Annotated in this window: 40 protein-coding genes (1 of these 40 running past the window's edge); 12 read left to right on the forward strand and 28 right to left on the reverse strand. The window is 38.2% G+C overall.

Going from position 1 to position 57,671, the window contains the following annotated elements; genetic code table 11:
- The 10 genes from WC614_08345 to WC614_08390 form a co-directional block, all read left to right on the forward strand.
- Positions 1 to 224 (forward strand): T9SS type A sorting domain-containing protein (locus tag WC614_08345; protein ID MFA5033014.1); only part of this gene is annotated, 224 nt, incomplete at its 5' end.
- 91 nt (positions 225 to 315) lie between these two features.
- Positions 316 to 1,773, forward strand: coding sequence for a hypothetical protein (locus WC614_08350; protein MFA5033015.1), 1,458 nt, complete (start codon positions 316 to 318; stop codon positions 1,771 to 1,773).
- 68 nt (positions 1,774 to 1,841) lie between these two features.
- On the forward strand, positions 1,842 to 3,134 hold the full coding sequence (locus tag WC614_08355; protein ID MFA5033016.1) for a YCF48-related protein: 1,293 nt from the start codon (positions 1,842 to 1,844) through the stop codon (positions 3,132 to 3,134).
- A gap of 8 nt (positions 3,135 to 3,142) precedes the next feature.
- Positions 3,143 to 5,284 (forward strand): hypothetical protein, encoded by a 2,142-nt coding sequence (locus tag WC614_08360; protein MFA5033017.1) that lies wholly within the window; start codon positions 3,143 to 3,145, stop codon positions 5,282 to 5,284.
- Positions 5,285 to 5,349: 65 nt separating this feature from the next.
- A complete protein-coding gene (locus WC614_08365) occupies positions 5,350 to 7,179 on the forward strand; it encodes a T9SS type A sorting domain-containing protein (GenBank protein MFA5033018.1) in 1,830 nt (609 codons plus the stop codon).
- Between the two features lie 21 nt (positions 7,180 to 7,200).
- Positions 7,201 to 8,049 carry a T9SS type A sorting domain-containing protein gene (locus WC614_08370; GenBank protein MFA5033019.1) on the forward strand — a complete coding sequence of 283 codons (849 nt, stop codon included), beginning with the start codon at positions 7,201 to 7,203 and terminating at the stop codon, positions 8,047 to 8,049.
- A gap of 10 nt (positions 8,050 to 8,059) precedes the next feature.
- Entirely contained in the window at positions 8,060 to 9,868 is a 1,809-nt protein-coding gene (locus WC614_08375) for an FG-GAP-like repeat-containing protein (GenBank protein MFA5033020.1), read from the forward strand.
- Between the two features lie 37 nt (positions 9,869 to 9,905).
- Positions 9,906 to 11,405 (forward strand): PQQ-binding-like beta-propeller repeat protein, encoded by a 1,500-nt coding sequence (locus WC614_08380; GenBank protein ID MFA5033021.1) that lies wholly within the window; start codon positions 9,906 to 9,908, stop codon positions 11,403 to 11,405.
- Between the two features lie 650 nt (positions 11,406 to 12,055).
- Positions 12,056 to 12,430 carry a hypothetical protein gene (locus WC614_08385; GenBank protein ID MFA5033022.1) on the forward strand — a complete coding sequence of 125 codons (375 nt, stop codon included), beginning with the start codon at positions 12,056 to 12,058 and terminating at the stop codon, positions 12,428 to 12,430.
- Positions 12,405 to 13,166, forward strand: coding sequence for a hypothetical protein (locus WC614_08390; GenBank protein ID MFA5033023.1), 762 nt, complete (start codon positions 12,405 to 12,407; stop codon positions 13,164 to 13,166). Before WC614_08385 ends, WC614_08390 begins: the two co-directional genes overlap by 26 nt.
- Positions 13,167 to 13,549: 383 nt before the next feature.
- Here WC614_08390 and WC614_08395 read toward each other — a convergent pair whose 3' ends face one another.
- From WC614_08395 to WC614_08450, 12 genes are all read right to left on the reverse strand, one after another.
- A complete protein-coding gene (locus WC614_08395) occupies positions 13,550 to 13,705 on the reverse strand; it encodes a hypothetical protein (GenBank protein MFA5033024.1) in 156 nt (51 codons plus the stop codon).
- Positions 13,702 to 15,441, reverse strand: coding sequence for an ABC transporter ATP-binding protein (locus WC614_08400; GenBank protein ID MFA5033025.1), 1,740 nt, complete (start codon positions 15,439 to 15,441; stop codon positions 13,702 to 13,704). Before WC614_08400 ends, WC614_08395 begins: the two co-directional genes overlap by 4 nt.
- 114 nt (positions 15,442 to 15,555) lie before the next feature.
- The gene (locus WC614_08405; protein ID MFA5033026.1) at positions 15,556 to 17,322 is read right to left on the reverse strand and encodes a hypothetical protein; all 1,767 of its coding nucleotides are present in this window, start codon (positions 17,320 to 17,322) and stop codon (positions 15,556 to 15,558) included.
- A 45-nt stretch (positions 17,323 to 17,367) separates the two neighbouring features.
- Positions 17,368 to 17,796, reverse strand: coding sequence for a hypothetical protein (locus WC614_08410; protein ID MFA5033027.1), 429 nt, complete (start codon positions 17,794 to 17,796; stop codon positions 17,368 to 17,370).
- Positions 17,796 to 18,719 (reverse strand): 6-bladed beta-propeller, encoded by a 924-nt coding sequence (locus WC614_08415; protein MFA5033028.1) that lies wholly within the window; start codon positions 18,717 to 18,719, stop codon positions 17,796 to 17,798. The genes WC614_08410 and WC614_08415 overlap by 1 nt, the downstream gene beginning before the upstream one ends.
- A 365-nt stretch (positions 18,720 to 19,084) precedes the next feature.
- Positions 19,085 to 21,127, reverse strand: coding sequence for a DUF5916 domain-containing protein (locus WC614_08420; GenBank protein ID MFA5033029.1), 2,043 nt, complete (start codon positions 21,125 to 21,127; stop codon positions 19,085 to 19,087).
- A 123-nt stretch (positions 21,128 to 21,250) separates the two neighbouring features.
- Positions 21,251 to 22,999, reverse strand: coding sequence for an ABC transporter ATP-binding protein (locus WC614_08425; GenBank protein MFA5033030.1), 1,749 nt, complete (start codon positions 22,997 to 22,999; stop codon positions 21,251 to 21,253).
- A gap of 290 nt (positions 23,000 to 23,289) precedes the next feature.
- On the reverse strand, positions 23,290 to 25,407 hold the full coding sequence (locus tag WC614_08430; protein MFA5033031.1) for a DUF5916 domain-containing protein: 2,118 nt from the start codon (positions 25,405 to 25,407) through the stop codon (positions 23,290 to 23,292).
- A 62-nt stretch (positions 25,408 to 25,469) separates the two neighbouring features.
- Positions 25,470 to 26,201: a hypothetical protein gene (locus WC614_08435; GenBank protein MFA5033032.1), complete on the reverse strand. Its 732-nt coding sequence runs from the start codon at positions 26,199 to 26,201 to the stop codon at positions 25,470 to 25,472.
- Positions 26,173 to 27,336, reverse strand: coding sequence for a radical SAM protein (locus WC614_08440; protein ID MFA5033033.1), 1,164 nt, complete (start codon positions 27,334 to 27,336; stop codon positions 26,173 to 26,175). Before WC614_08440 ends, WC614_08435 begins: the two co-directional genes overlap by 29 nt.
- A gap of 2 nt (positions 27,337 to 27,338) precedes the next feature.
- A complete protein-coding gene (locus tag WC614_08445) occupies positions 27,339 to 28,637 on the reverse strand; it encodes a radical SAM protein (GenBank protein ID MFA5033034.1) in 1,299 nt (432 codons plus the stop codon).
- Between the two features lie 143 nt (positions 28,638 to 28,780).
- On the reverse strand, positions 28,781 to 28,918 hold the full coding sequence (locus WC614_08450) for a hypothetical protein (protein ID MFA5033035.1): 138 nt from the start codon (positions 28,916 to 28,918) through the stop codon (positions 28,781 to 28,783).
- 486 nt (positions 28,919 to 29,404) lie between these two features.
- Between WC614_08450 and WC614_08455 the strand changes: the two genes are divergently transcribed.
- Positions 29,405 to 30,049 carry a hypothetical protein gene (locus WC614_08455; GenBank protein MFA5033036.1) on the forward strand — a complete coding sequence of 215 codons (645 nt, stop codon included), beginning with the start codon at positions 29,405 to 29,407 and terminating at the stop codon, positions 30,047 to 30,049.
- Positions 30,050 to 30,133: 84 nt separating this feature from the next.
- On the opposite strand, the gene WC614_08460 is transcribed toward WC614_08455, so the two are convergent.
- The 16 genes from WC614_08460 to WC614_08535 form a co-directional block, all read right to left on the reverse strand.
- Positions 30,134 to 31,444: a hypothetical protein gene (locus tag WC614_08460; protein ID MFA5033037.1), complete on the reverse strand. Its 1,311-nt coding sequence runs from the start codon at positions 31,442 to 31,444 to the stop codon at positions 30,134 to 30,136.
- A 1,058-nt stretch (positions 31,445 to 32,502) separates the two neighbouring features.
- A complete protein-coding gene (locus WC614_08465) occupies positions 32,503 to 34,797 on the reverse strand; it encodes a T9SS type A sorting domain-containing protein (GenBank protein MFA5033038.1) in 2,295 nt (764 codons plus the stop codon).
- Positions 34,798 to 35,841: 1,044 nt separating this feature from the next.
- Entirely contained in the window at positions 35,842 to 36,204 is a 363-nt protein-coding gene (locus WC614_08470) for a hypothetical protein (GenBank protein MFA5033039.1), read from the reverse strand.
- A gap of 37 nt (positions 36,205 to 36,241) precedes the next feature.
- The gene (locus tag WC614_08475) at positions 36,242 to 37,027 is read right to left on the reverse strand and encodes a hypothetical protein (GenBank protein ID MFA5033040.1); all 786 of its coding nucleotides are present in this window, start codon (positions 37,025 to 37,027) and stop codon (positions 36,242 to 36,244) included.
- A gap of 456 nt (positions 37,028 to 37,483) precedes the next feature.
- Positions 37,484 to 38,092 (reverse strand): hypothetical protein, encoded by a 609-nt coding sequence (locus WC614_08480; protein MFA5033041.1) that lies wholly within the window; start codon positions 38,090 to 38,092, stop codon positions 37,484 to 37,486.
- A 10-nt stretch (positions 38,093 to 38,102) separates the two neighbouring features.
- Complete coding sequence (locus WC614_08485) at positions 38,103 to 38,339, reverse strand: hypothetical protein (protein MFA5033042.1); 237 nt, start codon at positions 38,337 to 38,339, stop codon at positions 38,103 to 38,105.
- Between the two features lie 87 nt (positions 38,340 to 38,426).
- Positions 38,427 to 40,376 carry a carbohydrate binding family 9 domain-containing protein gene (locus tag WC614_08490; protein ID MFA5033043.1) on the reverse strand — a complete coding sequence of 650 codons (1,950 nt, stop codon included), beginning with the start codon at positions 40,374 to 40,376 and terminating at the stop codon, positions 38,427 to 38,429.
- A gap of 158 nt (positions 40,377 to 40,534) precedes the next feature.
- Entirely contained in the window at positions 40,535 to 41,347 is an 813-nt protein-coding gene (locus tag WC614_08495; GenBank protein MFA5033044.1) for a response regulator, read from the reverse strand.
- Positions 41,348 to 41,590: 243 nt separating this feature from the next.
- Positions 41,591 to 43,117, reverse strand: coding sequence for a glycosyltransferase family 39 protein (locus WC614_08500; GenBank protein MFA5033045.1), 1,527 nt, complete (start codon positions 43,115 to 43,117; stop codon positions 41,591 to 41,593).
- Entirely contained in the window at positions 43,078 to 44,688 is a 1,611-nt protein-coding gene (locus WC614_08505; GenBank protein ID MFA5033046.1) for an NAD(P)/FAD-dependent oxidoreductase, read from the reverse strand. The genes WC614_08500 and WC614_08505 overlap by 40 nt, the downstream gene beginning before the upstream one ends.
- Positions 44,689 to 45,128: 440 nt before the next feature.
- A complete protein-coding gene (locus WC614_08510; GenBank protein ID MFA5033047.1) occupies positions 45,129 to 45,902 on the reverse strand; it encodes a DNA-binding response regulator in 774 nt (257 codons plus the stop codon).
- Positions 45,903 to 46,257: 355 nt separating this feature from the next.
- Positions 46,258 to 47,106: a response regulator gene (locus WC614_08515; GenBank protein MFA5033048.1), complete on the reverse strand. Its 849-nt coding sequence runs from the start codon at positions 47,104 to 47,106 to the stop codon at positions 46,258 to 46,260.
- Positions 47,082 to 49,325: a PAS domain S-box protein gene (locus tag WC614_08520; protein MFA5033049.1), complete on the reverse strand. Its 2,244-nt coding sequence runs from the start codon at positions 49,323 to 49,325 to the stop codon at positions 47,082 to 47,084. Before WC614_08520 ends, WC614_08515 begins: the two co-directional genes overlap by 25 nt.
- A 139-nt stretch (positions 49,326 to 49,464) precedes the next feature.
- Complete coding sequence (locus tag WC614_08525) at positions 49,465 to 53,430, reverse strand: C25 family cysteine peptidase (GenBank protein MFA5033050.1); 3,966 nt, start codon at positions 53,428 to 53,430, stop codon at positions 49,465 to 49,467.
- A gap of 19 nt (positions 53,431 to 53,449) precedes the next feature.
- Positions 53,450 to 54,352 (reverse strand): ornithine carbamoyltransferase, encoded by a 903-nt coding sequence (gene argF / locus WC614_08530; protein MFA5033051.1) that lies wholly within the window; start codon positions 54,350 to 54,352, stop codon positions 53,450 to 53,452.
- Between the two features lie 8 nt (positions 54,353 to 54,360).
- On the reverse strand, positions 54,361 to 56,826 hold the full coding sequence (locus WC614_08535) for a prolyl oligopeptidase family serine peptidase (protein MFA5033052.1): 2,466 nt from the start codon (positions 56,824 to 56,826) through the stop codon (positions 54,361 to 54,363).
- 361 nt (positions 56,827 to 57,187) lie between these two features.
- On the opposite strand from WC614_08535, the gene WC614_08540 reads away from it, so the two are divergent.
- A protein-coding gene (locus tag WC614_08540) for a hypothetical protein (GenBank protein MFA5033053.1) crosses the window boundary here: on the forward strand, positions 57,188 to 57,671 show its start. The gene runs 581 nt beyond the window's last position; only the first 484 of its 1,065 coding nucleotides appear in the window; its start codon is at positions 57,188 to 57,190; its stop codon lies off the right edge, out of view.

A 57,671-nucleotide genomic window follows, 5' to 3' on the forward strand; every position in this document is an offset into this window, starting at 1 on the left:
ACCCTAGTACCCTAATAACTATTTATGATTTAACAGGTAGACTTAAAGAGACCGTCTATTCCGGCACCCTAACCAAAGGCAATTATACCTTCACGCCCAACATCCACAAAAGCGGAATCTATTTCGTGAGACTTTCTACTATTTGTCATTCTGACACTGAACGTAGTGAAGGGGAAGAATCTAATATAATAACAGAAACAAAAAAACTTATTCTAGTAAAATAATATTTGTAGGGGCGACATAGAGTTTACCCCGCCTCGGCGGTGGGCGAGTCGCCCAATTTGTTAAAAACTTTTGATTTAGTAGAGGAGAAAGATGAAAAAATATTTAATTTTATTTATCATCCTTACAGCAACAAACTTGTTTGCATCTGCGCCGGATACTTTGTGGACAAGAACTTACGGCGGGACTGAGGGAGATGAAGGCTGGTCAGCTCAACAAACTTCTGACAGTGGTTTTATCATTACAGGGTATACAAACTCTTTCGGGGCAGGGAATGGAGACGTTTATCTCATTAAGACAAATTCTTCGGGTGATACCCTATGGACACGAACCTTTGGCGGAACTTCTTCTGACAATGCCCATTCGGTTCAACAGACTTTTGATAGTGGGTTTATCGTTGCAGGTTCTGAGGGAACCGGAGGCGTCTATCTCATTAAGACAAATTCTTCAGGCGACACACTATGGACTAAAACTTATGGCGGGAACGATATGAATTGGGGCAATTCAGTTCAACAAACTTCTGACAGTGGTTTTATCATTACAGGAGGGACTTTCTCTTTCGGGGTAGGCACACCAAATTATTCTAACGTCTATCTAATCAGGACAAATTTTTTAGGAAATACCATCTGGACTAAAACTTACGGTGGGCCTTACGGTGATTGTGGCACTTCAGTTCAACAGACTGCTGACGGCGGGTTTATTATTACAGGAACAACACTCTCGGTATACGGAGGAGTCTATCTCATTAAGACAAATTCTTCCGGAGATACAGTTTGGACAAAAACTTTCGGCGGAACTAGTACGGATTGTGGCTACTCTGTTCAACAGACTTTTGATAGCGGGTTTGTTGTTACAGGAACGACACACCCTTTTGGGGCAGGTGGAGGGGACGTTTATCTCGTTAAGACAAATTCTTTGGGCGATACCCTATGGACACGAACCTTTGGCGGGACTTCTTCTGATGTGGGCTATTCAGTTAGACAAACTCAAGATAGTGGATTTATAATCACAGGATATACAAGCTCTTTCGGGATAAGCGGGAACATCTATCTCATTAAAACAAATTCTTCAGGAGATACAGTTTGGACAAAAACTTTCGGTGGAACTACCTATGCTTTTGGACACTCGGTTCAACAGACTGCTGACGGCGGGTTTATTATTGCAGGAACGACAAACTCTTTTGGGGCAGGTGGAGGGGACGTTTATTTGATTAGACTGGGTAAAGAAACAGGAGTAGAAGAACCTTCCATTTTGGATCGGGGATTGGCAAATTTGGATTTAAAGATAGTAAAAGATAAAATTTCCCTCTCTCTTCCTAATAACTATTATCCTAATACCCTATTAACTATCTACGACTTAACAGGCAGACCAAAAGAGACTCTCTATTCCGGCACATTATCCAAAGGCGATTATACCTTTACGCCGAACATCCACAAAAGCGGAGTGTATTTTGTAAGACTAACGGCAGTTTGTCATTCTGACACTGAACGTAGTGAAGGGGAAGAATCTAATATAATAACAGAAACAAAGAAACTGATATTAGTAAAATAATAATGGGTAGCCGAGGCTTTTATGCCTCGGAAATTGAGCGACCTATGAATGGTGGTAATAGGATAATTATGAGAAAATATTGTCTGATTATTTTAGGATTACTTATGTTCACGAAAATGAGTTATGCTGTTAACAGTTGGATGCCGCAGTATACTTCAGAATATGTTGAAGACATAAGTTTCCCCGACTCGCTTCAAGGATGGGCAATAGAATTAAAAATGTCAGGTCCAATAGGAGGCAAAGTTTTTAATAATATACTTTTTACTAACGATGGAGGCAAGATATGGAACGTTAAAACGACAGCCATTACGTCAGAGCCTGAGCATTATATGAACTCAATCTGCTTTGCGAATTCTTCAGTGGGATTGTTAGGCGGATGGTGGAGAACTTTTGATACGGGATCCCCTTATCCCGGCTCAAGTTGGGCATTAGTATCTACAGGAAATGCTTTCGGCACATATGGTTTGACACAAGGCAATGCAGGCTCACATTATAATAACGGAGGCGTTGGAACTATAGAAACGGCAGCGGGTGAATTGTTCTGGAGTTGTGGTGAATCGGGTTTATCGGGAATTTCGGTTTATTTAAATGGAAAATATATGGGTTGGCAGCGCATAGGACCGATATGTTTTGTAGATGCTTCCTACGGATGGGTCTGTTGCGATTACAAGTTGTTTAAAACTACTACAGGAGTTGATGGTTTATCTCCTTTATATAATTTCTCAATGAATGATATAGATTTCGTAGATACCCTCCACGGATGGGCAGTTGGGAGCTCAGGAACAATATTATACACCGATAACGGCGGAGTTGATAGCGTATGGGACACATTATCAAGTGGAGTAACCAATAACTTAACCTGCGTAAAATTTGTTGATTCTTTGAATGGATGGGTAGGTGGAGAAGGAATCATCTTAAGAACCCGTGACGGTGGAAAAAACTGGGTGACGGAATATTCGGGCACTGTGTCTAAAATATGCGCTGTAGATACAATTTATGCATGGGCATTAAGCGGCGGGAATATACTGAAATATAACCCCGTTATCGGGATAGAAGAAAGTAAAGAGTTGAAAGTTCAGAGTACAGAGTTAAGAGTTATAAAAAATAAAATTTCCCTATCCGTCCCTAATAACTATTATCCTAATATACTATTAACTATTTATGATTTAAGTGGAAGACCGAAAGAGACTGTCTACAACGGCACACTATCCAAAGGCGATTATACCTTCACGCCGAACATCCACAAAAGCGGAATTTATTTTGTGAGGCTAACGGCAGTTTGTCATTCTGACACTGAACGAAGTGAAGGGGAAGAATCTAATATAATAACAATAACGAAGAAGTTGATTTTGGTGAAATAGGAGAGATTATGAAAAGATTTTTTGGAATGAGTATTTTAATGCTTGGATTTTGTACTACGGCAAATGCTCAATACCCGGGCTGGACCGTGTATAATGCAAACACTAATTGTGCTAATGTTATTGCCGGCGAAGGGAATAAACTATGGATTGGAACATACGGTGGACTGGTCTGTATGGACACTGCTACAGGTGGTGTGGAATTTTATAATCACGCAAACTCAAGCTTGCCGGATAATTTTGTTCGCTCAATAGCAATAGAGGACAGCATAAAATGGATTGGAACTTGTTATGGCTTAGCGAAGTTCGATGGAACTAACTGGACTGTTTATAATACGGGTAACTCTGGCTTGCCAAATAATTTTGTCCGTTCAATAGCAATAGAAGGCAACATAAAATGGATTGGCACCGGTGGTGGTGGTTTAGCGAAATTTGACGGCACTAACTGGACTGTGTATGACTCGCTTAATTCCGGCTTGCCGAATAAGGATGTTTCTTCATTAGCAATAGATGGGACTGGCGTAAAATGGATTGGAACTGATGGTGGCTTAGCAAAGTTTGACAACACCAACTGGACTGTATTTAATGTTGGGAATTCGGGCTTGCCGGATAATATGGTTTGGTCAATAGCAATAGAGGATAGCACAAAATGGATTGGTACTGACGGTGGTGGCGTAGCAAAGTTTGATAACACTAACTGGACTGTTTATAATACGGGGAATTCCGGCTTGCCGTTTAATGGGATTTTGTCATTAGCCGTAGATGCCACGACTGGCGTAAAATGGATTGGTACTTTTTGTGGCTTAGCAAAATTTGACGGAATTGCCTGGACTGTTTATAATACAGGGAACTCGGACTTGCCGGATAATTTGGTTTTGTCAATAGCAATAGATGCCACGACTGGCGCAAAATGGATCGGCACTTATTATGGCTTAGCAAAATTTGACGGCACTAACTGGATTGCATATGATGCAGGATTGTTTAATAGTGAAGTTTTTTCAATAGCCGTAGATGCCACGACTGGCGCAAAATGGATCGGAACTTATAGTGGTGGCTTAACAAAATTTGACGGGACTAACTGGACTGTTTATGACACGAGTAATTCCGTCTTGCCTAATAATTGTGTTTTGTCATTAGCAATAGAAAACGGCACAAAATGGATTGGTGGTTGGGGTGGCGTAGCAAAATTTGACGGCGTCAACTGGACCGTGTATGATACGAGCAATTCGAGCTTGCCGGGTGATACCATTTCTTCAATAGCAATAGAGACCGCGACTGGCACAAAATGGATTGGAACCGATGGTGGGTTGGCAAAATTTGACGGCACTAACTGGACCGTTTTTAATGTAGGGAATTCAGGTTTGCCGGATAATTTTGTTCGCTCAATAGCAATAGAGGACAGCATAAAATGGATTGGAACAAGTAACGGTGGTTTGGCAAAGTTTGACAACACTAACTGGACTGTGTATGACTCGATTAATTCGGACTTGCCTCATAATTGTGTTTGGTCAATAGCCGTAGATGCCGCGACTGGCGCAAAATGGATTGGAACGGGTGGCGGCTTAGCGAAGTTTGATAACACAAACTGGACTGTTTATAATACAAGTTCAGGGTTGCCGGATAATAACGTTCATTCAATAGCTCTGGAAGGCGGCACAAAATGGATTGGAACCGATGGCGGTTTGGCAAAGTTTGATAACACTAACTGGACTGTTTACGATATATGGAATTCAGGATTACCCAATATCGCCGTTACTTCAATAGCCCTGGAAGGCACCATAAAATGGATTGGCACTAGCGGCGGTGGCTTAGCTAGTTATTCCGAACAAGGAGTGGAAGAAGAACGACAGCCGTCAGCGAGTCCCCCTCAGGCGGATCAGTTGTCAGTTATAAAAAATAAGATTTATTTGTCCGTTCCTAATAACGAATACACGAATACACTATTAACTATTTACGACCTCTGTGGACGACCAAAAGAGACTCTCTATTCCGGTACACTAAGCAAAGGCGATTACACCTTCACGCCGAACATCCACAAAAGCGGAATTTATTTTGTGAGGCTAACGGCAGTTTGTCATTCTGACACTGAACGAAGTGAAGGGGAAGAATCTAATATAATAACAGAAACAAAGAAACTAATTCTAGTAAAATAAAGGGGAAATCAAAAACACTGATAAGTTAGACTCCCGCGGAGCGGGAAAAGTCCAACTAAGAAAAAATGATATATTTATTAATTATTTTTTGCGCATGGGAAAAACAAATACAAACCGATTGGATGGGCGGGCCGGGAACCTCCGGACCTGTAACTAATTGGAATGCACAATACTATGAAAAAGATAGTGTTAGTACTGCCAATAAAGGCCAGGTTTCATTAATAGCTACAAGTCTGGACTATACAAGTACGGGCTGGGTGAAACATGTTGTGGAAAACAATCCCGGGCTATTGCCACTCGAACAGGGGCTAATGCCTGCCGACATAAATGGCGATGGAATAAAAGATTTAGTTGCGCATTCTTGTGATGATGTTGTTTGGTATGAAAACTCGGGTTTGTATAATTTTACTAAAAAAGTTATAAGCAGCGCTAATCATGGGATGAGTGCAAGCGCATGCGTACATCCCTGTGACATAGATAAAGATGGAGACATAGACGTTTTGGTAGCTACCGATAGTGTCGGATTGGTATGGTTTAAAAATATGAACAAAGGGAAAGCATGGTCGTATAATATTCTGGATAATTCAATTGGTTATCATTGTGTATGGTCAGGAGATATGGACATTGACGGGGATATGGATATAATAGGCGTTGATAATAGCGGCGGAGAATTCTTTGGTGATATTTACCTTTTCCGGAATAATGGTTCGCAGGTTTTTAATAAGGAACTTGTTAAAGACTTCTCGACAAATGATGGCTATAGGGTTTATGTCGATGACTTTAATAACGATGGATATCCGGATATATATTGTGGTTGTTGGTATGTATATGTTTTTCTTAATAATGGTACAGGAATTTTTACACAATCTTTTTGTACTGATAGTATGGGAACGATTGACGGAACTTGGGCATCAGATATAGATATGGATGGCGATAAAGATATAATATGTAATTCCTATTATGATACATGGGGAATACTTAATAATGGTACCGGGAATAACTTTGAGGTTAGAAAATTAATGACTGGTTCCGGTGATTATGGGGATGTGCTTACAGCAGGCGATATAGACTTAGACGGTTTCCCCGATATAGCAGAATCTCTTTATAGAATCGGATGGTTTCGTCAGGATCCAAACAACCCTATGACATTTATAACTTATAATATTGATAGCGTAACTTATGGTTATGGTTCTTCTCATTGGTTATACATAGCTTCCTTAAACGATAAATGTATTCCGAGTATGGACATATTAGTAAGCAACGGGACGGAGCATATAGTTTACGAAAACAAGATGATTAAAAGATTCGCAAAAGTGGGAACTCTTACTTCATCAATACTTGAGCTATCAGACACACTCAAGCAACTTAAATATTTTGGATGGAATGCCTGCGTGCCCGGAGATTCAACTCTTGCTTTCTGGTGCAGGGCGGATAGTTCAAGCAGTGGAATAAACAGTCAGGGATGGACCGGGCCTTATTATGCGACAAACAATATTGACAGCGTAGCAGTCTCGCCCGCATTCTGTGTTCGTTATTTCCAGTATAAAGTAGAGTTTGCATCTCAAGATACGCCAATAGACATTCCGGTGTTATACGAAGTATCGGTAAGTTATGATACCTGCAGCGGTGGATACGTGGAAGAAACAAAAACAGCTACAAAACTATCATTAGAAATAATCGGGAATAAAATTATGCTGTCCCCGGGCAAAAGGATTGATGATGCAGAACTTTGTATATATAACATTGCGGGAGAATTTGTGCAAACTCTTTATAAAGGAGAACTGGAAGATAAAACATATACTTTTACTCCCGAACTAAAAAGAAAAGGCGTTTATCTTGTAACGTGCAAATGTGACGGGAATACAAAAACGGTAAAGTTTGTTAAAGTGAAATGATGAAATAAAGTAGGAGGCAAGATGAAAAAATATTTGATTTTATTTATTGTTGTTACGGGAACAAACTTATTTGCGGATGAGATGATAGTTAATGGCGGTTTTGATATGTCGCCGTGGGATACGGGATGGACAAACACAGTAGAACATATTGGAGGGGTAAAGCAATGCGATACGACATATTGTTCATCCTCAAGAAGTTGTTTTATATCTGTAGTGGGATATATACCTTCCGGTCCATACTCTAAAGTAACTATGTCCCAAACTATAAAGCCGACAACGTCCTGCACGTGTACGGTTATGCTTAAATATAGAGAAATAATAGACTATTCGACGTTTATCCGCTATATATCTATTTCTGTTACCATAAATGGTAAAGACACCACGATACATGAAATACCAAGAAACTATGGCGGTGAAATCGGGGAAAATATGGTATGGACTCAATTCCGAAGAGGTTATACGGACAAGGATACTATAACCCGAATTAAATTTTTGGTATACGTAGAGTCTCCTACTAGCTCATCATATATGAACAAAGTGTATCTTTGGATAGACGATGTTTCCATAGCAGGCGCTCCAGTTGTGGGTATAGAAGAACCTTCACAGGGTAGCTTGAAGCCTCCGCTTCAAGCTCTTGATTTTAAAATTATAAAAAATAAAATTTCCCTCTCTCTTCCTAATGACTATTATCCTAATATACTATTAACTATTTATGATTTAAGTGGAAGACCAAAAGAGACCGTCTATTCCGGCACACTATCCAAAGGCGATTACACCTTCACGCCGAGTATTAAAAAAAGCGGTGTGTACTTTGTGAGACTGAGTACTAATGATTTTACAGAAACGAAAAAACTTGTTCTAATAAAATAACGGTAAGAATATGCACAACATTATATTATTTGTCTTGCTTGTCATAAAAACCCAGACGGATTGGGGTAGCGGCCCCGGCACTCTAGGTCCCGTTAATAACTGGAAACACGCTTTCTCCCAACAGAATAACATAACCTGCAATATCCACGGACAACTATCCCCCGTCGCAACATCAACAAATCCTACAGCATGGATTAAACATACAATAGACCAGCAGAATACTTATATTGACGGGTCAAATGCTTTAACTTGCGGCGATTTTGATAACGATAACGATAATGATATTGTAGGAGTGAGGAAAGATTCTCTTGTATTTTATGAAAATAAAACAGACACGTTTGTTAAAAAAAGTTTGTTCCCTTTGTCGGTTGGATGGGGCGCTTCCGTTAATGATATAAACAATGATGGAAGGTTAGATGTCGTGGTTTCTCAACAAAACATCGGAATAAGTTGGTTTGAAAATTTAGGTGGTTTTAATTTTTCTCAACATACAATATCAACGGGTGCTTCTGTTGGCGGGCTTTCTTGCGAAACAGGAGACATAAATAATGATGGCACAATTGATATCGTTACTACAGGATTCCCACATTCAACTGGATCAATTGGGATTTGGGCAAATAATGGAAGCGGTGGTTTTACAAATGCACAAACTATATCGAAAAGTTCATGGAGAGTAAAATTAGATGATTTAGACAATGATGGCGATTTAGACCTTATTAGTGCAAATTATCCGGAAGGGACATGGATTTACTTAAATAACGGAACCGCCCATTTTGATTCTGTTGCTTTTATAAACAGTAATGGGGTTGATGGTGTGTGGAGCAGGGATTTTGACAATGACGGTGATGTGGATATAATAACGGGAGAATTCGGGAATTCAGGACAAAATTTTATTCATTGGTGGGAAAATGACGGCACAGGAATTAATTATACGTCACATATAGTATATAGCGGCTCATCCTGGCGATATGGAGACGGATGTTTTACCGAAGATATTGATATGGATGGCAAAACGGATGTTGTTTCCGGATTTACCCAATTGGCTTTTTTTAAGCAAAATAATATTAATAATTTTACTGAAAATTATATATGCGGTGTGTTTTCGGATACCCATTGGATGATACCTCTTTCCAAAGGAAAATGTTTCCCCTGCGTAGATATCCTTTTTTCTTGTACGGGGTATTTCTTGTGGTACGAAAATAATATGATTAACCAATTCGCGGACTCCTCTTATCTCGAGTCTTCTATCCTCAATTCTACCTGTGACGCAAATTGGCTTAAATTCGGATATACCGTTTGTTCACCCTTTGACAGCTCTCTGATGTTTCAATTCAGAAGCGGAAATACCGTTGCCGAAATTACAGGCAACAACTGGAGCGCGCCTCTATGCGTTAGCTCCGGGACCGAAAAAGATTCCGTCAGCCTCGCCCCTTACATCACAAGCAGGGATTCCTTGTTCCAATACCGCGTAAATTTGTTTGGCAGGAATAAAGACGCTGGCGTGCTTTATGAAGTATGGACAGAATTCGAATGCGGCGGCGCAATAGAAGAAAAAAACACACCATTAAAAGTTGACCCCGGAAAAGCTTTGAAAATCATAAATGATAAAATATGTTACTCACTCACTCGCGAAAGTGATGTGTCTTTAAAAATATACGGGATAGACGGGAGACTGGTAAAATCCTTTGTATTACGCAAATCCTCCCCGGGCGAACATTCTATGAATGTGCCTCGTCTGAATAAAGGAATTTATTTTGTTCTCCTGACAACAGAAGGCAAAACCACAACCGCAAAATTCGTAATTGCCGGAAATAAATAGTAAATGAAGGCAATGAAAGAACTTTAATAAGGATGAAATGTTAACCATTTTTCTTATCTGTCTTTTCAACTTGCCCGGCGAATGGCTCAAATTCCACCACGACCTCCAGAACACCGGTTTTCAATCTGAACTCAAAGGATGCTTAACTACTGACTCCGTCAGAATCAAATGGGAAACTTCTAATATTGGATTCTCTAAATTTGTAATTGTAGATATAAATAATGACAGTACCCCTGAAATAATTTCCGGTAACTTAGACTGCAACGTATATACCTTCAACGGGGAAAACGGTTCAATAATATGGAGCTATACAACGGGAGGACCTATATGGTCTACCCCCGCAATTGCAGATTTGGATAACGACACTGCCCTCGAAGTAGTCGTTGGCTCCTACGATAGTCAAGTTTATGCCATCAACGGCGAAGATGGCTCTCTCCTCTGGAGCTACCCGACAAACGGTTTCTTGCACTCTTCCCCCGCGATTGCCGATTTGGATAACGACGCTAAACCCGAAGTCATTATTGCTTCTATGGATAATAACATTTACGCCCTCAACGGCGAAGACGGCTCTTTGCTCTGGACCGATACGACCGGAGGAAGCATTTATTCTTCCCCCGCGATTGCCGATTTGGATAACGATACTAAACCCGAAATAGTTGTTGGCTCTAATGATAACAACCTTTATGCCCTTAACGGTGAAGACGGTTCTGTGCTCTGGAGCTATCCAACGGCGAATTCCGTTTACTCTTCTCCCGCGATTGCAAATTTGGATAACGATACGACGCTTGAAGTAGTTTTTGGCTCATACGATAATAATCTTTACACCCTAAACGGCGAAGACGGATCTCTATTATGGAGCGATACGACAGGAGGTTGCATAAGCGTTTCCCCGGCAATTGCAGATTTGGATAACGATACTAAACCTGAAATAGTTTTTGGTTCGGATGATAATAAACTTTACACTGTCAATGGCGAAGATGGCTCAATCCTCTGGAGTTATACGACAGGAGATGCCGTAGAGTCTTCGCCTGCAATCGCAGATGTGGATGGCGATAACAAACCTGAAATCGTATTCGCCTCTAACGATACAATAATATATGGACTCAACGATGACGGAACTCTTTTATGGAGTTTTAGCAATAATTCTGCCGGAGACAGCGACCCCTCAATCGGAGACGTAGACGGGGATGGCTTGTTAGAAGTGGTAATCGGGGGAACGGGTTACTTAAAAGTTCTGGACGGAGAATGTATAGCCGCAGTTCAGGAAAAAACTGATTCCAAAGAAACGCTTAAACTATACGCGCAATTCTCTAACCATAAAATACTTTTCAAATATTCCATACCAAAGAAATCCGACGTATGTTTACGAATATATAACACTGCAGGTGAACTCGTTAAAACTCTTCTTAGCACAAATAACGTCCCCGGCGAATACAAGACAGAATGGACACCGACAGGATTTTCCTCCGGCATATACCTTGCAAGACTCTCCGCCTGCGGAACAAACTGCGCGTCAAAAATAGTAATTGTGAAGTGAGGAAGTTAGTAACAATCCCCTTCTCCCAGTCTCATACAAGTCTCTTCCAATCCCTGTTTCAATTCTTTCTGTCTTCCGTTTCTGTTTCTGATCTTCTGGTATCCTGATAACCTGATACCCCCACCTGTGGAAGATGGAACATCCCGCTCTGTCGAAGATCTCGCCGTGGGCGGAGCGGCGACTGAGCGTAGGGAAGAATCTAATATAATAACAGAGACAAAAAAACTGATTCTAGTGAAATAGTAATAACTGTAAGAAATGTAAAAACTGTAATAGATAGTAACAGAGAAACTGATATTGGTAAAATGAAAGGGTGAACTCTAAGTAGTTCATCCCTTATTCTAATAAAATAATATTTGTAGGGGGCTCTCTCTCCGTTGGTAGTCGCAGGACTTTAGCCTGCGTATCTCTCTCTCCGTTGGTAGTCGCAGGACTTTAGCAAAAATGTAGGCACAATTTCAAATTGTGCTCCGTCTTTTTTTGTTGAAATATTGTAGGGGCGAACTCTCTCTCCGTTGGTAGTCGCAGGACTTTAGCCTGCGCATCTCTCTCTCCGTTGGTAGTCGCAGAACTTTAGCCTGCGCTAAAGGGTGGCAAACAAAATTTCCTTGACTTTCCCAAACTCTAAATTATTTATAAAAACGAATACTATGAACAAAAAACTCTTAATCTGTTTATTCTTTTTAGCCGTCCTTTTGGGATGTCAACCTATGCCCTATCATCCCAAGACAGGTAAGATTTCCCTCTTATTTGTTAACAACTTAAACGAAGAAGTTCTCGTAAAAAGTAAAGATGGCGAGATAGGTTTCTTCGGCGTATTCATTCAACCCCAACAGGAATATCGCTGGGAATGGGCTGATAGTATAGACCTCCATAACCACAATGATACAACTTTTTTCCAAACCACCTTTGATTTTTTCAAAGAAGGACAGGCACACGACTTTACCGAGTATATAAGTTCTTATACTTTCAGTGTCGATGTGTTTGATAGCCTTAATTATGCTGATACTTGTTATATTAATTAATATTGCCTTGCAGGACATCGAAGAAGAAGCGCCTGTTTATTCTTATAAGGTTTTTACTTATGCGGATTTCTCTTGTTTTTATTTGCCTTCAATATCACAGGGATGGAAGGGAGAAGTATTCCCTTCCGACATTCCGGTAAATTGTCCAAGGAAAAATATCGCGATTTCTATTGGACTTGAAATGAAAGAGTGTGACGTAAAACCGATAATTTATGACTTGTCTTTTTCCATAGGAAGAGACATCGGGGGAGGAAGAAAAAAAATGTCCGACATTTACGGATATCACGCATTTAGTGAAGTAAAAACCGATGTTTTATTTCTCGGCGGCAGCGGAGCAGTCTTATTCCCCTTCGGAAGTATAAGTAGAAACGACGAAAAAAGATATTGCGCAGGGTTTCATTTTTTATTCGGAGTCGGAACACAAGGAGAAACTTCCTTAAATGTAAAAGTGCTTAAGAATGATACCGAAGTTTCAATATATGAGAATAAAGGATTGCTTGGTTTTTTGGGGGTAGGCGCCTCGGTCGGTGGAAACACGCCTTGGGGTAGGGCTTTGTTGAATGTGGGAGCTACGTTTTTATCAGGTAAATCCATAAATGTTTATAATGAGCCTATAAACGGCACATCGGAATTAGACATGCATGCTTTAGGCGGTTATTATTTCGGGTTAAGTTTCAATAAGACTTTATCACACTGCTTTGATTGGCATTATCAATCCTCTGCATCCAAAAATTAAAACTCTTTAACCGGAATATCCTGATATACTCTTTATTCCTACCCACCCATCAAATTTCCTTGATTTTTTTGTTCCACAATTAGTATTCTTTACATACTAAAAGTAAATTAAAATGGAAAACAATATGTTTAAGTTTTTCGTGCCCTTCTTCCGTTTTTATTTTTGCTTGAGTTTACTCTGAGCTCGTCGAAGGGTGTTGGGTTTTTATCTTCTATCCCGTTAATCCTGTCTATTTTTTTTGTTGTCTCTGGACTTTGTTCCGTCAGGAAGATTATACGAAGCCCTTGAGTCCGCCAGAGGCGGACGATTAGGGATTAGTATCCCGTAGCGAAGCGTTGGATAGAAGCCCTTCCCGCTCCGCGGGAGTCCAAGTTATCTCCGCCTCAGGCGAATCTTTTGCGTATATTTAAAACTTTTTCGAGAAAGTCTGTCTGGGCAACTGTCACGGGAGGGGATTCTCTTCGCCCGTTTTCATACCTGAGCGCATAAAGTTCCTTCCACCATTCTTTTGAATGTTTCTCTTTTTTTACAAGAATCATACAATTTCCTTTAATTCAGGGACATTTTTTTGATACGTTTGAAATAAATTCCGGTATAAAGTATTTGATTGTATTAATTCTTTGTGAGTCCCGAACGTAATAACTTCACCCTTATCAAAAAGTATAATTTTATCCGCCAAAAGCATCGTTTCTTTTGAATGACTTATAACTATCGTTATCCTGTTATCTTTGCCATCTATTAAAACATTGTGTATCTCTTTTATGTTGTTTGCATCAAGCCCTGCCGTAGCCTCATCTAATAGCAATACGTCTGGTTTTTTTAGAAAAGCTCTTGCTATTGCCAGTCTCTGTTTCTGTCCACCACTAAGATTCCCTCCGCTTTCATTGAGTTTATGGTTTAACCCATCTTCTAATTGATTAATGAATCCCATTGCCTGAGCTCTTTTTAAAACAGCCTCGATTTCTTCGTCAGTTGAATTTAACTTGCCCATAGAAATGTTCTCTTTTATCGTTGCTAAAAATAAAAAGGGCGCCTGTTGCACTATTGCTATTTTATTACGATACGAATCTAAGGATATTAAATTGATATTAATATCGTTTGCACTTATCTCTCCTTTTTCTGGCATATATACTCGCTGTAGTAATTTAAATATAGTCGTTTTGCCTGCCCCGCTTTCCCCTACTAATGCTATGATTTCGCCTCTCTTTGCGCTGAAAGAAACGTTTTTAATGCCAAAATTATCCTTTTCAGAATATGAAAAATAAACTTCTTTGAAGTTGAGCGTTTTTATATGTTCAATATCAACGCCTTCTTTCTTTTCTTGCTCTATAGAGAACAATTCTTGAACTCTTTTTATACAACTTTTCCCGGTTTGAAGAGATATATTAAGATTTGTTAACCCGGATGTTGAAGTAAATACTTGCGTCATAAGCATATTAAACGCAAAAAAACTTCCAAAAGTAAGCTCTCCTTTAATTATCAAGTATCCACCCAACCATATTAATATAACCTTGCCCAGAGTTGAACTTAGTTGGCCAAGTACAGACGGCTTGCAAGAATAGATGAACCGTTCAATTGCAACATTAAACAACTCTTTTAATTTTTTTGCATACCTGTTTATAATTTCTTTTTCTGCCCCTAAATATTTTATTTCCAAACGCCCGGAAATGATTTCATTCAAGTAAAAAGTATTATTTGCTTTTTTTTCTAGCATCTTTACCGTTCTCTGGTTCATCCCGCTATTAAATACTTTTAGAGAAATGGCAAAAACCGGGAGTATACTAAAAAATACTAAAGATAATGTAAGATTGAATTTTGCAATAATTATTACACTAACTATAAGCGTAATCGTATCTTTTGTTAAATTTAACATGTCGTCTATAAAAAAAGTGTTGACCCCTTCCAAATCCCCCTCTATCCGACCGGTGAGATAGCCTGCCCCTTTCTGAGATAGTTTGTCCCATTTTGAATTAATAATTTGTTCCAATAATATTGATTTTAAGTAATTTCCAAAGCCATATTTTAGGTGATTTGCTAAGTAGGCATTAAAAATACCGGCACCTATCAGACTAACTTGGGCAATCAATATCACAATAGCCCATTTCATTAGAAAGATATAATTTTTTAAAGGTAGCACAACATCAAGAATATGTTTTATCAGCAGTGGGATCGCAATGACTAAAGCAATTTTCAATATATTTCCAAAGACAATGAGTAATGATGGCAAAAAAGCAACACAAAAAAAATACTTGCTTGCTAATTTTCTTATCTTCATATTTTGTCTTTACTTACATTATTTTTTATTTGTGCTTTCGCGTTAGTCCGCCTAAGTCGGATTACCCCGCTGTGTCGAAGATCCCGCTGTGGCGGTGGACGGGGTGGCAAATTCTTATGTGTATGTCCAAAACTTCTTTTTTATCTCTTTCTTCCACAACCGCTCAAACTTGCTCGTTGATATTCCGATTACTTTTCTAAACGCTGTTTCAAAATTTCCCGTCTCCCCCAAAACAATTAATAATTTGTTCACTCTCTCTTTCCCCCAGTTTTCAAATAGAAATTCTATGGCAGAATAAACCGATAGTTCAAAACCAATGTCTTGTCTTTCTTCCTCACGTTTGGGCAATTTGAGTCTCTCGGGTGGAATGAAAGAAAGAAAGTTGCCCCATTCAAGCACGATAAATTCCTTCTGCTTTCCTACATATCTTGGCAGCCCTTCATGAAACCATAAAGGGGGATACTGGGAGAGTGTTTTATATTTTCCAATTGATTGTGCAAATAAATGTGTTAATTCATGCGCTACCAGAGCAGAAATATCCTTGGAGGGTTCCACGGGAGTGTTTATAAATATTTCCCCGTTCTGTATTGTTCCCTTATTACTAATTCCGATTTTCTCTACAAATTTTTCATTGTTGAGAAAGTTTACCGTAATCTTTTCATTTTCATCCGGGAAATAAGAAAGCCCATCGCATACTTTTTTATATTCATCTTCAATGGTATTTGTAATCTTGTCTACAAGAAGACTAAATTCTTTGCTATATCTAATTTTGAAATGCATCGTAAACAACGAATCTATCCCTGTTACTTTTGTTTCCCCTCCGGCAATATGCTTTGTCCATTCGGCTTCAATTTCTTCTAATCTTTCTCCCGTGATTTTTTCGAGTTCCTCTGCCGCATTTTCAGGCGTGCATTCTCTTACAAAATCTTTAATTTTCTCTTCCCCTAATTTTTTCATCAAAAAACCAAACAGAGAAACACAATGCGCATTTGGTAGAAGATAGGAGTCGTTACTTATAAAAGTATTATATCCGGAGGCAAAAAAAGTTTTCTTAAAAGAAGGCTGTCGGGGAAGTCTTGTAATCCAGAAATCATAAGAATAACCGGCATATTCTTGTCCTTTTTTAGAATACATATAAATTCCATATTTTACAAAAATCGGTTTATCCATCAACAAGGAAGCAATATAAGTAATGCTGTCACAAGGAAAAGTCGAAAAGACTTTTTGATACATTGCAACTGCGTGCTTTTGGGAGAACTTATTCCGAAAACCAAGAACATCATTCAATTCCTTTTCATCCCTACACAAGTAATAATCTACCTTTTTGCCAAACAAATCCTGTTTGGACAAAAACTGCGAAATTACAAGAAAATAGTTGTCCATAGCTTTTACTGCTTCCCCTGCTTTTGCGCTGTCGGATGAAGACGAAAAATGACATACGGTATAGGTCCCTTCTACTTTTTCCCAGTCTTTGCAAAGCACATTATAAGGGAAAACAATTTTCATTTTCCCATCCTGTTTTTCGAGATAAAAATATCTTTGCGAAGCATATACGGGATGTTTGCTGTCCACAAATACTAAAACTCTGTAGAGATTATTATTATAGTTTTCAACTTTTAACACTTTGATTGTAGCATCAGCCATATTTTTTTTAATGTCCTCATAATTCTCCGAAAATTGAACTTTATCTTCCGTGCCAACGTACTCTTCTGCCACTTTCTTATTATCTTCTTGTATTGCGTTAATATAGGAATTAACGACTACGGTAGCATCTCTCCTGTCACACGAAGCACAAAAACATAAAACCAAAATCCCCAAATACATTACCTTTTTAATTTGTCGGAACAGTTTTCCCAACCCACCCATTTTTGTTTTTTTCATATAATCTCTCAAGAAGTTATGCTTTTCATTTTGTTGTTTTGTATATTACTTCTCATTAATTATCTTTTCCATCTCTTTTTGAAATTCGGAAATCGGTTCTTTATAAGACGCTTTTAACAGAATTTCCCCTTCCCGGTTTACAAAAATTTTCACAGGCGTCTCCTCGAACCCAAGTTGTTTCTTTGCCGATAAGTCCTTATCAAACAAAACAAGAAAATTGATTTTGGCATTCCTGACCCAGTCCACTAATTCTCTTTCGCTCACGTGATAAGCAATCCCAATTACCCGGATGTTTTCGTCTTTGGCAATCTCCGGCCAGACCCACCGTTCTGCAATGCAAGGCAAACTATCAAGTAGCGAAAAATAAATAAACAATGTATGTCTTTTTTCTTTCAGTAGTTCCGAAACGTTTCTTTCTTTTCCCGTTAAATCAGGTAGCGAAAAAAACGGAATGCAAGATTCTTTGTTTTCCATTATATATTCATACAATACTTCACAATAAAATACTTCTGCGAATCTTCTGATTTTTCTTCCCTGAGAAAATATACAAACCCATTTTCATCCGCGCAAAGTAATTTGTCATTCGTCTTAAAATTGCCAACGAATTTCCCAGCTATAGTCCAAACGTCTATTACATATTTTTCTTTAATTTCTTCTACCAAATCATTCATATTCAATTCCAAAAAAATCAGTTTGTCTTTTGGAGAGGTGCATATTTTTATTACTTGTGTCCAGGAGTGCGCCCATTTTTCGTATTTGCCTTCCATACAATTCCCGGGATGTTTCATTTTAGGTGGAACGAAATATTCGGGCTCTTCTCCGAAAGTTCTTGTTAACTTTCCTTCTAAGCTATATTCCCAAATCTTATAGTCCCCTATTTGAACGACAAATAAACTATCCTTATATAAATCAAAAAACACTCCCATTATGTCAAAATCTATAGAAGTTGCGCTTTTTGGGCAGAATGAATATAGGAATTCTCCTCTTAAGGAAAGAACTTGAACATAAGTATTTGTAGCGGGATTTGATGCTCCCACGAATAAGAGTTCCTTTGCAACCCTTATTGTAAATGGTTGTGTATGGTATTCCGTAAAGATAAAAGAATTGGTGAGTTCCCCGTCAGAACTAAAAGCGCTCAGCCTTCTTACAGCGTGGTCGGTTACATAAAAATTCCCTTTCTCATCTTTTGTTATTGCGTTTGGCAGTTGAAACTCTCCGGGCTTCAAACCTTCTTTCCCTATAGTTTTAATTAGTTTTCCGTCTTTGCTAAATATCAAAAATTGTTTCCCGCGCATATCCGCTATCCCAAATCTTTCTTGCGAATCTACTGCCATATCCGTTAAAAATAGCTGTTGGGTTTCTAAAAAAATAATTTCTTTCAAGCTAAACATTTCCATAATTACTTACCAAATATAACTAATTTTTTCATTTGTCAAAGAATATGTAGTTCTTTTTCTATCTCTTTAAATCTCTTTAAATCTCTTCAAGTCCCTGTTAAAACTCTTTCCGTTTTTCGTGTCCTTCTTTTGTTTTTATTTTTGTCTTTCGTGGTAGACTTTTCCGTTCTCCATTTTTTCGTTTACCCTGAGCTTTTTGTTGTCTGTTTACCTGCCTTTAGGCCTGCCCGCCGTTCAGACTATTTATTGGAGTTACTTGATAGGAGGGCATGGCCCGCCGTTCAGACTATTTATTTGTTCCTGCCTGTTTACCTGCCGACAGGCATGGCCCGCCGTTCTGTTTGGAGGGTGCGTCCTCTTTCAGTCTACCAGAAAAACAAATACCTTACTTTCGTTACCGCTATCCTATCCGTCATATCCATTTCGTCCCCGGTATTATCTATCGTCTGATTGAACGCTAAATACAACCACGATTTCGGTCTGAAGTTATACGAAAACAACGCATTGAACTGATGTATATGACTATCCGTATTCGGCTCCGCGTATACCCTCAAATGCATATCTTTTGTTAAAGCATACTGAACGGTCGGCCGCAAAACCGATGATATTTCTACACTGTCCCCTTTCGGAGTCCATTCAAAAGTATTAGTTAACTCAATTGAAAGACTTAACGAAGAACTTACCGTCCAGCTTGAACCAAAAGTATTCGTTCCCATATCCGCGAAATACATTTTTCTGTAGTTAAACCCATTTGTGTAGTACCAGATATTATCCCAAAACGAAATTGGTTTCGAATAATCGTTCCAAAAATTTATAGTCGTCTGCGAATATTCAAACCACTTATCAAGCTCATAACTTTTCCCTCTGTAAAGGCTTACACTCCCTCCCCAGTTATTCTTAAATTGCGGAGAAAACCAACCCATCATCCAGTATCCCCAATCGGGGTCACCTGCTTCTTTTTTCTGCCCCCCGCCCAATCCGACATCAAGCGTATTAAACACGCCTATGTTAACAAACCTTGGACCTGCGCCCAGAGCATACATCTTTCGCCCTTTCCACGGCGCATAACCGATTTTCTCAACGTCAAAACTCTTATCGTAGTTATCGCATTCACCTGTTATAATAAATTTCGGAGCATACCAATCCAACTTCATATATTCCGCATACCCGCTGTCCGATTTCGCAACTTCCGAAGCAAGCTGCAGTTCACGCGTCCTGAACGTTCCGTCTATGCCGAACGCCCTCTGGTTGTTCGGACTCCCGCTGTCTCCGTTTACTCCCGAATACATAAACCCTATGTCCGAATTTTCCAGAACCCCCATCTTTATCCTTCCGGCAGAGTAAAGCCCTTTAGGCTCAAGCAAAACGCTGTCCTCCACTACGCTGTCCGTATATGCAGATAATACCCCGAAATCAACTCTCCCCGCTGAACCCGTATATTTTGCGCCCCCGATTATCGGCACTTCATAACCCGTATAGTCTAATTTCTTCCCTATCCTTCGTGAATAAAAAAGATTTATAGGTGTGTTAAACACTTCCTGTTTTTCCAAAAAGAATGGTCTTCTTTCTTCGAAAAAAGTCTCGTACTTGGAGAGGCTAATCGTATAGGGATCGGCCTCTATTTGCGCAAAATCGGGATAAGCGGTTATGGAAAGTTGTGACGATGTAAATCCCCACCCAATGTCCAATCCCGCTTGCGGACGAATTAAAGTATCGTCGTAACTTGACTCGTATCTTAAAAGCCCAACGGGATAAACTTCAAGATTAAGCCCTTGTTTCCCGGGCTGGATTCCTTTTAATGTGTTACACTGGGAGACTCTCATCCCCTCCGATTGTTTCGTTAACACCCAGCTTACGTCCTCGTGTTTGCGATAAATAGTCCGGAAAAAATTAACTCCCCATTCGTCAAGCCCCTGCTTAAATCTTAGCGTCTTGAACGGTATTTTCATTTCCACGTTATACCCGTATTCCGTTACCTTTACTTCCGAATACCATACTCCATCCCATGAATTATCCTTAATTCTTCCGTCCTGGGAAATCTTCATATCCGCCTGCACACCACTCGCGCCCACGCAAAATTCGTAAGCAGTATTTTTATCCCCGAAAGTATCCAGTATTATCCATACGTGGTCTCCCGCCCACTCATCCCTGGGAGTTGTCAAAACGCTTACCTTTCCGGGCTCCGAATCAAAACACTTAAAAGCTACATACAGATTTTTATCGTCGTAACACGTATAAACTTTTGTGGATTCCGTCGCCGCTTTTCCTTCATCAGGACTCCACTGCACGAAACTATCAGCCGAAACGCCTTCCTCCCAAACCTTTTCTATGTTCCCGTCTATAACCGGCGGTGTATTTACTTTTGATATGTTTACGCTAAGAATACTAAAAAAAAGTAATGGTATCATATTGTTTTAATTATAAAAAAGTCCTTAAATTATTTTTAAACAGATTAACACTTCTTGTTTTTGCTCTAAATATATTTTTCACGATTTTTCTAACAACTTTTATTATTAACTGTTTATTCATTGTTATGGAATTTCTTTTCCCAAAAACTGTTCGTTGTATAATTGTTTATACGCAGGGCAATTTTCATAAAGTTCGGAGTGGTTGCCGATACCTGCAATCTTATGTCCGTATAAAACAATTATCTTATCGGCATTCCGAATGGTTGATAACCTATGCGCTATTATAAACGTAGTCCGGTTTTTCATTAAAGGAGTTAAAGCTTCCTGTATAAGCCTTTCGGATTCGGAGTCCAGACTTGACGTTGCTTCATCAAGAATTAAAATTTTGGGATTTCTTAAAATCGCTCTTGCTATGGAAATTCTTTGTCGCTGTCCCCCGGATAAAGTTACGCCGCGCTCGCCGACTTTTGCTTCATACCCGTCAGGCATTTCTTTTATAAATTCTTCGCAATACGCAAGCCTTGCCGCATTCTCTATATCCCCATCTTTTGCGTTGGGATTGCCAAATCGTATATTCTCTTTAAGTGTATCTGAAAACAAGAAAGTGTCCTGCGCTACTATACTGATTTGTTTCCTTAAACTTTTTAATTTTGCATCTTTTATATCTTCCCCGTCTATCAGTATCTTCCCTTTTTGCAACTCATAAAATCTCGGTATAAGCGAAACAAGTGTCGTTTTCCCGACTCCACTTCTTCCGACGACGGCAACCGTTTCGTTTGACTCCGCCCTGAAAGAAATATTCTCAAAAACAGGTTCTTTATCGTCATAAGAAAAACTGACATTATCAAATACTACTACGCCTTTTGTTATCTTTATATCTTTTTCGCCATCTTTTTCCGGGGCAATGTCCATTATTTCAAATATTCGTTCGCAGGCAGCAAGTGAACGCTGAATACCAATGCTAAGATTAAAAAGTCCCTGTGCGGGACCAAATAAGTAATTAATAAATGAATTAAATGCAATAAGTCCGCCTATAGTAAGATTCCCTTTCATTATCTCGGCGCATCCATACCAAATCAGAATAATTGGTCCTGCAGAAGAAATAATGGCTGAAGACAGTGATGCGACGGTAGCGGTTATGTCAAGTCGTATCTCCTTTCTTATCGCTTCCTTTAGGCTTTTGAGCTGTTTTATGGTAACCCTTTTCTCCCCGGTAAAAGCTTTTACTACGGAGACTGCCGAGAGTAGTTCTTGCAAATCTTTCTGGACTTTAGCATATTTCTCGCGGACTACATAACTCATATTTCGGATTCTGTCATTAAATATCCAGAGCGAGAATAGATAAAAAGGGAGTATCCCAAAACAGATACAGGCAAGTTTGGGATGAATGTATAAAGTGCAGATAATTCCTGCGATAAAAGTAAGAATATTCTGGGTAAAAGAAACAAGTGTATCTGCAAGTAACCCCTGGACTGAATCAACATCACCTGAGACTCTGGACATAAGATATCCCGTATCCTGTTTATGGAAGAAAGATAATGAGAGTTTCTGGAGATGCTCAAACAATTTAATCCTGATATCAAAAAGTACTCTACCTCTGAAAGTAGTAAGAAGAACTGATTCTACGAATATAGACACTGCCTTGATGAGTAAAACTCCGACAAGAACAAACCCTATAATATTCAAGAGTCTGAATGATTTAAGAACCACTACTTTATCAATAAGGTATTTAGTGAGGAAAGGCATAGGGAGTTGCAACCCTACCGCAAGCAACATAAAAAAGAATGCTATTACCCCTTTTTTCCAATAGGGTTTGAGGAATTTCAAGAACCTACGAATAATCTTGAAAGTAGATTTTTCTTGTTCAGACATAAGTCAATAATATGAGAAATAATAACTCGGTCAATTTAATTATAAAAAAGAATTAAAAAATATATTACCAAACATTTCCTTGCTTTTGTCATTCTGATCCGCCTCCATGTCCGCCTTTTGTTTTGGCGGAAGGCGGAGAAGAATCTCGTTTTTTCTTTCCGTCTTTTGTTAATGATATAATCCTGTTAATCTGCGAAAATCTCTGCCTGTGATAGGTAGGTGCGTCCTAAAATTTTCTGTTTAGTGTACTTTAGTGTTTTTGCGCCTTTGTGGCAAATTATTTCTAATCCTTACCAGAAGAACAAATACCTGACTTTCATAACAGCAATCCTATTCGTCATATCCATTTTGTCTTTGGTATAATCCACCGCCTGATTAAAAGCAAGATACAGCCACGATTTCGGTCTGAAGTTATAAGAAAGAAGCGCGTTAAACTGGTGGATATGGGTATCTGTATTTGGTTCTGTATATATTCTTAAGTGTATATCCTTTGTAATTGCATATTGTATAATTGGTCTTAGCACCCAGGATACTGCTTCTATACCTCTGTTTGGCTTCCATTCTAAAGTATTTGATGCATCGAGTGTTATTGATAAAGGCGGAGATACTTTATACTCAACAGAAAAATTATTTTGAGATATAGGTGCAAAATAGTCTCTACGATAATTATACTCACAACTGTTATACAAGCCATCACAGGAAATTACAATTGGCTTAGAATGGTCAGTCCAAATTGAAAGCGTTGGCGTATAATAATCATACAATGTATTCGTTTCGTAGTCTTTGCCTGTAATAAAACTTATAGAAAATCCACAATTATTGTTAAAATCAAACGAGTTCCACGCTCCTATCCAATGACCACTTTCAGGTTCGCCTATCTCTTTTCTGTTTCCTGCCTGCACTCCTGTTGTTAATCTACGAAAAATGCTTTTATTAAACCATTGTGGACCAATATTGAGAGAATATTTTGTTACCCCCTTCCACGGAGCAAATCCAAGTTGCTCAATACTAAATTCTTTATCATATTTTTCATATTTACCTTCGGCTGTAAAGTTCCTTGCATACCAACTAAAACCTGTAATCCCTGCATTTCCGCTATCTGAGTGTGCAAATTGAGACTGAACTTGCAATTCTGTAGTCCTAAATGTGGCATCAACTCCGGCTACGGTTTGCGTATAGTTACTTCTTGTTTCGGTATAAAATGCACCTACTTCTGAGTTTTTAAGCACTCCTAATTTTACTCTACCAACCGAATATAGGCTTTTAGGTTCGTTTAAAATACTATCTGTATATGCAGAGAGAAAGCCCAAATTAAGTCTTCCTAATGTCGCAGTATATTTTGCCCCGCCTATAATCGGGACTTCTTCGCCTGTATCTAATTTTTTGCCTATCCTTCGGGAATAAAAAAGTTTTATCGGAGTGTTAAATATTTCTTGACTTTCTATAAAAAATGGCCTTTTTTCCTCAAAATAGGTTTCATATTTAGAGAGGTTAAGTGTATAAGGGTCGGCTTCTATTTGGGCAAAATCAGGATAAGTAGTAAAAGAGAGTTGCGAAGAGGGAAAACACCAATTAAAATCTAACCCTACTTGAGGATTGATAGAATTAGAGTCATATCTTGTAATCCCAACAGGATAAAGCTCAAGATGTAATCCCTGTTTTCCGGGATTTAGTCCTTTAAGTATTCCGCATCTTGATACTCGTGTACCTTCTGATTGATGCTGTGGAAACCAGCAGTCATACTCATTTTTGTGAGAGATAAATCGGAAAAAATTGCCTCCCCATTCCGAAAATCCGGCTTTGAATCGTATAGTTTTAAACGGTATTTTCATCTCTACATTATAACCATAATCTGTTATTTTAGCGGCAGAATACCAAACTCCATCATAAGAAGGATCCCATATTCTACCTTCCCAAGAGAGTCTGTCATCAGTTTGCACTCCTGTCGCATTCACTCCAAATTCGTAAGCAGTAGTTTTATCACCAAAAGTATCCAACATAATCCAGACATTATCACCGTTATCTGAAAAACAATCTCTCGAAACTAGCCTAGCATTCAACTTTAAAGGATCAGCATCAAAACACTTAAAAGCTACATAAATATTTTCATTGGATTGAAGCAGGTAAACAGTAGTTTTCTCAGTTGCGGCAGTACCTTCTATTGGTACGTATTGAATAAAGTCCACAATAGAATCCCCTTTCGACCAAAGACTTTCAATAACCCCATCGATCTTGGGAGAAATGTCCGTAAAGGGTACACAACAAACTTTTGCGGATGTAACATCTGCTACAACAAAGGAGAGAAAAATTAGTAATCTCCAATTGTAAATATTTGTTAGACAGGTTTTAAAAAGAGGTAAAGTTTTAAAGGTAGTCACTAAAATTTTATGGTTATAAAACGAATTCACAAATTTATCAAACTTTTGTTTGCCGGAAAGCCGCTTATTATCATATCTTCATACATACTCAATTAAACAAAGAGATGCTCTATATTCTTTTTGAGATTTTTTCTCCATTTTTCTTCTAGAAAATTACTTTCTTCCCCTATTATTTTAAAAATGTCATATTGTTTACATTTTTCAATAATTTCGAGTATCATTTTTTTTCCATAAAATTTTTCTATGTATTTAACGACGGTCCATCCCCATGAGTAATAGTATATCCTATTTTGAATTATTTCCATTAATGACGGGATATTGTTCGTGGATACTTCTCGAAGAACTAACTCTTTGAATTCATCTTCGTATAACCATTGCTTGGAAAGATATACGGATAAACCTTCTTCAAACCACCTGGGCATATTTTCTTCTCCGCACGAGATAATACGTGTAATTATGTGCGTGACTTCATGTATCATTAAACGTATATATTCGTCTCGTTTATATGTGTAGATAGAATCGTGCTCGTAAGCATTGGGAGATAATAGCAACAAATGAGTCCCTTTTGGTTGGGCTATTCTAGTAAGAGGCGTTTTTCGTATATTTAAACCAAATTCATTACGTAAAGTAAAATTATATTCTTTTCTATTTTCAGCCAATGTCACTACTATCGAAGGTAGTTTCTTTTTTATATTAAAATAAGCTTTGAGTAGTCGTATTCCTTTTAATATTCCTAAACATGTCTCATTAACATATATTTCATCTTTTGCAATATAATTTACTTTTACGTTGCTTTTAATAAAGACTATGTGTTTTTTTAACATTATGTCTCTCTTTTAATTCTTTAATCAATAAGTCTATATCAATCTTCAATCTATCAGAAATATGATTCATTAAATTAACATAAACAGGCAAGTAAGGATCTTCATCTTTATTGTCTAATCTGTTAGGGCATCCTTTTGATTGAAAATAAATAAAACGTGGATCAGAGTTTGAAGACTCATAAATAGTTTTCCCTTTAATTTTTTTATTAAGTAGTGCTATGTTTTCTATATGTTTTTTAATTATGTCTGTAAAATTAATCTCTGCTATATTTCCAATTTTTAGAGCCTCTTTCCGTTGACAACCACTATAAAGTAGTCCATTGGAATCCACTGTTATGAAAGATATACATCCATTTTTTGCAATTTTACAATACCTTGGTGGAAAGTAATTTAACCCGTTTATTATTTCTTGGAATAATAAAATATAAGGAGTTCTTTTGGGGTTCCATATGTCAAATAAATTGCAAAAAAAGTCGCTTAATTCTTTTGTATTCAATATATTATTTTTCAGATAACACATCCCTAAAGCAACTCCATTAATTGGATTTATTTCTTCAAAAAAATTCATAAACGCAGGGTAATCCTTTAAACTGTATTTATTAATTACCATATGAAGCGAGAAAGCTTTACTTTCTTTGTTAACTAAATTTAAATTCTTTCTAAATATTTGATATTTATGAATGCTATCAAATCTTTCTTTGTTGTGATGATAAGTCGGCCCATCACAACTAATTGAAAGAGAAAAACCTAACTTCTCAATCCATTTTATTTTGTTTTTATCCATGTTCATACAGTTTGTTATAACAACGTTTTCGTAATCGAAAAAATTGTCATTTAGTTGTTTCCTTTGCTCCTTTACAATACGATTATAAAATTCAAAAGGAAGAAGTAATGGTTCTCCGCCATGCCAACAGAAATTCACTTTTTTTATTTCAGGTATATTTTTTAATTCTTTGAGCAGCTTAGGAAACCATTGGATAATGGGTAGATTATTATAGGTGCCAGAAGAAATTAATCCATTAGAAGGGAGTAGCTTTTGATCATATTTTTCATGACAATAGTTGCAATTTAAATTACAAATATCATCTATAGGCTTTAAAATTAGATTAATATAATGTGGTATTCTAGCATCCATAATCAAGTTTCCTTTCTCAAGAAAAGATTTGTTAATTCCGGGAAAAAAGAATTTAAATAATCTTCTCTACACAGGACATCTTCAAAATTTTTATTTTTAATATATCTATTAAAGTAACAACCCGTTTCACATATTGGCAAATAAGGACAATTCTTTTGAGCACAGTTTTTATCAATCAATTTAAATATAAGTTCGCGATTCTTTTTTTTCGTTAACGTAGTTAGTGATGTTTTATGTATATTTCCAACCTTAAAATCTTTAATATTGTATGCAGTATCACAATTTATTATATCTCCATTTGTGTCGATCATATAACAGTTTTCAGAAGTAAACATACAAGGAGGTTGAAAAGCTGATTTTAAACTGATCCTAAAACCCCTTTCATGCCCAATCCTTGCAAATCGAGTAAATACTTTTCCTAATTTTTTATTATTATACTCAAAACATTCTGAATTTGAATCCATATTAGTAATTGTTTCTTGCAAGGCTTCTATGCCTATAATGTAATCTTTTTTAATTTTTTGCTTTTCTAAATCATTTAGAAACTCTTTGAAATCTTTTACGTTAGAACTTTTTTTACTAATATTATATTTTACTTTTAAATTGAAGTGGTCCTGAAAAGTTTTGAGATTATTCAGAATTATGTCATAAGTTTTAGGTCTTGTTAAATTATGAATTTTCCTAGGACCATCAAAGGTTACCTGCATACTTTGTAGACCACTTTTTATCAATTTATTTATTATATCCCCGTTTATTTCTAGTCCGTTTGTTACCATTATTGAACGCATTTTTAATGAATACTGCTTACATGTTTCTTTTACAGTACTTAATAAAACACAAGATAATTCCGGACAGATTATAGGATCTCCACCAAATAATATTAAAATTATTTCTTCTGTTTTTTGAGAAGAGGTTTCCAGGTACTCTCTAACCCAATTCCCAAATTGTTTTATTGTTTCAATGGAAGTATTTTGTCTTTCAATATGGTTTTGAAAACAATATTTACATCGTAAACCACAATTTGTGGTAACAGTGAAATAAAATAATAATTTTTTATTCTCACTATCTTTAAAGTTAAAGTAATTTTTTGCATTAGTAATATAGTTGTCCGATTCTACGAGTAACTTATGCATAGATAATTTATTAGCTAATTCATCATTTTTATTTGCTGCATATACAATTTTATTCCACCGTTCACGAAATGTATATACCTCATTAGTTACTAAATTATGAACAATTGATGAACTATTATCTTTTCCACATGGTAAAACAATATTAAACGGAGAACTATAATAACCCATTGTTATCCCCTCTTACTAAAAAAATGTAAAAAGAACCTGCCGAAAAAACTCAAAAACATTACTGCCTAAAAAATCTATAGGTAATCCCCTGACAACCCCAAAATTAAGGCAGTCAAGGGACTACCTCCTATATAGAAACTATTTTAGGCTTGAGGACGGGATGTATTTATTAGCACACGACAACATTCATCCCACGCTACTCTTCTTTCGATCTGTGCTTTATCAAGCTCTTCGGAAACCATATCTAACAAATTAATCATTTCGGGTTTCTTTATTTCCATCTTATCTCACCTCCTTTTATTTTGCAAGTTTTTTCTCACCTTACTTTTTCCAATAGCGTTCACTTTAAATGTATGTCAAGAGGATTGCAAGAAAAATTCATAGTAATATTCTCAGATTTCTAGTAAAAAATTAACATTTTAAAGATTCCATTTTTCCCTGAAATGTCTAATTTTGTTAAGCCTTTTCGGGGAAAAATCCGATTTGTCCCCAAAAATCAGAATAAGTCCAAAAGGCATATAGGACGATGATTAAACAGGAATTATAAACCCCACTTTGCGGGATACTAGTCCCTCCGGCAACAAACTCCGGACAATCCAACTCCGGCTACGTCGGAGCAAAGAGGTTCCCTTCTGTCGAAATATCGTAGGGGCGAATGTCGAAGATCCCGCTAAGGCGGTGAGCAATTCGCCCGTTCTGTTTCCCTAATTAACATAAGAATAAAAAATGTTGACTAAAAAGAATGCTTGATTAATTAATAGATAACGATGATAATTTTTTGGTTTATGTTGGCGGGGTTGCAACCCACAGTTTGCGACAGCAATATCCTCAAGGAATGGGAGATGTCCCACTCGCTTCCATCTTACGAATTAACTCAAGTCCTTGATTACTCAAAACCGTTCAAAGAACCCGACCTTACTAAACCTCCATTGAACAAGAGAAAAGTCGCATACGAAATTTTAGCCGGATTCGGAGTAGGAATTCCCGCCGCCGCTGCAACATTTTTCGGGTTAGGCTATGCAATAAGCGGCCAAAATCCGCTTCATATGGAAGGAGAACCGGAAGCAGTTTGTTTTACAGGTGTAATAGCTGTTTTTGGTGGATTTTGTGCATACGTTTATGGAAGCGCTCTCGGGGTTTATTGGGTTGGCACTAGTGGTAACGAAACAGGCTCGCTTAATGACGCTTATTGGGGAAGTCTTTTGGGAACGTTTTTATGTTGGATGTGTCCTGTAGGAGCGGCAATAGGTTTTAATATGAGTCGAAAATATAAGACGGTAGAGGGCAGCTCTTTAATTGATATCAAAGACGGACGGTTGAGTTCGGGCTTGCCGGAAATATATTTAAGACAAAGTATGAACGATGATGAAGCTTTAGGCAGGAGTATGGATTTGGTAAGAATACGGTTTTAGGAAAAGTGAGCTTTAGCGATTAGCGCGCCTCCGGAGAAGCGCCCTCTCCCACGTTTTCCAATCCTTTAGGAGTTTGTGCTTTTCTTACTGTATCCCCAACTTATTATGCCATCCCTTTTCTAACTCATCTATTGTTTTACCATATGTTTTCTTGAAAATCAGGTTTAATTGGGAATAAATCTGAGCGGGATGTGCATATTTATATATAAACTTGAATTTTTCTATTCCATACTCATCAAGTAAATACTTAACAAACGACCCGGCTAATGGATAAGTTATCGTATCCCCTATTTGATAAAATGTTTTGTTATCCGTAAGGTCCCTGATACTTATTTCTTTGTCTTTTAGTATAGAAGCAGCAAGTGTGTGAATCGGTTTCCCTTGCCGCGCTCCAACCATTGTTTCGGCTAATCCCTCGGAAAACAACTCTAATCTTGCTTGCCTGGAATGATGACTAATCATATACGCAATGCAATGAGTAAGTTCGTGTTTCACGCTTGCTTTTGCCTTGTCGGAATATAGCGCAAATATTTGAAGATCTCGGTTTGCGGAATTAAGCGTAGTCCCTTTCCCAAACCACTCATCTGCCTCTTCTTGTGAAGAGAAAAAGAAATATTCTATCTTGACGGGAACACTTACCCCTAAAAAATCACAAATTTCTTTATATGCTTTCTCGTGCTCGGATATGACTTTTTCTATATCTCGCTTAGCAGGAGACCCTTGCGTGCAAAAAATTCTCAGATGGTCTGATTCCCTGACTTGCCATTTATTTCCGATTGCCAATAAAAACCGTTTTCTCCTTTCAATATATTCTTTAAATTCCTTGTCCTCACATTTTTCCGAAAGAGAATCCAATTCTTTTATTGCGATTTTTGTATCTCCTAATTTTCCGTATGCATAAGAAATTGTGTTATGATATTGAACTTTTTCACGAGAGGATAAACTGTCCTTGTATAATTCCAGTATTCTTTTAATTGTTTCCAATTCACTTTGGTAATCGTAAAGACAAAGAGAATATGTATAATAAAGAAAATTATAAACCTTATATGCCATGGCATTAGCCGGATATTTCTTTAACATTTCTTTACCCTCTTGAACTGCCTTTCGATAGTTCTCGCGCCCCATAAGGTTATTAACTTGAACACTCATTATTCCAAGATAAGCTTCGGGCGCTCTCTCGCTTTCAGGATATTCTTTAATAATAGTTTTCAATATCTCTATTGTCTTCAAATATTTGAGGGTGTCTGCTTCTGTAAATGCCTCTTGCCGCAACTGCTCTGCTTCTTTAAATAAACTATCCGCATTTTTATTCCCCTGCCCCACAACTACTGAGGAAACGAATAAAAGGAAAAAAGGTAATACTATTTCTTTACATCTACTTCTTTGTATATTCATAATTATGTTCCCCCTTAAAGTACTTAATTTATATCGCGCTTTGCTAATGTCAAGAAAATTTCCTGGCCCCTCAGGATAGAAATCCCTCCCACAAAAGATTCTGGGTAATCCCGCCAGAAGCGGGAAGTCGCCCGTTCTGGTATTGGTTGAGCGATAGCGAAATCCGCCGTAGGCGGGGTAGGTCGGGGGCAACTGCCCCCGACGAAATAAAAAATGTAGGCACAACTTGCCTGACGGCAGTCAGGATTTAATGGGACATCTGGAACATCGCGCCTCCTTGGCGGTGATTGTGCTTTGTTCCCCTTTTGTTGAAATATCGTGCAAACCTCCTTCCGGAGATGCTTCCTACCCGTTAAACTCAGGATAAAGAAAGCCCTTCTGCTCCAGCAGAAGGGCTTTGATTTGTTATCTGCGTCTATCCGTGTCAGTTACTTAGAGTTTATTCTGTTAGGAATATTACTCTAAGTTACCCCGCTCAGCGGGGCATCCGTGTCCATCTGTGTTTATCATTTCACCAATGTCAGGGATGAACTACTTAGAGTTCACCCTTTCATTTCATCAATATCAGTTTCTCTGTTACTATCTATTACAGTTTTTACTATCCGTTTTTTCTAAATTCTTTCGCCCATTCTTTATGTCCGCAGCTTGGGCAACGAAGGAGTTTTTTACCGGGGAGGTGAGGGCTGAGGAAATCTTTTGACAGAGATATTTTAAAAATAAAACCACATTTAGGGCATTTATAAACGTGTGTTTTAGCGTGCCATATTATGAGTGGAAGCAAAACGATTACTACAATTAAAAACTCAATTATCCATTCTTGCATTGCTTTACGAAAAAATTATATTAGAAAATCCATATTGTCAAGAAAATAGGACAGATTATAATCTGTCTCTACGTTTTTCTTTCGTGTCCGTTTCCCCTGGGCTCTATTTCACCAATATCAACTTCTTGGTTTCCTTATACTCCCCCGCTCTCACCCTCACAAAATATAGCAGACTCTTGTCCCGATTTATCGGGACTTAGAGGTCGCTATCCAGCTCCGCTGGACACCCCGCTCATTATTTCACCAAAATTAACTTCCTCGTTATATTATGTTCACCCGCTTTTAATGTAACAAAATACACCCCGTTCTTTTTCACTTTCGGCGTAAACTCATAATCCCCTTTACTTAATATTCCACTATATACAACCTCTTTCATCCTTCCACTTAAATCGTAAATCGTTATTAGTGTATTAGGGCAATAGTCATTAGGAACGGACAGACAAATCTTATCCTTTATTATCTTCAATTCCACATTCCCCAATCCCTGCCTACCGGTCAGGCAGGCAAAATCCGCAATTGAAGGTTCTTCCACCGCCGTCAAATTAGTATAAAGCTTTACGTTAAGATTAATGGCTTCTTCGTTTTCCACTAAATCCTTTGTCGAAAATACCACATACCAGTCATCCTTCGGACAAATAAAACTTACGACCCCCGCATCCACGTTGCTCCCTATCTCAAATGCCTGAAAAGCTGAACCACTCTGGTATTTGGCAAATTCCGTCGCATTGCAGATGAAAAATTCAATGTCCTGCGGCTCGTCCGTATAATACCCGTACCTCTGCCAGCACGTCCGCGCACTCCCATTGTTGAACTCGTTCGCAAATATTGCCTTCCCACGCACTATCTCCTGCGGAATATCAAAATTTACGTCTATCTTGTAATACCTTGTCGGGTCACCCAAAGTCCCCTGTGATGCCTGTACCTTCGGTTGATCCCCCGTAAGATTGCAATTCCAGGTGTACTGCTGTCCCACACCGGATTTTGTTACCACGCTTACATAACCGGTTGCAGGATTAGTCCCTCTGCTCCCCGCGCTTACACTTGCATAATATTGTATGTTCTCGCCTATCTGAAAATCTACCATGCCGTCAGAATCCGTATACTTTTTATCGCTAACACCGATTGGGTCCCCGCTGTAATGCACAGTGTAAACATACACCCTCGCCCCGTCTACCGGAAGCCCGCTCTTGTCTTTTACCGCTACTGTCAAAGTGCTGTGCTGACTGTATGTCGGCGTCACGTTCCACGTATAACCGTCCCCGCGCCAGGCAAATAAAATTCGAAACTCCCAGCCGTCGGCTTCGTAATGAGCCGTCGAATTAACGTAAGTGTTTATCGGCTCCCATCCGTGCCAACCCGTGTCATACCACTCATTCCATGTGTGGTCTCTCGTTAAGTCGTACGGAGTCGCCATAGGAATTAACGCGCTTCTGCCCGCCGCGCTTAAAATACAGGCATGCTCACCGCAACGTCCCCTGTGTAAATGATAAATACGATTCGGCTGCCACGGCCTTTCGTTATTCCACACATCACCATCGCTCGCCGCAAATACCATTATCTCCCTTATCCAGTCCGTTAGCTTCCCAACCGCGCCGTTATTACTCGATACGTCAATCTTATTGTTGTATAAAATTTTTTCGCCTGATAACCTCGTCCTTAATATCGGAGAAACCGTCCCCGCATTTATCGTCTTCGAAGGACCATACTCGCTCGTTACCGTCTTCTCCGCGGTATCCGGATAATTAAATAAATGCTCTCTCCAGAACTTTCCCGTCGGAGGCGCCGCCTCTCCCAACCCCATAGCGCCCATATCCGCTATGCGCGGATTTACATAAACAGGAGCCTCATTCGTGTTTACGGGATGAACTACGTTCCAGTAATACGTTTCATACGGAATTTCCACTTCCGTCGTGTCACTCCCGTTGTTCGCTACCTTGTACTTTGCCGTCGTATAATCCGCATACTCTACAAGCCTTACGTAATCAAGCACGCTGTCGGCTTTGTAAATATATTTTGCGTTGTCCGTAAACATCGTAGGACTGTTTTTGTGATGCTCAAGTATCGCAGAATCAACAGTAGCAATCACAAACGCTACCTCATCCTTCCACAAAACAGGACTGCTTATGATTAAATTCGCATAAATGTTTTGCGTGCTTGAACTTAAACGCGCAAGATTATCCAATAACTGCATCTGTAACCAACCGGGCACCGCATTAATCGCCTGTAACGCCGTGGAAGTCAGGTTCCCGTCAGCCGAAAAAGGTGTCAATCCTGAAGCGTTGGCTTTCACGTAATACTGACTGTTGTTCTTTATCCTGCCGCTGAACGAGTGGGAATCCGTTTGCACCCAGTTATCTGCCGTTTTCGAAACTTTCGAAACAATTTTGTTCTTCCCGGGCCGGGGAATGTTCCCGACAATCACTTCTTTTGACACGTCGCCGGTTAACTTCATTTCGCCCATCGGCTCAAGAGCATCGGAAGTAACGCTCGCAGAGGAAACTTTCAAAAATACAAAAAGTAATCCTATCATATCCCCCCCTATTTTATTCTATATTAAAAGCTGTAATCTTATAATCTATCCAAACTCTCGAAAATCAAACCACTTTGTATGGGATTATCCTTATTATAGTGTATGAATTCTTATCGCCTGTTTGTCAACCACAAAACTTATTTTTATCAATTTTTTTCCCCTCCCCGTCGAAACGAAGCGAAGATCTCGCCGTCGAAGCGAAGCGGAGATCCCGCCGTAGGCGGAGCCGGTTTTCTCTCTTGTATAAAATGTAGTGCTCCGTCTTTCTGTCCCCCTGAGCCGGTTTTCTCTCTTGTATAAAATGTAGGCACAACTTGCCTGACGGCAGTCAGGATTTCAAATGGAATATCTGGAACATCCCGCCTTGGCGGTGATTGTGCTCTGTTCCACTTTTGTTGGAATATTGTAGGGGCTATCTTTTATCTCTTGTCAATCTTAGCAAGTCCCTGTTAAAATAAATCTGTTGTTTCTTTTCTTGTGTTAATCTTTCTTAATCTGTGCGCAAAATTCCCTTCTGTTTTAATTTTTTAATCCAAGTGTTTTCTGTGTTATTTTGTGATTACTTAGAGTTTACGACATAGGAGCATTACTCTAAGTTATCCAGCTCTGCTGGAATTTATGCGTCCAAAAATTCCTTCCGTTATTTGTTATCCTGTTAATCCTGTCTATTTTTTTGTATTTCGTTTTCCGTTCTCCGTTTTCGTGTTTTTCGGTAGTGTTGTCATTCTGAGCGACTTGTCCTGAGCGCAGTCGAAGGAAGACGAAGAATCTCTCTGTGATTATTTCTTTCTGTCTTCTGTTTTTTTTATCTGTGTTTATTTGCGTTTATCCCTGCCCGCCGTTCAGACTATTTATTGGAGTTACTTGATAGGAGGGCCTGCCCGCCGTTCAGACTATTTATTTGTTCCTGCCTGTTTACCTGCCGTTAGGCCTGCCCGCCGTTCAGACTATTTATTGGAGTTACTTGATAGGAGGGCATGGCCCGCCGTTCTGTTTGGAGGGTGCGTCCAAAAATTCTTTCCGTTTTTTGTTTTCCGTTCTTTTTTACAGATGAAAATCCAATGTTACGGTTTCGTTAGGACCTACACTATCCCATTGAAAAGAAGACCACGTACCGGTGCTATTCTTTGCGCGAACTTTGAACGGCATATTAAAAGCATGGGAAGTATCGCTGACGTATTCAAAACGATATTGTCCAATTGAATCTGTTAAAACAGTATCTATGTATTTTTTTGTTGTAGTGTCTTCATATGCCCAATGAGTCATTTCTACGGAGTCTCCCGCTATCTCCGCGCCCCCAAAGTATACAGTCCCTTGAAGAGTATAATTATCATATCTTGAAGCAGGTTCCTTCCCGCATCCGGTTATCAACACTCCCAAAACTACTATCAATAAATATTTCTTCATTTTTCCTCCCCCTTATTTTTTCATATATTTTATTAATTTAAATAGTGCCTAATTCAGAGAGTGTAAGCAAATTAAGCCCGAATCCGAAGGAAATGTAAAAAGATTTTCGTCCATCTGTTTTCATTGAAAATCCTGTTTCTCCTTCTCCAAAAAATAAGGTTTTATTTTTAGAGTTTGCCCCGGTTAATCTGCATTGCAAATAATAAGTATTCATTTTAAATGTAGGGAGATTGCTGAAAAAATACCCACCTTTAAAAAAAAGCATTCCACCAACTAAATATCTATCATATATGCAAGAAATTCCACACATAGTTCCGGTCTCTCTTATCTCTTCTCGGTAAGCCTCTTTTGCACCCCTGTGTTTTTTAGATATGTATTCGTTATTCCAACAAAATCCTATTTCAGGTACAACTTGAAATGGCAAACTAGAAGGCAATGTATGTACTCCTATCGTTAATGGTATATATGTAGCTCCAAATGCATATGAGGTATCTAAACTTGTGTCTGATGGTACTGGATTTTTTGAAACATCATACCATTTTTTATCATAAACAAATCTTATATCTACTATAGAATAACCATATTCCAATTTAAATCCTGCACACAAACAACCATTCCTTTTATCTAAGAAAACAGAATCAACAAAAGGGTGATTTTTGGCTTTTGCAAGATTTTCATAAATACCAAAACCAAAATTGCCGGACAGAAATAATCCCGATGGAATATTTTCCCTGGACTTAGCAAATCCGTTATTTCCCAAAAAAATAAGAATTATTACCGGAATGAAATGCTTTTTCACTGTCCCCCATAAGTCTTTGTCCATAAAACATTCGGCGCACCTGCAAATACATTTGTTCCCAATAATATCCCTATAAATAATATGGGTAGCTGGGAGCACGTGCTCCCACCTCTACCCTGTTTTTCGTTCTCTATTTCATCAACACTAACTTCCTCGTTTCTTTATAATTTCCTGCTGCAAACTTCACGAAATATATTTCTGTTTCTGTGTTAATCTGGTATTAATCTTTTTCATTTACGGTAGTATCGTTATTATTTATTTTTTTCATTTTTTATTATCGTCTAACCAATCACCGGCGCGGTATAGTTTTGTGCCAACCCCAATATAGGCATTACCAAAATTCCTAAACAAAAGAATATTTTTTTACTCATAAGTCCCTCCCTGTTTAAAATGCTATTATTTATGATTTTCATATCTATCTATCAAACTTATCATCCAGCTAGTCCCAGAATTTATAGTTTTTACTCTTTTGCTGCCGTATCATCGCCATTTTCCATAAGATAATTTATCAGTTTCAAATAATTTCAATACATATTTACGTAATTTATCCCTGAACTTTTTAAAATTTTCCGTATTAAGATATGCTTCGTATGCTTTTTTTATATCCTCGGTTAGTAAGTTGTTTTTATATAATTCATTCCATTTCCCTTTTTCAGGCGCTCCAAAGTGTGTTAAAATTATAAGGGTATCTTGACTTGTCCAATCTAATTTAATTGTATCGCCTTCCTTCGGACTCATTAATGCACAAACGAAACGTTCAAGTGCCTTTGTAGCAGTATCTCCTTGGTCCATTATTGTCAATGCCCATTCCTGTCCCTCAAGTTCATTCCAAGAAACGCATTTTGAAAAAATTACTTTTTCTTCCGTTGCAGCCACAAACAACGTCTGGAAATCCTTACCACCTGCATCATTCATTATTTGTCCAACTTCAATAATAGTATCGGAGGGTATCTCTCCAACATAGCCACCCTCCCTATATAAACCAATCTTGTGATTAATTGAATTGTTAATATATACCGGGTGAACAAAAAAACACCCCATCAACAAAAAAACAAATAAGAATATAAATAATTTTAATACTCTTTTCATTATTCTCCTCCTATCTCCTATGGTCTATTATCCACGATTCCCAGTTTGCATCAATTTCCAATTGGATTAGATCGTGATTAAGTCCTGCTCCAAGTCCCTGTGTAATATAAGCAGGAATAAATAAAGGTCCAAGACTACCATATTGCGATACGTGAGCACTTTCGTGTGGCAAAATCCCCAGTTCAATCTGTCCAGGACATACGAAAATAAAACTTCCAAAAGTGATTCCTCCCATATCGTGTTTCATACCCGGAGGAAATTGTTTTGTTTTATACAACTTTCAGATTTCAGAGTTCCTGTATCCGTAAAATTATTATTTGTTATATCGTTCATTTTAAAACGCCAGCTTCGAAAGCTTCTCCACCGCCACTCCAAATTGATAATAAATTTTTGCCTCAAGTACGTAATCTTTTCTCGTTAAATCTTCCCTGTTTATGTTTCTTGTTTCTCCATACGCTACGGAGAAATATCCTTCCGGTTTAAACCTATACCTCAACACCCCATTCGTAGAAACCAAATCCGTTTCCTTCCCTTTTTCACTAAATATACGGAACGAAACTTTCTCGCCCGCCCTTCCGCTTAACCCCAAATCCACACTCACCGAATCCCCATTTAAATGCAGCACCGAAACTTCAAAATCAGGCGCTACTTTCCCAAAAAAACTTAACCTGCCCGCCAAGCAGACCTTCTCCGGCCAGGGAAGATACGAAACCCTCACCATCGGCGCCCAGTTGTCTTTATTATATCCTATAAAATATGTTTTATTATCATATAAACTTGAATGATTATCGTTTTCCTGCCATCCCCATACTCCGCCCTCAATCCCGTTTTTCAACAATAAACAAATTCCCGCGCTTGAAGTGTCCTTATTATACGAAAAAGACGGCGTGATTTTATATATGATTTTACTCATTCGTAAATTGTAATTTCCCATTACCCAGTAATCCTGCCCGCTGTCCGGAAACATCCCCATATTCGCCCTGAATTTCGGACTAACGTTCACATACCCAGCACCTACCGAAAATAACGGCGTCTCTCTTGAAACGTTGCAATAAAATAACGACGGCGCTTTCTCGCCTAAATTCCAGGAATACTGGAACTCCGGTCTGATCTCTCTCGGCAAAGAAAAATCCAACTGCGTGCTCATTACCCTGTTGGTATCCACTTTTAAGTCATACCACGATACGCTCGACCCCCTGAAAAATTCCCTCTCTATGCAAAGGAAAGAATAATTTTGTTCCGGCTTCATCGTGTTTACATTTAAATAAGCCGCATCATATTCTCTTGCTTTCCCCGATATCCTGTACGCATATTTTATGCTGTCCATTACTCTCGTATTAATTAAAGGATACGGCGAAAAAAGAAAAGTACGGTTCTCAACGAGAATATTCCTTTCCTCGGGAATCGTCAGCACTTCTTCTTTTGTGGGAGTTATTAAAACTTTATTCTGGTTTACGTCGTAATAATTCGGGTCCGTATACAGGCTAAATCCAAGGTCCATAAGAGTAAGAACCGTTCTTTTTATGTCCCCGCCGATGTTCTTTTTTTCTCCTCTTATTGCGCCATAAGGCATAATCGTAAGCGGTGACGACGGAACCGGTTTTTCCTTAAAAATGAATTCCCCTGTTTTGGAAACGCGATAAGGATTCGCTCCCGTATAACTCCATACGCTCCATTCCGATTCGGGCAAATCTTCATAATCCACTCTCACAAAATTTGCGCCCCATTTGTATCCGCTTTCCGTGTTGAAATGCAAATTGTTAAACGGAATCGCAAACTCGGCAGTCCATCCCGTATCACTTACGGAAACTCCCGAATACCAGATTTCGTCCCACTGCGTATCAATCACGTTGCCGTCTTTTGAAATCTTTGCCTCCGTTTTTACGTTCAGGGGATTTACTGCAAAAAGGTACGCTTTGTTTTTATCATTGTATGTATCAAGAATTATCATTGCCTGGTCGTTCATTCCAAGAATGTCTTCCTTGACAACTCCCGCTACGGGTTTTCTATTCTGCTTCGGGCAGTAAAAAGATACGAATAAAGTTTTGGAATCCCGGATTACTTTTACTATTGTCTTTGTTGTTGACGCTTTCCCGCAAAAAGGAGCCGTCTGGACAAAACTCGAACAGACAGATGCTTCATCCCAACATTCATCATTAAGTTTTCCGTCAATCACAGGGGCAACGGATACTTTTTCCACCTTTATTTTCAAGCGCTGCTCCTCGGCTAAAGAGTCACTGTTTTGAACGCTTAAACAAGTAAACATTAATACTATAAAGTTCATTCGTTTCCTTTCGGCTTAAAAAATAAGTATGTTATTTTGTAAATTCATTCCGTCAACTAAATAATCTTAAATCCAAATAACAAGAAAACAATATTCAATTATTATGGCAAAAATTATGTGATTAATTTTATTTGGCAAGAAAAATTCATAGTAAAATATTAATCTCTCTTGTGCTTTCTTGTTCCCGGGAGGGTCTCGTTGCGATACCGTTTCGGAGAAACTCCTACTAGCCGCTTAAAAACTTTGGAAAAGTAATCCGGCTTTAATCCTACTTCATATGCTACCTGAGAAATGTACGCATTCTTACGCAGTAATAAATTTTTTGCTTTTTCTATCTTGCGCTCGTTTATAAAACTTGATACACTCGTCTTTGTCGTCTCCCCCCATAAAGAAGAAAAATACCCGGGATGCATCCCTCCCGCCGCCGCTATATCCGCTACCGATAATTCCGGATCCCTGTAATGCTTCTCTATATAACGAACCGCTTTCCTTATCCTGAAAGGCAAATCTTCAATATCCCCTATTACACTCGTATCCTCTTGTTTATGCCCGACAAATTTATACTTTATTGCATCAAGTAGTTTTTCCTTCTCCATTGAAATACACTGCTTTTCGAGAACACTGTCAATTTTCCCTAAAACCTCTTTTATGTTCAGGGGTTTCGTGAAGTATCCCGAAACGCCTTTGTTTGCAGCTTGCATCGTGTTCTTAAAAGAAGGATATGCGGTTATTATAATCGCTTCCATATTCGGATGTATTGCTTTAAAATGCGGGATTAATTCCAACCCGTCCGCATCAGGTAAACGAATATCAAGGATAATAATATTGAAAAATTTGTCTTTCAGTTTTGTGAGAGCTTCCTTCCCGGTTAGGGCAATGTCTATCGTGTGCCCTTTTCTTAGTAGTAGTTTTTTCAGCGAAAGACAAAAACTCCTGTTGTCGTCTACGATTAAAATGTTGCTGTGTTTCATAATACGATTTACTTTTTATGGTGACTTTAAATGCACATTAAATTAAAAAAAGTCGTCCGTCAAGGAAATCTTTGAATTAAAAAATATCGCCCCCGGGATGGAAATTCTTGATAACTATCATCAAAAGATTTTCTACCGCTAAAAGCAGGAAATCAAAACATATAGAACACAAAGGATAGATGCAATCCACTCTGAGACGGATTGGAGCGGATGATCCAACCTCCCCATAAATAATTCTAATTGTCACAAACTTAAACGATACCCTGTCGAATCTTTCGCATATAAAAACACCTTCACATTGTAATCCCAGACTTCCCTCTTTAACAACTTTTCCTTGAAGTAAATATCCAGCGGACTGAGCTTAACATACCCTTTTTGCATTATCTCCTTTAACCCGTATTTATCAAGACTGTCCATTGATGCGTTGTCTCTTTTAACTACGTTCCTTTGCCCCCTGTCCCTCACTACAAGCCATATTCTAGAACACGCAGAGTCCTCTATACCGGATTTGATAGAGTAAAAACTTAACGCCGTTAAGTCTAATAAATTTTTTGAATAATATTCAAAACACATATCCGGGGTTAATATCCTGTCCCCGGGAAGCGCCTTGCATTTTATATCCTGAACGATTTCTTTCCACGGGATTATATAATGCGGATTGATAAAATGAGATTTGGTAAAATAATTCCTTAACCCGTAACAGGAAATTAAAACAATAATAATAAAACATCCCATTCGCAAAACCCTGTTCTTTAAATTAAGCATCCCGATACTTATTATCGCATAACATAAAGGAGCGATGAACAACAGTATCCTTGCTATATGCGCTATCGGAACTGCCGGCGTATAACCGGAAGTCAGGAATACTACCATACTAATCGGTAGAACCAGAAGTAAGAAAATAGATAAAAGTCCTACTCTTTTTATACTGTTTATAAAACAAATTAAATATACCAGAACCCCGGGAATTACTACCCATAACTCCAGAGGTAAAATAGTCTCTCCAAAACAAAAATCATACAAAATACAAAACAACTTAACTACCATACTTTTTAACCCGGTTGATAATTCCACGGGAATGTCCTTGTAACAAGCGGTAACTTGCGAAACCGAAATCCCTATAAAAGGACTGAACGCCAACAGAATTACCAGCTGGCTTAAAAACCACTTTTTCAAAAACAGGAGATTTCTCTTCCTGAAAAGCACGTATAAATTTTCTATTATAATAATGGTTGCTCCCGCAAAATACTCGGTATAAAAAAGAGCTGCCGTTACAAGAGTGTAAAATATTTTACTCTTTATGTCGTCCTTCTCAAAAAAGTTCCGGAAAAAATACAAAGAAGAAATGCTGAGCAAACCCGTTAACGAATAGTATCGTCCCATTCTCGAAAAAAGGATAAAAAACGGCGAAAGCGATAACAATAAAATACTCAAACAAGCAGTCTTTTTGTCCGTAACTCTGGATATTAATTTGTAACTTACAAAAACTGTACCTATTGCACACAATGAAGAAAACGACCTTAACCCGGCTTCGCTTATCCCGAAAATCTTAGTCCATAAATACGCAAAAATATAATATAAACAAGGATGCCCGCCCTCATAAAAATGTTTTATCTTGCGCGTTATTACCTCTACTACCCCAGCTTCATCTCCCCAGAAACACAAAAAAGATAACCGTATGAATAAAAGCGAAAACGCAATTAATAAAATACCCCAGGGAATGTATCGCTTTACTTTTCCTGGTATTCCTGCTCCGTATTTACATTCCATATGTTGTCTTTCCCCTTTGCCCCTTTTATTATATTTTCAACCGCAACTATCGCCGAAAGCATCGAATGATCCTGGTTGTTATACCTGTGCATTCCATTCCTTCCTATTAAAAACAAATTCTCAAATCCGTTCAAGTAGTTTTTTATCGCGTCTATTTTATTATATGTTCCCGAATAAACAGGATAAGCTTTTGGCATTCTTATGACAATTTTATCCAGTATATCTTCTTCATATATAATGTCCAATTTTAATAATTCTTCTTTTGCAAAACTAACGGTCTTCTCGTCATCGCTATTCCAGAATTCATCCCCTTCATTACAGAAATATTCCATTCCCAGCCAGACTTTTGTCATATCCTTTATCATATAAGGACTCCAGTTGTTATAAATTTGAAGCCGCCCCGCCTGGACTTCCGGCTCCTGTATGTATATCCAATTGTCCGGGATTATATCGTTAATGGTTTTAATTTTGGTATCGTTTTTGATTTTCATTTTGTTAAGCAAAAATCCTACTACGACAATGCTGCGATAAGTCAACCCCTGAGAGGTCTCTCTTATCTCCTGCGGGATATCACTCTTTCCCATTCCTTCTATTAACTCCTTTACGGACATAGTCGAAAAAACAAAATCTCCTTCTATAGTATTTGTGTTTCCCGTAATGGTATCTTTGATTTTAACACCGGTTATTTTATTTTTTTCACGGGTAATCCCGATAACTTTTTGATTTTTATGAACTTCTCCGCCTGCCATTGTTATTATGTTTGCTACTTCTTCCCACAGTTGCCCGGGACCATATTTCGGATAAATATATTGTCTTATCAATGATGTTTCTTTATTTTTTTGTTCAAGGTTTTTGTTCCCGGACAGTGAATTTCTAATGGCATCTCTCAGAACTTCCTTTACCGAAACGCCTTTTATTCGCTGCATTCCCCATTCGGGCTTTAATTCTTTACAGGAAATTCCCCATACCTTTTCCGTATAATTCTTAAAAAAAGCCAGGTATAATTCTTTCCCGAAACGGTTGATAAAAAAATCTTCCAGAGAGTTTTCCGGTTTGATTGGAAACATTATGGACTTTAAATAACTGAACCCGAATTTCGCCATAGTAAGAATGCCTAGTTTTGACACCATATCTTTATTTAGACTTAACGGGTAATCATAAAACTTTCTTAAAAATATTATTCGCGAAATGCGGTTTCGTATTAACATCACTTTATCTTCTTTTTCCGGGTCAGGAGCTTTTATTTTTGAGACAGTGCTGTCTTTGATTTTTCTTGAAAATGCTTCCTGCGGGAAACCGGAAACTCTTTTTAAAATCAAGTCGTCTTTTGCGGGAGCACCCTGTAAGGGGAAAATGTTTTGCCACCAGTCCATTATTATTTTTGACTTGGAAAAAAAACGATGCCCGCCAATGTCTATCCTGTTCCCTTTGTAATTTACGGTCTTTGAAATCCCGCCGATGTCGTTGCTTTGCTCAAAAATAATGGGCTTGATATTTGTTTTGTCCAGTAGTTCATACGCCGCAGTCAGACCCGCCGGACCTGCACCGATGATTAGCGCAGTTTTATCCATAGAGTTTTAGAATAAGCAAATAATAAGAAAGTGTCAACGACAATCTTATTGGGGAAACACTCTCTTGAAATCTTTTTATTGGGTAGAACGGGGCTTCTTGTCCGCCATTCTGCTTGCCTGCACACCGTCTGTTTGGAGGGGAGGATAATGCCCTGAATATTTTGCGGGGAAGTTTGACGCCCACCCCAGCTCAAATTGGTTTCGCGCTAATTCGTGTTTATTCTCGAATATTCTACCTGTTATCTCCGGAATCGTTTTATTTTATCTCGTATAATCTCTTGCTTGAGTGCCTTAGCTTGAAGGACTATACATTCTCTGTTTTCGTGTCTTTCTGTCATCCTGAGTGTAGCGAACTTGTCCGCCAGTGTGTTTGGAGGAGGATCTCTCTGTGCCTATCCGACCGGCAGACAGGTGCGGTTACTTGGATTTTGTTTTTCCGTTCACCGTTGAGAAGAGTTCCTATATTGATTCGGGGATACGCCTACTTTGGTTTTAAAAAGCCTGCAAAAATGTTTATGTGTCAAGCCTAACTTGTGTGCTATCTGTGAAATATACATAGGAGTATTCGTAAGCATTGTTTTGCTTGCTTCTATTTTTAGGTTGTTTATATAATCCGATATGCTTGTATTCATTGTTTTCTTCCACATACGGGAAAAACTTTTACACTGCATTCCGACAGTATCAGCTATTTCTTCCGAAGATAATTTGGTTTTTTTATAATTTTCTTTTATATATTTAATTGCTTTATAAAGTTTAATGTGCGTTTTTATTGCTTTTGTCTCATCTTTTGTTGTTTTTAATTCTGAGAGTGTTTTCTCGGGCAGCAATTTTTTGCTTCGCGTCCTTCCCATTGCTTCATCTATCTTTTCCAGCAGTTCATCCATAATCAAAGGTTTTGTAATGTACGCAAAAACGTTTTTATTCAATGCCCACATTGCGGTTTCCATAGAAGCATACCCGGTTATTATTATTATTACTATGCTTGGCTGCAATTTGATAAATGGAGTTATTAAATCGGCGCCTTCTATGTCAGGTAATTTAATATCCAGTAGCGCCAGGTTAAAAAAATTATTCTGAATTTTTTCTAAAGCTTTTTCCCCGGATAATGCTATGTCTACTTTATATCCTTTTTTATCGAATATAAGCTTTAAGCTCTTACAGGTACTTTCATCGTCATCAACTATTAAAATACTATTCTTTTTAGTATCGCTCATATCCAACCACCTATTATACCATATACTACCAGAACTTATTTTTTGCAAGTTTTTTGTTTGAAATGTATTTTGCTAATCTGTAATGTTGCATTCTGAGACATAGGTGGGTAGGGAAAGCATACTTGTCCCGCTCCGCCTCAGGCGGATTTGGAGGATATGCGTTCCCTACGATGTGAAGAAATAACTTCCCTGCAATTCAATCCTGTTAATCCTGTCTGAATTTATCTTTTTTTATTTTTATCTGTTCTTTGGAGAGCGGTTTAGTATTTACACGAAACGCTTGGAACTTACCCGACCGAGATAAGTTCCAAGCGCTAAAAACAAACAAATTCTACTTTTTTCCGCCGGAGCGGACTCAGCCTTTGGCTGAGTTTGTTTCCTGGGGCTCCTTTCTTGCCCTATTTTCTCTTTTTATACAATGTGATTTCCTATATTTCATAGGAGTTTGCTGTATTCGAGACTTAAATACTATACAAAAATATTCTTTTGAAAACCCGATTTTTTTAGCTACTTGTGAAATAGGCAAATCCGTCTTCATTAACAAACTTATCGCTTTTTCTATGCGGAGATTATTTAAGAAATCTTTCGGGCTTAACTCCATATATGATTTCCATAAACGAGAAAGACTTTTAATGTTCATTCCCACCGCAGAAGCGATATCTTTTATGCCAAGATGAGGATTCTTGTAATTTTGTTTTATATATTTAATGGAAGTGTAAAGCTTATACGGTATTTTTAGGTTTTCTATTTTTTCCTTTTCTTTCAGTAATTCCTTTTTTGTTTGTTTGTATTTTATTAATTTACGGTATTCCGTTTCCAAAAAACTTTGCTTTTCCTGCTTTGTCAGCAACTCTTTTATTTTATCCAGCAATTCATAAATATTGATAGGTTTTGTAATGTAAGCGTTTGCGCCTTCATTTATTGCTCGCATTGCAGTTTTCAAAGATGCATACGCAGTAATTACGATTATTGCTATTCCCGGGTTTGTTTTCCGGAAAGAACTTATTAATTCAACTCCTTCTATATCGGGAAGTTTTATATCAAGCACTGCCGCATTAAATGATTTTTTTCGCATCTGTTTTATGGCGCTTTCTCCCGAGACAGCCGTATCAACTTTGTATCCTTTCTTATTAAATATTAACTTAAGGCTTTTACAGGTGCCCTCGTCGTCATCAACTATCAAAATGTTGTTTTCTTTTTCCATATTCTCTTAATTATAGGCAGCTTTGCCGTAAAACTACTCCCTTTGTTGACTTTACTTTGCACTCCTATAATCCCCCCATGCTGTTCCACAAAGATCTTGCTAACCGATAACCCGAGCCCGACTCCTTTCGCTCTGGTTGTAAAAAAGGGTTCGAAAATTTTCCCCATATTTTTGTCGGGTATACCTACTCCCGTATCCGTAAAAGAAAAATATAACCATCCCGATCTATGCAATCCGGATTTTATTAATAATTTCCCTCCTTTTGGCATTGACTGTATGGCGTTAATCAGAATGTTTCCAAATACCTGTCTCAGTTGTTCGGGGTCTGCCGGAATGGAAGGTAATTTTTCCCCGAGCTGAATAATGACTTTAATATTTGACGGGACTTTTATATGAAATAATGCCCATTGAACAACCGCGTTAATATCCGTGTTACGTTGGATTGGAGGTCTGGGAGAGGCAAAATGTAATAAACTGTTGATAACCCTTTCGGATGTAGATATTTCTTTTTGTAAAATTTCAAGGGCTTCTTTGATTTCCGGACGGGGCTTTTCAAGGGACATATTAAGAAAATAAACGCTGTTTTTGATAGCCCCAAGCGGGTTCCTTAACTCGTGGGCTATCCCGCCGGACAATTGTCCCATTATGAGAAGCTTTTCCAGTTGCTCCGTTTTCCTTCGCTCGGTGCTGTCTCTAAAAATAGCCATTAAATATTCTTTGCCGGATAACATTATCGGAGATGCGCTAACATCGGCATAAAACGTGCTGCCATTTTTTCTCTTAAATAGAATATCTTTCGTTAATGTAATTTCTTTGTTTACAAGCTTTTCAAATTCTTGAATGGCGTAAGGTAAAAATTTCGGAGGATGAACGTTTTTAACTCCAAGCTTTTTTATTTCTTGTTGGGAATACCCAAGCATTTTACACATCATTTTATTTCCGGCAATAAATTTTTTGGGTTCTATGTCTATTAAAAGTAACCCGTCTATTGCATTTTCAAATATGGTTTTAAACCTTTTTTCCGCTTCCTTTGTTTTGTTCTCTGCTTCTATCCGCTTGCTGATATCTGTCAACACGATAACAATTTTTGTTGAATCATACGGAACGCCTTCCTCTTCTAAAGGCGCTGCTGTTACTTCTACGGGAAAAACAGTGCTATCCTTTTTCACGGCGACATATCTTACTTGCCTGTATTTTTTGCCCGTTCTGAAATCTTCTTTTAACGTGTATTTTATTCCTCTGAATGCCTTGATGTGCTCTTTTTTTGCCAGGAATTCCAGACAACTTTTCCCGATAACGTCCCCTTTCTTAGTATACCCAAACATATAAAGAAGAAAATCGTTAACATCGAGTATTTTAGCATTGGCATCTATTACCATAATTCCGTTAGCTATAGAATTAAACATTGTCCGTATATATATCTCGGACTTCTTTAATTCCTTTTCTGTGCTCTTCCGTTTGGTGATATCCCGCATATCTATGATTATCCCTCTTACCGTGGAATTTTTAAGCAGATTATTCGCAATAACTTCAAAATGCACCCATTCCCCGTTTTTATGCTTAATGCGGAATTCAATAAAACGAGTGCCTCCGGCAGGTTGTTTATCCTTGCGGTTAATTTCTGCGCTGACTTTTGTAAAATCGTCAGGATGAATCAAGAGAGTAACGTTTTTGCCAATGAAAAATTCTTTTTTATACCCGAGTACCTTTTCTACGGAAGGACTTATATACCGGATATTCATTCTGGAATCAAGAATCGTTACTATGTCCGAAAAATTATTTACAAGCACACGAAACTTTTCTTCGCTCTCAACCAATAACTGGTGAGTTATTGTTGATTCCGTCGTATCTACAAAAGAGGCTATCATACATATGGGTTTTCCCATTTTATCTTTAATTATGTTTGCAATATGTTGAACGGTAATCGTTTTCCCGTTTTTCCTTTTTATGTCCATTTGTCCAAATTTGTTTCCTGTATTGTACATATTTTCTAATGATTTATGTGGTATTTTCTTTTTGCCCGTTAACGATGCAATGTTTTTCCCTATGATTTCTTTTTTATCCTTAAGCTCCCACATTTTAAGGAAAGAGTTGTTTGCGTATATAATGTTCCCTTTTGTATCCGCAATTGCAATGGCGGCAACAAAATTGTCTATTGCAATGTCCGCTATGTTAAGTTTCAAACCCTCAACCTTAACATTTGTAAAATGTTTTTTCATAATGGTTTCAGGAAATTATATCCTTATTGTTGTAAGTCAATATAAATTTATTCCCAAAATTTCGCATTTCTTCCCATTTTTGGACAAAAATTTGTTTTTTGGAGTTAAAATAGGGGAATGGTTGGTTATTAAAAAGATATTATTTGATAAGTACCAATTTTTTAGTGGCTTTAAAATTTTCCGTTTCTAACTTATAGAAGTATATTCCGGAGGCTACTTTCTTGGCATTGTCATTTATGCCTTCCCATCTTATACTATAGTTTCCGGGTTTAACGTTACTATTGTCTATTAAAGTCTTAACCAATCTGCCGGAGGCATCGTAAATATTTAATTTAACTCTGGTTGCCATTTCCCCTATACAATATTGAATGGATGTTCTTTCTCGAACCGGGTTAGGTGCGTTTTGTAAGAGCTTAAAGCAAAATGGCTGTTGTTTTTCTTCTGCCGAGATTATAGATGTGTCGTACGGGACAAAACCATAAGTCCCCGTATGCCACCTGTCATGACAGAAAGTTCCCCACTCTATTTTAGTTCCTGTTACTTCCCATATACGGACTTCGCGGTCTCTTGTTGCAGATAGAAGTTCATTTTTACCGTCAAAGTCTATATCGCCTACTATTGGCGTTACGTCTGTCCTGCCATTGGAACATATTGGGAAACCTGCAGTAATCGTACCGTTTGGTTCGAAAGCATATATCGTGCCGTCAAGAAGCGAAACACCTATATAATTAATTTTATTGTCTCCATCAATATCCGCAAGTATAGGAGTTGCCGGGGATACCTGATTCATAAAGCATAAACTTATAGGCCAGCCCGTAATTATCGTTCCATCGCCTTTCCACAGGTGAAATGTATTTATTCCCGCAAGAGCTATTTCTAATTCTCCATCACCGTTAACATCTCCGATGGTTGGCCCCGACATACACGTCCAGGCATCGGTCGAGTTGCAGTTTTTGGGCCAGTTAGTTACGGAAGTGCCGTCGGAGTGAAAAGCGTAAACGAAGTTATTAGGCGCGCCGGTATGAATGACTACTTCTAATCCCTGATATGAAGGGTCAATATTTCCTATCGCCGGAGATGAAGCAACACCTTTTATAAAAACCGGCCAACCCGGAACTATGTGACCCGTTATTCCATTCCATGCAAAGAGTGAAGGTTTGGCAGCGTTTTTACTGTAATTTGAAAAACCCATAATAATCTCAAGGGTGTCATCGTTGTTTATGTCTGCAACGGCAGGCGTACAAATACCTACAGATGGCGCTTTAGTTGGGTCTACCATTATCATTGAAGTGTCACATATGGCAAAAACTCCATCAGGATTTAAATACCCAGTTCCATTTTCTCTAAACACATAAATTCTGCTGTTCCTGCCGTTACCGGTATTCGAGCATTCCTCTGCCAGTATAATTTCTAAATTTCCGTCTTTATCCAGATCCTGTACGACCGGGGATGAAAATGATGCTATTTCGCAGTTCGCTAATTGCACGGGGAAATTTGTACGAAGGACGCCGTCTTTTTCAAACACCAATATTTGCGGAGTATTTGTCCATGATTGCGCTCGTATTATTTCAAAACTTCCGTCTTTATCTATGTCTGCAACAACAGGGGCCGTCCAACACCTTCCTAATCCTGAAGCAAAAGTTCCATTAGACGCAAAAACGCCTTCTCCTGAAGCATACCATGCATATATATTTTGGTCATCCATATTTGCGATTATTTCTAAACCCGGCTCTTCGGGGATAAGGTCGACAACAACGGGAGAATTTATAAAAGGGTATTTGACTGATTGAGGCCAGCCCTGCTTGAAAGGAGGATTACTTCTACCGGATACAGGGGACGAAAGGTCGCTTTCATTGAGAGAGTTGTCGACAGAAGTTACCAGATAGGAGTAGCTTGCATAAGGCGTTAAGGATTTATCTTCAAATGAGAATATATTTTTTATTAGTTGGGAATTTAGAAGAGTCGTATCGGATGCCCTGTAAACGTTATATCCATAAGCAGAGGTTGAATTCCAGTTAACGGATATGCCGTTAGGCTTGGCAAATGCAGCAAGAATAGTCGGCGGACTAAGAGAAGAAATGGTAAACGTATCATTCCATATGTGAGAACAGGAATCCGTAATTTCTAATGCAAATTGTGGAGTCCCACTATCAACGGAAAACTTAAAACAATCGCTTAATAGTATAATATTATTAGCCGAAATATCTCCCGCATATTCTAAAGAGTCAATCAAAGAAACTCCGGCCGTGAGGGAAGATAATTTAGTATTTACTGCCTTAGCCTTACCCGTTCCTGCATTTTTTATTCTCAGGGATATGAAGTGCAAAGAGTCAGCAGAATGTGAGTAATGTGTCAATAATGGCGCCTGTATGTTTAGATTAAAAGTGTCTCTGGAAGAATCAATGCTATTATAAATATTTAAACTAAGATTAATATTCCCCGGGGGACAGGATTTGTCTATACGTATTCTATATTCTTTCGATTTTATTTCTTTTGTTGATAAGTTGCCATAGGATTGAGTAGTATCAAGGAGTGTCAGGTAGGGAGATAAGTTAAGAATTTTCGCAAACATATTAAAAGCTGTTATTGCTCCGGTGTTTTCTAAGGAAAGAGATAATTTGATTTCTTCTCCTGATTCAGGAACGCTGTCTCCATCAATACTATAGTTTTTATATTTTACATAAGCAGAATCGGATTGGACGGATATGTATCCTTCATAAGGCAAGAAATCGGTTTTGGAAACGACTAATTTTAAGTTGCCGTCGGTCTCAGGCGTCGACACGAAAATAATTTCTCCTGTGCCGTCGGTAATCCCTCTGCCGTATATTTCATCTTTTTTATATATGCATACCGATGCTCCTGAAACTAAAGTTTTCCCCTTTGTTACCGTAATTTTTATTTCTTTTTCTCCCGTGGTTATCGTTGAAGGATGGCTTACAAAAAAGGAATCAGGTTTCTTTGTCCAGAATCTGGTACACGGGTCCCCATAAAGGTTATAACCTAAAACTACATCCCTGTAATTGCCGTCAGCTTCTGCGCCGGCATAATATACGTCAGGAATTATTCTGGATTTTGCCCATGCCAGAGCTTTTCCTATAGGGAACAGGCTGTCAAAAACTGCCTCGTAAAAATAACTATTTGTTCTTGTTTCTTCGGAGAACCAACCTACTCTTGAACTTCCAAGACAGGATATGCTTACGGACGGATTTAGTATAAAATGACGGGGCATACAATCTACGTCTATCCAGTTGGTATAACAACTTATGGTAATTACAGAGTATAAAGGAGCAGTTAGTAAAGTGTCTATATCTAACCTATCTATGCCTCCCCCACCCTGGTTTGACCAATTTTGCGTTGAAGAACCGTGAAAAGCGCCGTATAAAAAAGCACACCCTTTTGCAAGAGAGTCAACAATTGTGCTTTTAGATGCTCCCCATAAAGTGTCTTTAGTAAAATAATCGGGGAAAGAATTTACTATCGGACGAACATAAGGAGCTTCATCTTTAGATGCAAGAAACACTGCCCTTTCCACGGAGTTAATATCGGGAGACTTTTCGTAAGCGATTGTTTTGTTTACTATTAAAGTTGCCTCTGCAAGAGTTGCCCCGGGAAATCTGCCTACCCATACCAGAGGAGTAAGATTTGAACTATCAATAGCTGCTTCTGCCCATATCATATCTCCATCCGCATTCCATGTCCCGTTTAAGGCAGAGTAGTACAAATCAGCCGCAAGAGTATAATATGGATAATACTGGTTTTTGCTTTGAGCACCGCGGTATGGAACGACACAAGGGTCCCCCCCGAGTAAAACATATCTCGTATTCCAACCGGCATAAGCAGATTTTAAGAAATTACGGATTCTATCGGGAACATCTGCGCCGGGATAATTTTGGGCTATCCATTCTACCGTTTTTATCTCACAGGTTGTTCCTTTTTCTATTCTCCATGATTTGAGCGCTTCGTAAACAGGCTTTAATTCATCGTTTGTTATTATAATAAAATCTACGGGGTCGCTGGATTTCGATGGAAACTCGCTTACGGTATAAGATTTTAGGTTGACAATGTTGGGTTGTTGAAACGCCCAAAATAAGAATAGTATTCCCATTTTGATTAATATGAGATACTTATTTCTTCAAGTTTCCGCACAACCACGCCATAACCGATTTCTCCGTATGCATACGGTTCTCTGCCTGGTCAAGAATTACCGAATGCGGGGAGTCAATCACTTCGGCGGTAATTTCTTCACCCCTGTGAGCAGGCAAACAATGCATCAGAATATAAGAAGGTTTTGCATGTTTTACCAGTTCCGCATTTATCTGGAATGCTTTGAATTTCTCTAACCTTAGCGCTTTTTCTTCTTCCTGTCCCATTGAAGTCCATACGTCGGTATATATAATGTCTGCGTCACGAACAGCTTCTACGGGATCATTCGTTACTACCGCGGAACTTAATTTTACGTATTCCTTTGCCGGCTCATAACCCTTCGGAGTCGCTACGTGCATCTTTAAACCGCATAAATTTGCAAACAACATAAGTGAATGACATACGTTGTTTCCGTCGCCTACCCATGCGAATTTTAAGTCTTTGTATTCTTTGTAAGTTTCCCATATCGTGAAAAAATCCGCAAGCGCCTGACACGGGTGTTCAAGGTCAGATAAAGCATTTACAACCGGAACGCTTGCATATTTCGCAAGGTCTTCAACGCTTTTATGCTCAAAAACACGTGCAACTATCCCCGATACCCACCTGGATAAATTTTCCGCCACGTCCTTTACGGGTTCTCTCTTGCCAAGCCCTATATCCTGGGATGACAGATATATGGAGTTCCCCCCGAGTTCGTTAATCGCGGTTTCAAAAGTTACTCTTGTCCTGAGACTCGGTTTCTCGAATATCAAAGCAAAAGTCTTACCGCTTAATGGTTTTTCATGAGTATATCTTGCATTCTTGAATCTTTCCGTTAATAAAAATAATTTGAAAATGTCTTCCCTTTGTAACCCTTTTGTTTCTATGAAATCTTTTCCTGTCATCTTTCCTCCTAAAATTTTTTATACATTGTTTGTTTATCGAGCTTCCAGTTTTTATCGAAAAATCCCGTGAATACAACGCCATCCCATCCCTTCTTCTTCACGGATTTATCGTAAATTATGAAATCCGGCACCCCTGATTGCGCGCGAAGAGGCCCAAAATAATGCGATATTCTTGACCCTTCCGAATCCGCTCCCATATAAACAACTACAAACTTTTCGGGATTTAACGGGTTGGGATATATCTCTTCAAGAGAAAGCCCTTCCCGGGAAAGCATTTCTTTTCCAGCCCAGATATGTTTGTCTTTTATATAAATAGGCAGCTTCGAATTTATCTTTTTTGTAAAACTGTTCTCATCCGGATTCCCGAATAAAATAATGTTGTAGTTCTTTATTATTTCATCCGTTACCTCGGTATCCGGAATCATTTCTACAAAACCATTTCCGTTTACCCACCAGAAAAATGCTTCGGAAGAGGCATTCTCATAATTTGTTTCTCCCTTGCCGTAGACCAGAATAAACGGACTGAAATACGCTTGTTTTATCGGACCATAAAGCTGCGAGCTCTTGTATAATCCTTTGCGCTCAACTTTTCCCATAACAAAATAATTACCTTTTTTTACAAATGAAACCGTTTCTTCTTTGTTAAACGAAAACTTTATCGGGGTATTATTTATTATGAATTTTATTTCCCCGAACGGGATTAGTTTCGGCGATAGACTTAAACTGAAAGCCGTAATATTTTGAGTGTTTATGGAAATGTCGTTCGAGTTAACTTTGGCTTCAATTTTCGCATCTTGGTATTCTATGTCTTGCTCGTCTATTGTAACCCAGTAATATTTATTTCTGATAAGCGGAGTTACTATCTTGTAACTAATCTCTTTCGGATAAAAGTTTCTGGTTCGTGCTTTAAAGAAATCCATTATCGCTTTGTAATTAATGCATCCTGCTCCGCGTTCCCCGTCATCATTTTCATTCCACCAGTGGCCCTTTCCGGCAAGTTCCGTATAATGAACGTCGTAATTCATTAACTTAAGATATCCCGTGAGTATACGTCCGTGAATCGGAGGCACGTTGTCGTCACTGCCGCCGTGTAAAGCATATATTCCAGTGTTCTTTGCATTCTCAAGAAATACAAACGGACAGTATTCCCGTATTATCCTATTACGATAAGAAATCGCCTCAGGATGAGTAAAGAAAACACTCTTTTCAAGTATGCTCGGAACATAAAGTTGTAAGAAACTCCATCCGGCTACAGGCGCTATAGCAGCAAATAAATCGGCATTCAATAACCCGTTAACCCATGTCCCGTGTCCTCCCATCGAATGTCCCATAAGATATACTTTTGTTGTGTCTATGTTGAAACGTTTTATCGCTTCCTGCCGAACTTCAAGCATATCGAGCGTTCCCCAGTCTTCCCAGTTGAATCCAAAAGGCCTGCGATTTGTAGCGGTTACGATAAACGTCCAGTCCCTGGGGGTATAACATTTCGCCAAACCAATAGCTTCTATCCCTGCACCGTGAAGGGAAACAATTAAAGAATACTTTTTGTCCGGTGAAAAATCCAAAGGCGGAACGACCCCGAAATACTGAACTGAATTGTCAACCTTTGAGATAAAAGTAGCTTTGTATTGGTCGCCGGGTTTAACTATGTCTATTTTTACGCTGTCGGTTAAAAGCTTGTTCCCCTTATAGGTTAAGGTTATCGGCAGCCATAATTCTTTTAACCCTGAGACGGGTTTTACCACTTCAATATCCAGTCTTACTTTTTTCACACCAAAAGGGTATATCGTGTTTATGAAAGTTTTGACAGGTTTAACGTAATCCGTTTTCTCAAGTGTAACCTCTAAAGAACACATTTTTTCAATAGTAGTATTCATAAAACAAATTGCTATCGGTGCGGAAAAAGTTACCGAAGTATCAACGATGTCCGGCGCAGTAACATCTTCTAAAAGAATTAAATGGTCTTTGCTCGGGACAAAACTAAGACGAAAACTGTTCTCCGTGGACAGAAAAATTCTGTTCTCTCCTGCTTTTAATAATACCGGGGTAGGACAATAAGAAGTAATGGAATAACTTTTTTCATTTAATCTAAAAGAAGACACGTTCTTGCCAATCGCAAGCGCATAACAAGATTCCTTGCTTTGGAATGTTGCATATGCATAACTTGCACTGCTTACTCCGGCATAACCGTATATGTCCTGCAAAGTATCCCACCATACGTCTTCGTAATCAAACAAGACTCTGCCTGTCGAATCCAAACCGCGGGCAACCCATTTAACTGTGCCTCCCTGGACCATAAAACTCGGCAGTTCTGCGCCTTCTACGGGAACAAAATTTTCTATGGAATCAAGTACTCCTATGATTCCTTCACGGGGAGCAGTTGAAAACGGCCCCGCAGTAAGCCATTTTGAAGGAGTAATGGTGTCCTTCAAAGACGGGAAAAAAGAAATTAATATAATTAGTATGTTTATCATAATGTTACGACTTTAAGCACTAATTTTATAACTGTCAAGAATTTCAATTTATAAAGAAACAGAGAACTGAAATATTCATCCAGCTGAACTAGATATCCTGCTGAACTGGATAAGTTGGAGTAATGTTTCTGGCGAAACAAACTCCAACTAACGGATCTCTAATCCCCGCCTTGGCGGGGAAAGAGCTTCTTACCGCAGAATCGCAGAGTTCACAAAGGAGAAAAATGATTTAGGATTAAAAAATAAGAAGAGCCTGATTGCTCTCGTCTGCTTACTACAATCAGGGAGAGTTATTCCGGGCATTAATATTTATTTAAACTTGACATGGACAAGCTTATTGCTATGGATAATAATTAGTAGTATGCATAAAAATAATATTTTTGTAAAGTATCCCGTAAAAACAATCGTTTTTTTTATATTATTTGTATTTATTGTATTAGATATTTCCGTTAAATTTTTATCAAATAATCATCCGGTAGGAATTTATTCTCCTTACTATCATCATGATTTAAAGAAAAATGCCAGAATGAAAGATAAATGGGGCGATAGAAGTTACTATATTAACACAAATTCTTTAGGTTTTAGGGATAAAGGCAAAGGACATATTGACGTAAAAAACAGCAGTAATAAATATAGGTTTCTATTTATAGGGGATTCTTTTGTTGAAGGCATAGGATTACCTTATGAAAAAACTTTTATAGGATTATTGGATAACAAATTAGATAATTCAAAGTTTGAAATATTAAATGCAGGGGTACGAGGTTATTCCCCTAAGTTATGTTACTTAAAAGTAAAATACTTAATAGAAAAAACAAACCTGCAATTTAATGAATTATATATGTTTA

It is taken from the genome of bacterium (assembly GCA_041649255.1).
Lineage (GTDB): Bacteria > Hydrothermota > UBA3073 > JACQXS01 > JAQTXJ01 > JAQTXJ01.

What these genes read in the sequence shown, in the direction of transcription:
- WC614_08350 (MFA5033015.1), top strand. Translation starts at nt 316, where the DNA reads ATGAAAAAATATTTAATTTTATTTATCATCCTTACAGCAACAAACTTG.
- WC614_08355 (MFA5033016.1), top strand. Translation starts at nt 1,842, where the DNA reads ATGAGAAAATATTGTCTGATTATTTTAGGATTACTTATGTTCACGAAA.
- WC614_08360 (MFA5033017.1), top strand. Translation starts at nt 3,143, where the DNA reads ATGAAAAGATTTTTTGGAATGAGTATTTTAATGCTTGGATTTTGTACT.
- WC614_08365 (MFA5033018.1), top strand. Translation starts at nt 5,350, where the DNA reads ATGATATATTTATTAATTATTTTTTGCGCATGGGAAAAACAAATACAA.
- WC614_08370 (MFA5033019.1), top strand. Translation starts at nt 7,201, where the DNA reads ATGAAAAAATATTTGATTTTATTTATTGTTGTTACGGGAACAAACTTA.
- WC614_08375 (MFA5033020.1), top strand. Translation starts at nt 8,060, where the DNA reads ATGCACAACATTATATTATTTGTCTTGCTTGTCATAAAAACCCAGACG.
- WC614_08380 (MFA5033021.1), top strand. Translation starts at nt 9,906, where the DNA reads ATGTTAACCATTTTTCTTATCTGTCTTTTCAACTTGCCCGGCGAATGG.
- WC614_08385 (MFA5033022.1), top strand. Translation starts at nt 12,056, where the DNA reads ATGAACAAAAAACTCTTAATCTGTTTATTCTTTTTAGCCGTCCTTTTG.
- WC614_08390 (MFA5033023.1), top strand. Translation starts at nt 12,405, where the DNA reads ATGCTGATACTTGTTATATTAATTAATATTGCCTTGCAGGACATCGAA.
- WC614_08395 (MFA5033024.1), bottom strand. Translation starts at nt 13,705, where the DNA reads ATGATTCTTGTAAAAAAAGAGAAACATTCAAAAGAATGGTGGAAGGAA.
- WC614_08400 (MFA5033025.1), bottom strand. Translation starts at nt 15,441, where the DNA reads ATGAAGATAAGAAAATTAGCAAGCAAGTATTTTTTTTGTGTTGCTTTT.
- WC614_08405 (MFA5033026.1), bottom strand. Translation starts at nt 17,322, where the DNA reads ATGAAAAAAACAAAAATGGGTGGGTTGGGAAAACTGTTCCGACAAATT.
- WC614_08410 (MFA5033027.1), bottom strand. Translation starts at nt 17,796, where the DNA reads ATGGAAAACAAAGAATCTTGCATTCCGTTTTTTTCGCTACCTGATTTA.
- WC614_08415 (MFA5033028.1), bottom strand. Translation starts at nt 18,719, where the DNA reads ATGGAAATGTTTAGCTTGAAAGAAATTATTTTTTTAGAAACCCAACAG.
- WC614_08420 (MFA5033029.1), bottom strand. Translation starts at nt 21,127, where the DNA reads ATGATACCATTACTTTTTTTTAGTATTCTTAGCGTAAACATATCAAAA.
- WC614_08425 (MFA5033030.1), bottom strand. Translation starts at nt 22,999, where the DNA reads ATGTCTGAACAAGAAAAATCTACTTTCAAGATTATTCGTAGGTTCTTG.
- WC614_08435 (MFA5033032.1), bottom strand. Translation starts at nt 26,201, where the DNA reads ATGTTAAAAAAACACATAGTCTTTATTAAAAGCAACGTAAAAGTAAAT.
- WC614_08440 (MFA5033033.1), bottom strand. Translation starts at nt 27,336, where the DNA reads ATGGATGCTAGAATACCACATTATATTAATCTAATTTTAAAGCCTATA.
- WC614_08445 (MFA5033034.1), bottom strand. Translation starts at nt 28,637, where the DNA reads ATGGGTTATTATAGTTCTCCGTTTAATATTGTTTTACCATGTGGAAAA.
- WC614_08450 (MFA5033035.1), bottom strand. Translation starts at nt 28,918, where the DNA reads ATGGAAATAAAGAAACCCGAAATGATTAATTTGTTAGATATGGTTTCC.
- WC614_08455 (MFA5033036.1), top strand. Translation starts at nt 29,405, where the DNA reads ATGATAATTTTTTGGTTTATGTTGGCGGGGTTGCAACCCACAGTTTGC.
- WC614_08460 (MFA5033037.1), bottom strand. Translation starts at nt 31,444, where the DNA reads ATGAATATACAAAGAAGTAGATGTAAAGAAATAGTATTACCTTTTTTC.
- WC614_08465 (MFA5033038.1), bottom strand. Translation starts at nt 34,797, where the DNA reads ATGATAGGATTACTTTTTGTATTTTTGAAAGTTTCCTCTGCGAGCGTT.
- WC614_08470 (MFA5033039.1), bottom strand. Translation starts at nt 36,204, where the DNA reads ATGAAGAAATATTTATTGATAGTAGTTTTGGGAGTGTTGATAACCGGA.
- WC614_08475 (MFA5033040.1), bottom strand. Translation starts at nt 37,027, where the DNA reads ATGGACAAAGACTTATGGGGGACAGTGAAAAAGCATTTCATTCCGGTA.
- WC614_08480 (MFA5033041.1), bottom strand. Translation starts at nt 38,092, where the DNA reads ATGAAAAGAGTATTAAAATTATTTATATTCTTATTTGTTTTTTTGTTG.
- WC614_08485 (MFA5033042.1), bottom strand. Translation starts at nt 38,339, where the DNA reads ATGAAACACGATATGGGAGGAATCACTTTTGGAAGTTTTATTTTCGTA.
- WC614_08490 (MFA5033043.1), bottom strand. Translation starts at nt 40,376, where the DNA reads ATGAACTTTATAGTATTAATGTTTACTTGTTTAAGCGTTCAAAACAGT.
- WC614_08495 (MFA5033044.1), bottom strand. Translation starts at nt 41,347, where the DNA reads ATGAAACACAGCAACATTTTAATCGTAGACGACAACAGGAGTTTTTGT.
- WC614_08500 (MFA5033045.1), bottom strand. Translation starts at nt 43,117, where the DNA reads ATGGAATGTAAATACGGAGCAGGAATACCAGGAAAAGTAAAGCGATAC.
- WC614_08505 (MFA5033046.1), bottom strand. Translation starts at nt 44,688, where the DNA reads ATGGATAAAACTGCGCTAATCATCGGTGCAGGTCCGGCGGGTCTGACT.
- WC614_08510 (MFA5033047.1), bottom strand. Translation starts at nt 45,902, where the DNA reads ATGAGCGATACTAAAAAGAATAGTATTTTAATAGTTGATGACGATGAA.
- WC614_08515 (MFA5033048.1), bottom strand. Translation starts at nt 47,106, where the DNA reads ATGGAAAAAGAAAACAACATTTTGATAGTTGATGACGACGAGGGCACC.
- WC614_08520 (MFA5033049.1), bottom strand. Translation starts at nt 49,325, where the DNA reads ATGAAAAAACATTTTACAAATGTTAAGGTTGAGGGTTTGAAACTTAAC.
- WC614_08525 (MFA5033050.1), bottom strand. Translation starts at nt 53,430, where the DNA reads ATGGGAATACTATTCTTATTTTGGGCGTTTCAACAACCCAACATTGTC.
- argF (MFA5033051.1), bottom strand. Translation starts at nt 54,352, where the DNA reads ATGACAGGAAAAGATTTCATAGAAACAAAAGGGTTACAAAGGGAAGAC.
- WC614_08535 (MFA5033052.1), bottom strand. Translation starts at nt 56,826, where the DNA reads ATGATAAACATACTAATTATATTAATTTCTTTTTTCCCGTCTTTGAAG.